The sequence below is a fragment of the Krasilnikovia sp. M28-CT-15 genome (assembly GCF_047159595.1).
In the GTDB taxonomy this organism is placed as follows: Bacteria; Actinomycetota; Actinomycetes; order Mycobacteriales; family Micromonosporaceae; genus Actinoplanes.
On record NZ_BAAGAK010000001.1, the window covers coordinates 1,705,155 to 1,761,872 of the forward strand.

At 72.7% G+C, this 56,718-nt stretch carries 49 protein-coding genes and 1 pseudogene (2 of these 50 running past the window's edge); 28 read left to right on the forward strand and 22 right to left on the reverse strand.

The annotated features are described in order from the left end of the window. The 9 genes from ACMCNO_RS08170 to ACMCNO_RS08210 form a co-directional block, all read left to right on the forward strand. On the forward strand, positions 1-482 hold the 3' portion of the coding sequence (locus ACMCNO_RS08170; protein ID WP_412748794.1) for a homoserine O-acetyltransferase/O-succinyltransferase family protein. The gene continues 376 nt to the left of window position 1, outside the view; 482 of the gene's 858 nt are visible here — the last part of the coding sequence; its start codon lies beyond the left edge, outside the window; the stop codon is at positions 480-482. Next, the gene (locus tag ACMCNO_RS08175; RefSeq protein WP_412748795.1) at positions 479-1,780 is read left to right on the forward strand and encodes an aspartate kinase; all 1,302 of its coding nucleotides are present in this window, start codon (positions 479-481) and stop codon (positions 1,778-1,780) included. The genes ACMCNO_RS08170 and ACMCNO_RS08175 overlap by 4 nt, the downstream gene beginning before the upstream one ends. A gap of 5 nt (positions 1,781-1,785) precedes the next feature. Continuing rightward, on the forward strand, positions 1,786-3,126 hold the full coding sequence (locus ACMCNO_RS08180; RefSeq protein WP_412748796.1) for an MFS transporter: 1,341 nt from the start codon (positions 1,786-1,788) through the stop codon (positions 3,124-3,126). Between the two features lie 52 nt (positions 3,127-3,178). Beyond that, positions 3,179-7,258 (forward strand): non-ribosomal peptide synthetase, encoded by a 4,080-nt coding sequence (locus ACMCNO_RS08185; protein WP_412748797.1) that lies wholly within the window; start codon positions 3,179-3,181, stop codon positions 7,256-7,258. Positions 7,259-7,339: 81 nt separating this feature from the next. Further along, on the forward strand, positions 7,340-8,188 hold the full coding sequence (locus ACMCNO_RS08190) for a thioesterase domain-containing protein (RefSeq protein WP_412748798.1): 849 nt from the start codon (positions 7,340-7,342) through the stop codon (positions 8,186-8,188). 197 nt (positions 8,189-8,385) lie between these two features. Beyond that, positions 8,386-11,241 carry a BTAD domain-containing putative transcriptional regulator gene (locus ACMCNO_RS08195; protein WP_412748799.1) on the forward strand — a complete coding sequence of 952 codons (2,856 nt, stop codon included), beginning with the start codon at positions 8,386-8,388 and terminating at the stop codon, positions 11,239-11,241. 15 nt (positions 11,242-11,256) lie between these two features. After that, entirely contained in the window at positions 11,257-11,496 is a 240-nt protein-coding gene (locus tag ACMCNO_RS08200; RefSeq protein WP_412748800.1) for a hypothetical protein, read from the forward strand. A 53-nt stretch (positions 11,497-11,549) separates the two neighbouring features. Continuing rightward, positions 11,550-13,406, forward strand: a complete 1,857-nt coding sequence (locus ACMCNO_RS08205) for a RiPP maturation radical SAM C-methyltransferase (protein ID WP_412748801.1) — start codon at positions 11,550-11,552, stop codon at positions 13,404-13,406. Positions 13,407-13,452: 46 nt separating this feature from the next. Then, positions 13,453-13,986, forward strand: a complete 534-nt coding sequence (locus ACMCNO_RS08210; RefSeq protein ID WP_412748802.1) for a GNAT family N-acetyltransferase — start codon at positions 13,453-13,455, stop codon at positions 13,984-13,986. 6 nt (positions 13,987-13,992) lie between these two features. Here the strand turns inward: ACMCNO_RS08210 and ACMCNO_RS08215 are convergent, their stop codons facing one another. The 4 genes from ACMCNO_RS08215 to ACMCNO_RS08230 form a co-directional block, all read right to left on the reverse strand. After that, positions 13,993-14,214: a hypothetical protein gene (locus tag ACMCNO_RS08215; RefSeq protein ID WP_412748803.1), complete on the reverse strand. Its 222-nt coding sequence runs from the start codon at positions 14,212-14,214 to the stop codon at positions 13,993-13,995. A 408-nt stretch (positions 14,215-14,622) separates the two neighbouring features. Continuing rightward, on the reverse strand, positions 14,623-16,269 hold the full coding sequence (locus ACMCNO_RS08220; RefSeq protein WP_412748804.1) for a hypothetical protein: 1,647 nt from the start codon (positions 16,267-16,269) through the stop codon (positions 14,623-14,625). 31 nt (positions 16,270-16,300) lie between these two features. Further along, entirely contained in the window at positions 16,301-18,295 is a 1,995-nt protein-coding gene (locus ACMCNO_RS08225) for a hypothetical protein (RefSeq protein WP_412748805.1), read from the reverse strand. A gap of 228 nt (positions 18,296-18,523) precedes the next feature. Next, positions 18,524-19,027 carry a CAP domain-containing protein gene (locus tag ACMCNO_RS08230; protein ID WP_412747879.1) on the reverse strand — a complete coding sequence of 168 codons (504 nt, stop codon included), beginning with the start codon at positions 19,025-19,027 and terminating at the stop codon, positions 18,524-18,526. 363 nt (positions 19,028-19,390) lie between these two features. Between ACMCNO_RS08230 and ACMCNO_RS08235 the strand changes: the two genes are divergently transcribed. Then, positions 19,391-19,816: an NUDIX hydrolase gene (locus ACMCNO_RS08235; RefSeq protein WP_412748806.1), complete on the forward strand. Its 426-nt coding sequence runs from the start codon at positions 19,391-19,393 to the stop codon at positions 19,814-19,816. A gap of 328 nt (positions 19,817-20,144) precedes the next feature. Continuing rightward, positions 20,145-20,324, forward strand: coding sequence for a hypothetical protein (locus tag ACMCNO_RS08240; RefSeq protein WP_412748807.1), 180 nt, complete (start codon positions 20,145-20,147; stop codon positions 20,322-20,324). Here the strand turns inward: ACMCNO_RS08240 and ACMCNO_RS08245 are convergent. Then, the gene (locus tag ACMCNO_RS08245; RefSeq protein WP_412748808.1) at positions 20,303-20,665 is read right to left on the reverse strand and encodes a MerR family transcriptional regulator; all 363 of its coding nucleotides are present in this window, start codon (positions 20,663-20,665) and stop codon (positions 20,303-20,305) included. The genes ACMCNO_RS08240 and ACMCNO_RS08245 overlap by 22 nt on opposite strands. A 74-nt stretch (positions 20,666-20,739) precedes the next feature. Here ACMCNO_RS08245 and ACMCNO_RS08250 point away from each other — a divergent pair, with 74 nt between their 5' ends. Further along, positions 20,740-21,675: an aldo/keto reductase gene (locus ACMCNO_RS08250; protein ID WP_412748809.1), complete on the forward strand. Its 936-nt coding sequence runs from the start codon at positions 20,740-20,742 to the stop codon at positions 21,673-21,675. 3 nt (positions 21,676-21,678) lie between these two features. Here the strand turns inward: ACMCNO_RS08250 and ACMCNO_RS08255 are convergent, their stop codons facing one another. The 6 genes from ACMCNO_RS08255 to dhaK form a co-directional block, all read right to left on the reverse strand. After that, complete coding sequence (locus ACMCNO_RS08255; protein ID WP_412748810.1) at positions 21,679-21,945, reverse strand: acylphosphatase; 267 nt, start codon at positions 21,943-21,945, stop codon at positions 21,679-21,681. 28 nt (positions 21,946-21,973) lie between these two features. Continuing rightward, entirely contained in the window at positions 21,974-22,186 is a 213-nt protein-coding gene (locus tag ACMCNO_RS08260) for a dodecin (protein WP_412748811.1), read from the reverse strand. A gap of 156 nt (positions 22,187-22,342) precedes the next feature. Then, on the reverse strand, positions 22,343-22,861 hold the full coding sequence (locus ACMCNO_RS08265) for a hypothetical protein (protein ID WP_412748812.1): 519 nt from the start codon (positions 22,859-22,861) through the stop codon (positions 22,343-22,345). Between the two features lie 187 nt (positions 22,862-23,048). Beyond that, entirely contained in the window at positions 23,049-25,586 is a 2,538-nt protein-coding gene (gene ptsP / locus ACMCNO_RS08270) for a phosphoenolpyruvate--protein phosphotransferase (protein WP_412748813.1), read from the reverse strand. A gap of 5 nt (positions 25,587-25,591) precedes the next feature. Continuing rightward, the gene (gene dhaL, locus ACMCNO_RS08275) at positions 25,592-26,236 is read right to left on the reverse strand and encodes a dihydroxyacetone kinase subunit DhaL (protein ID WP_412748814.1); all 645 of its coding nucleotides are present in this window, start codon (positions 26,234-26,236) and stop codon (positions 25,592-25,594) included. Beyond that, on the reverse strand, positions 26,236-27,237 hold the full coding sequence (gene dhaK / locus ACMCNO_RS08280; protein ID WP_412748815.1) for a dihydroxyacetone kinase subunit DhaK: 1,002 nt from the start codon (positions 27,235-27,237) through the stop codon (positions 26,236-26,238). Before dhaK ends, dhaL begins: the two co-directional genes overlap by 1 nt. Positions 27,238-27,476: 239 nt before the next feature. Between dhaK and ACMCNO_RS08285 the strand changes: the two genes are divergently transcribed. The 3 genes from ACMCNO_RS08285 (at position 27,477) to ACMCNO_RS08295 (ending at position 31,483) form a co-directional block, all read left to right on the forward strand. After that, positions 27,477-27,851, forward strand: coding sequence for a response regulator (locus ACMCNO_RS08285; RefSeq protein ID WP_412748816.1), 375 nt, complete (start codon positions 27,477-27,479; stop codon positions 27,849-27,851). A 505-nt stretch (positions 27,852-28,356) separates the two neighbouring features. Further along, positions 28,357-30,813, forward strand: coding sequence for a sensor histidine kinase (locus ACMCNO_RS08290; protein WP_412748817.1), 2,457 nt, complete (start codon positions 28,357-28,359; stop codon positions 30,811-30,813). 64 nt (positions 30,814-30,877) lie between these two features. Next, positions 30,878-31,483: a DNA-binding response regulator gene (locus ACMCNO_RS08295; protein WP_412748818.1), complete on the forward strand. Its 606-nt coding sequence runs from the start codon at positions 30,878-30,880 to the stop codon at positions 31,481-31,483. 10 nt (positions 31,484-31,493) lie between these two features. On the opposite strand, the gene ACMCNO_RS08300 is transcribed toward ACMCNO_RS08295, so the two are convergent. After that, the gene (locus tag ACMCNO_RS08300; protein ID WP_412753918.1) at positions 31,494-31,649 is read right to left on the reverse strand and encodes a hypothetical protein; all 156 of its coding nucleotides are present in this window, start codon (positions 31,647-31,649) and stop codon (positions 31,494-31,496) included. A 69-nt stretch (positions 31,650-31,718) separates the two neighbouring features. Between ACMCNO_RS08300 and ACMCNO_RS08305 the strand changes: the two are divergent. After that, positions 31,719-31,919, forward strand: a pseudogene (locus ACMCNO_RS08305) (response regulator transcription factor); the annotation flags it as partial. 15 nt (positions 31,920-31,934) lie between these two features. On the opposite strand, the gene ACMCNO_RS08310 reads toward ACMCNO_RS08305, so the two are convergent. Genes ACMCNO_RS08310 through ACMCNO_RS08320 form a run of 3 tightly spaced genes read right to left on the reverse strand, consistent with a single transcriptional unit; the run spans position 31,935 to position 35,920 of the window. Then, positions 31,935-33,443 carry a SagB family peptide dehydrogenase gene (locus ACMCNO_RS08310; protein ID WP_412748819.1) on the reverse strand — a complete coding sequence of 503 codons (1,509 nt, stop codon included), beginning with the start codon at positions 33,441-33,443 and terminating at the stop codon, positions 31,935-31,937. An 11-nt stretch (positions 33,444-33,454) separates the two neighbouring features. Next, complete coding sequence (locus ACMCNO_RS08315) at positions 33,455-35,740, reverse strand: TOMM precursor leader peptide-binding protein (protein WP_412748820.1); 2,286 nt, start codon at positions 35,738-35,740, stop codon at positions 33,455-33,457. Positions 35,741-35,749: 9 nt separating this feature from the next. Further along, a complete protein-coding gene (locus ACMCNO_RS08320) occupies positions 35,750-35,920 on the reverse strand; it encodes a hypothetical protein (RefSeq protein ID WP_412748821.1) in 171 nt (56 codons plus the stop codon). Positions 35,921-36,225: 305 nt separating this feature from the next. Here ACMCNO_RS08320 and ACMCNO_RS08325 point away from each other — a divergent pair, with 305 nt between their 5' ends. Beyond that, positions 36,226-37,095, forward strand: a complete 870-nt coding sequence (locus tag ACMCNO_RS08325; RefSeq protein ID WP_412748822.1) for a LysR substrate-binding domain-containing protein — start codon at positions 36,226-36,228, stop codon at positions 37,093-37,095. 88 nt (positions 37,096-37,183) lie between these two features. On the opposite strand, the gene ACMCNO_RS08330 is transcribed toward ACMCNO_RS08325, so the two are convergent. From ACMCNO_RS08330 to ACMCNO_RS08355, 6 genes are read right to left on the reverse strand one after another with little or no spacing between them, the layout of a single operon-like run. Beyond that, on the reverse strand, positions 37,184-38,422 hold the full coding sequence (locus tag ACMCNO_RS08330) for a sulfate adenylyltransferase subunit 1 (RefSeq protein WP_412748823.1): 1,239 nt from the start codon (positions 38,420-38,422) through the stop codon (positions 37,184-37,186). Then, a complete protein-coding gene (cysD, locus tag ACMCNO_RS08335) occupies positions 38,422-39,354 on the reverse strand; it encodes a sulfate adenylyltransferase subunit CysD (RefSeq protein WP_412748824.1) in 933 nt (310 codons plus the stop codon). Before cysD ends, ACMCNO_RS08330 begins: the two co-directional genes overlap by 1 nt. Next, on the reverse strand, positions 39,351-41,261 hold the full coding sequence (locus ACMCNO_RS08340) for a M20/M25/M40 family metallo-hydrolase (protein ID WP_412748825.1): 1,911 nt from the start codon (positions 41,259-41,261) through the stop codon (positions 39,351-39,353). Before ACMCNO_RS08340 ends, cysD begins: the two co-directional genes overlap by 4 nt. A 13-nt stretch (positions 41,262-41,274) precedes the next feature. After that, positions 41,275-42,045 (reverse strand): SDR family NAD(P)-dependent oxidoreductase, encoded by a 771-nt coding sequence (locus tag ACMCNO_RS08345; protein WP_412748826.1) that lies wholly within the window; start codon positions 42,043-42,045, stop codon positions 41,275-41,277. 36 nt (positions 42,046-42,081) lie between these two features. Beyond that, positions 42,082-43,002, reverse strand: coding sequence for a sulfotransferase (locus ACMCNO_RS08350; RefSeq protein ID WP_412748827.1), 921 nt, complete (start codon positions 43,000-43,002; stop codon positions 42,082-42,084). Then, positions 43,002-43,943 (reverse strand): family 3 encapsulin nanocompartment shell protein, encoded by a 942-nt coding sequence (locus tag ACMCNO_RS08355; protein ID WP_412748828.1) that lies wholly within the window; start codon positions 43,941-43,943, stop codon positions 43,002-43,004. The genes ACMCNO_RS08350 and ACMCNO_RS08355 overlap by 1 nt, the downstream gene beginning before the upstream one ends. Positions 43,944-44,183: 240 nt before the next feature. Between ACMCNO_RS08355 and lysW the strand changes: the two genes are divergently transcribed. From lysW to ACMCNO_RS08390, 7 genes are all read left to right on the forward strand, one after another. Then, complete coding sequence (lysW, locus tag ACMCNO_RS08360) at positions 44,184-44,366, forward strand: lysine biosynthesis protein LysW (RefSeq protein ID WP_412748829.1); 183 nt, start codon at positions 44,184-44,186, stop codon at positions 44,364-44,366. A gap of 13 nt (positions 44,367-44,379) precedes the next feature. After that, complete coding sequence (locus ACMCNO_RS08365) at positions 44,380-45,231, forward strand: RimK family alpha-L-glutamate ligase (RefSeq protein ID WP_412748830.1); 852 nt, start codon at positions 44,380-44,382, stop codon at positions 45,229-45,231. After that, complete coding sequence (gene argC / locus ACMCNO_RS08370; RefSeq protein ID WP_412748831.1) at positions 45,228-46,253, forward strand: N-acetyl-gamma-glutamyl-phosphate reductase; 1,026 nt, start codon at positions 45,228-45,230, stop codon at positions 46,251-46,253. Before ACMCNO_RS08365 ends, argC begins: the two co-directional genes overlap by 4 nt. A 105-nt stretch (positions 46,254-46,358) precedes the next feature. Then, positions 46,359-47,243, forward strand: a complete 885-nt coding sequence (locus ACMCNO_RS08375; RefSeq protein ID WP_412748832.1) for a transketolase — start codon at positions 46,359-46,361, stop codon at positions 47,241-47,243. After that, on the forward strand, positions 47,240-48,253 hold the full coding sequence (locus ACMCNO_RS08380; protein ID WP_412748833.1) for a transketolase family protein: 1,014 nt from the start codon (positions 47,240-47,242) through the stop codon (positions 48,251-48,253). The genes ACMCNO_RS08375 and ACMCNO_RS08380 overlap by 4 nt, the downstream gene beginning before the upstream one ends. After that, positions 48,250-49,959, forward strand: a complete 1,710-nt coding sequence (locus ACMCNO_RS08385) for an AMP-binding protein (protein ID WP_412748834.1) — start codon at positions 48,250-48,252, stop codon at positions 49,957-49,959. Before ACMCNO_RS08380 ends, ACMCNO_RS08385 begins: the two co-directional genes overlap by 4 nt. Then, positions 49,959-51,107, forward strand: a complete 1,149-nt coding sequence (locus ACMCNO_RS08390) for an acyl-CoA dehydrogenase family protein (RefSeq protein WP_412748835.1) — start codon at positions 49,959-49,961, stop codon at positions 51,105-51,107. The genes ACMCNO_RS08385 and ACMCNO_RS08390 overlap by 1 nt, the downstream gene beginning before the upstream one ends. A gap of 6 nt (positions 51,108-51,113) precedes the next feature. Here the strand turns inward: ACMCNO_RS08390 and ACMCNO_RS08395 are convergent, their stop codons facing one another. Further along, positions 51,114-51,683, reverse strand: a complete 570-nt coding sequence (locus ACMCNO_RS08395) for a CGNR zinc finger domain-containing protein (protein ID WP_412748836.1) — start codon at positions 51,681-51,683, stop codon at positions 51,114-51,116. 195 nt (positions 51,684-51,878) lie between these two features. Between ACMCNO_RS08395 and ACMCNO_RS08400 the strand changes: the two genes are divergently transcribed. The 4 genes from ACMCNO_RS08400 to ACMCNO_RS08415 form a co-directional block, all read left to right on the forward strand. After that, complete coding sequence (locus ACMCNO_RS08400; protein ID WP_412748837.1) at positions 51,879-52,901, forward strand: ketoacyl-ACP synthase III family protein; 1,023 nt, start codon at positions 51,879-51,881, stop codon at positions 52,899-52,901. Positions 52,902-52,924: 23 nt separating this feature from the next. Beyond that, complete coding sequence (locus ACMCNO_RS08405; protein WP_412748838.1) at positions 52,925-54,013, forward strand: 3-deoxy-7-phosphoheptulonate synthase; 1,089 nt, start codon at positions 52,925-52,927, stop codon at positions 54,011-54,013. Between the two features lie 28 nt (positions 54,014-54,041). Then, the gene (locus tag ACMCNO_RS08410; protein WP_412748839.1) at positions 54,042-56,360 is read left to right on the forward strand and encodes a non-ribosomal peptide synthetase; all 2,319 of its coding nucleotides are present in this window, start codon (positions 54,042-54,044) and stop codon (positions 56,358-56,360) included. Positions 56,361-56,644: 284 nt separating this feature from the next. Beyond that, positions 56,645-56,718: the 5' portion of an MFS transporter gene (locus ACMCNO_RS08415; RefSeq protein ID WP_412748840.1), read on the forward strand. It continues 1,366 nt past the right edge of the window; only the first 74 of its 1,440 coding nucleotides appear in the window; it begins with the start codon at positions 56,645-56,647; the stop codon falls past the right edge of the window.

Consider the following 56,718-nt stretch of genomic DNA (forward strand, 5'->3'; position numbering starts at 1 on the left):
TGTGCTGGGGCGCCCTGGCCGTGGCCCACCTGCTGTACGGGCTGCCCAAGACGACGTACCCGGTGAAGGTCTCCGGCATCTACGAGACCGACCGGCTGGTGGACGACGGGCCCATCGCCGCGGTCCTGGACGACCGCTTCTGGTCGACGCACAGCCGCTACGCCGGGTTCGACGACGACGCGCTCGACTCGAGCGGCACCGTGCGGGCGGTGGCCCGGTCCGCCGAGGCGGGCACGGTCATCGCCGAGTCCCTCGACCACGGCGTGGTCATGCACATCGGCCACCCCGAGTACGCGGGCGACCGGCTGGCCGACGAATACCACCGCGACCTGGGCGCGGGCCTGACCGACGTGCGCCCACCGGCCAACGTCGACCTGACCCACCCGGTGAACCTCTGGCGCAGCCACAGCCTGATCTTCTTCGCCAGCTGGGTGCGCCTCGTCCACGAACGCCTGGTCCACCAACGGATGGCCGCGCGATGAGCACCGCCTTGGCACCCGCCCCGTCCGCGGCACCGAGCGTGCCGCGGCGGGTGGTGTGGAAGTTCGGCGGCAGCTCCGTGGCCGACCCGGAGAAGCTGCGGGCGGTGGCCCGGCGCCTGGTCGCGGCGCACCGCCAGGGTGTTCAGGTCGTCGCGGTGCTGTCGGCCATGGGCGACACCACCGACGACCTGGTGCGGCTGGCGTACGAGATGGCCGCCCGTCCGCAGTCGCGGGAGCTGGACGCCCTGCTGTCGGTCGGCGAGTCGGTCTCCTGCGCGCTGACCGCGATGGCCGTGCACGAGCTGGGGGAGCGGGCCATCTCCTTCAACGGCCTGCAGGCCGGGTTCCGCACCGACGACGCGCACGGCAACGCCAGCCTGTGGCAGATGGACCCGCAGCGGGTGGCGCAGGCCCTCGACGACGGCCTGATCGTGCTGGTCACCGGCTATCAGGGGATGTCGGCGGGGGGCGACGTGACCACGCTGGGCCGCGGCGGCTCCGACGCCTCGGCGATCGCGCTGGCCGCCGCGCTGGGCCTGCGGCAGTGCGACATCTTCACCGACGTCACCGGGGTGTTCACCGCCGACCCCCGGGTGGTGCCCGGCGCACGGCAGCTGGACAGCCTCGGTCACGAGGAAATGCTCCAGCTCGCCGAGGCGGGCGCCCAGGTACTGCAGACGCGCGCGGTGGAACTCGCCGCCGCGCACGAGGTCGACATACACGTGCGCTCCACCTTCACCACGACGGAGGGCACTTGGATCAGAAGGGGAGCGACGGTGTTTGAGCAGGCGAGGATCACCGGGGTGGCGCACCGGCGCCGGGATCCGGTGTACACGGTGCGGGGTCTGTCCCCGGCGACCGTTTCGGGGGCGCTGGCTCGACGGGGGTCCGCCGTCGGTTCCATCATCCCGGACACCGACCGGCTGCGGTTCACCGCGCCCGGCTCGGAGGTCCCGGACGTCGTCGCCGCGCTCGCGGACGCGGGCGTGGCGGTCGACGTCCGCGACGACCTCGGCAGCGTCAGCGTGGTGTGCCCGGCGGTCGGCAACCGGCCGGAGATCAGCGCCCGGATGCTGGCCGCGCTGGAGCGCGGTGGCATCGCACCACAACTGGTCACCAGCACGCCCGGCCGGGTCTCGGCGCACGTCGGGATGGACCTGGTGGACCGCGCCGCGACCCTGCTGCACGACGAGTTCGGCCTGGATGCCGCGCCGGTCGCACCGGCCGTGCCGGTCGCTCCCGCCGCGCCCGCCGCGCTGGCCACCGCCGGTGCCGGCGGCGACGGGGAACGGGGCTGACCGGGGTGACCGCCGCCGACACACCCGCGCGGCAGACCACGACGGTCTGGCGTAACCCGGACTTCGTCAAGGTCTGGGGCGGTGAGACCGTATCGCTGCTCGGCTCCCAGGTCACCGACCTGGCGCTGCCGCTGGTCGCGATCCTCACCCTGCACGCCAGCGCGTTCGAGGTGGGCCTGCTGAACGTGGCCCGCTACGCCCCGTTCGTGCTGCTGTCGCTGTTCGCGGGGGTGTGGTTCGACCGGCGCCGGCGGCGGCCCACCCTGATCGTCGCCAACCTGGGCCGGGCCGTACTGATCGGCCTGGTCCCGGTGGCGAGCCTGCTGCACGTGCTCTCCATCCCATGGCTGTACGCGATCGCCTTCGGGGCCGGGATCCTGACCGTGCTGTTCGACGTCGGCATCCTGTCCTATGTGCCCGGGCTGGTGGAGCGCCGCGACCTCGGCGAGGCCAACAGCAAGATCGCCACCAGCTACTCGATCGCCGGGATCGCCGGTCCCGGCCTGGCCGGGTTCCTGGTCGGGGTGCTGACTGCGCCGATCGCGCTGGCTATCGACGCGGTGTCGTTCCTGGCCTCGGCGGCGGCGTTGAGCAGCATCCGCAAGCCGGAGGCGGCGCCCGCGGCACCCGAGGAACGCACGTCCGTGCGCGCCTCGATCGCCGAGGGGCTGCGGGCGGTCTTCGGCAACCCGATCCTCAAGCACCTGGCCACCCAGTCGGCGACGTTCAACCTGTTCCAGAACGTCGTGATCACCGTGCTGCTGGTGTATCTGGTGCGGGTGCTCGGCATCGGCCCCAGCCCGCTGGGTCTGGTGGTGAGCGCCGGGTCGGTCGGGGCACTGGCCGGCGCGCTGACCGCGAACCGGATCCGGACGACGCTCGGCATCGGCGCGACTTTGCGCTGGTCGACCGTGCTGGCCTGCGTGGCGCCGCTGCTGCTGCTGGTGCCGCGCGACTCGGGCCCGGCATCGCTGGTGGTGCTCGGCGTGTCCCTGGCGGTCCTCGGCGCGAATCTGGCCATCTTCAACGTCAACGCGTTGACGCTGCGCCAGTCGGTGACCCCGGACCACCTGCTCGGCCGCATGAACGCGAGCTACCGCCTGCTGCTGTTCGGCACGGTCCCGCTGGGCGCTTTCCTCGGCGGCTCTCTCGCCGGGCTCTTCGGGCCGTGGGCCGCCCTGGTGGTCGGGGTGCTCGGGGTCGCCTCGCCGCTGGCCTGGCTGCTGTTCTCGCCGGTGTTCCGGCTCACCGCAATCCCCGACCACCCCGCCGATCCGGAGCCGGGAGCGGACAACACCGCCCTGGCCGGGTCGGCCACGAATGACGGAAACACCCGTCGGCCATGACAGGGCTGACATGACATGGCTGATCGATACGGAAGGAACTGGGTGACACAGCATGTTGTCTGACTCTCAGCGGGCGCTCCTGGCGGCCCGCCTGCGCCAGGGCCGGGCCGACAAGGGGGCGACGGGAATCCCCCGTCGCGCGACCGGACTCGTGGACATTCCGGTGTCGTTCGGGCAGGAACAGCTGTGGTTCATCGACCAGCTGGCACCGGGCCTGGCGACATACAACATCGCGGGGGCGGTGCAGCTGACCGGACAGCTCGACCTGGCCGCCCTGCAGGCGGCGGTGAACACGCTGATCGCCCGGCACGAGTCGCTGCGCACCCGGCTGGTCGCCCGAGACGGGCGCGCGGTGCAGGTGATCGACGAGCCGGCCGAGGTCAAGCTGCCGCTCACCGATCTGACCGGGCTGCCCGATGGCGAGCGCCAGCAGCGCTACCAGCAGGAGGCGGCACAGGAGGCGACCCGCCCGTTCACGCTGGAACACGGCCCGCTGCTGCGGCTGCGGCTGGTGAAGCTGGACGCTGAGCAGCACGTCCTGGTCATCACGGTGCACCACACCGTCTTCGACGGCTGGTCGTTCGGCGTGCTGGTGCAGGAGCTCAGCGCCCTGTACGAGGCCCGGGTCGTGGGCCGCCCTGCGCAGCTGACCGAGCTGCCGATCCAGTTCGCCGACTACGCGGTGTGGGAGCGGGACCGGCTCCAGGGCCAGGCCCTGGAGGAGTTGCAGGAGTACTGGCGCACCAACCTCGACGGTGCGCCGGTGCTCCAGCTGCCCACCGACCGGGCGCGTCCGCTGGTGCAGACGTACGACGGTGCCGCCGAGTCCATCGAGATCCCTGGTGACGTGCTGGACGGGCTCAAGGCGCTCGGCCGCCGCGAGGGTGCCACGCTGTTCGTCACGCTGATGGCCGCGTTCCACGTGCTGCTGCACCGCTACAGCGGGCAGGACGACATCGTGGTCGGCACGGTCAGCGCCAACCGCACCCGCCCCGAGCTGGCCCCGCTGATCGGCTACCTGGTCAACACGCTGCCGGTGCGCGGCGACCTGTCCGGGGACCCCGCGTTCGGCGAGGTGCTGCAGCGCATCCGCACCGCCACGGTCGGCGCGTACGGCCACCAGGAGCTGCCGTTCGCGTCCATCGTGGACGCCGTGCGGGCGCCCCGTGACGCCAGCCGCCACCCGCTGTTCCAGGTGGGCTTCATGCTGGCCGAGAACCAGCGCCACGACCTGCGCGCGGGTGGCCTGTCCTGGGAGACCGAGGAGCTGCCGGTCACCGCCGCCAAGTTCGACCTGCTGGTCTCCAGCGTCGAGGACGAGGGCCGCCTGCTGGTCGGCGCCTCGTACGCGACCGCCCTGTTCGACCCGGCGACCGTGCGCCGGATGCTGGGCCACTTCCGGGTGCTGCTGGAAGGCCTGGTCGCGGACCCGTCCCGGCCGCTGTCGCAGTTTCCCATCCTCACCGAGGCGGAGCTGCGCCGGGAGATCCACGAGTGGAACGCCACCCGGGCCGACTACCCGTCCTGGTGCCTGCACGAGAAGTTCGAGGCGCAGGTCGCGGCGACCCCCGACGCGGTCGCGGTGCAGCTCGACGACGAGCAGGTCACGTACGCGGAGCTGAACGCGCAGGCCAACCGCATCGCGCGGCGACTGCGTGAGCTCGGCGTCGGCCCGGAGGTGCTGGTCGGCGTGTGCACCCAGCGCACGGTGCGCCGCCTCGCCGGGATCATGGGCATCCTCAAGGCGGGCGGCGGCTACGTGCCGCTGGACCCGCAGTACCCGGCGGACCGGCTGGCCTTCATGCTGGAGGACGCGCACATGCCGGTCGTCGTCGCCGACGACGAGAGCGAGCCGTCGCTGCCCGTCGAGGGCGCGGTCGTGGTCTCCCTCGACCGGGACTGGGCCGACCTGGCCACCCTCGACGGCGCCAACCTGGAGCCGGCGGCCACGCCCGCGAACGCGGCGTACGTCATCTACACCTCCGGGTCGACCGGCCGCCCGAAGGGTGTGGTGGTCGAGCACCGGCAGGCGGTCAACTTCGCCACCGGCGAGATCGAGCACTGGCCGCTCGGGCTGGGCGACAAGGTGCTGCAGTTCGCCTCGCTGAACTTCGACGTGTCCGTGCTGGACATGTTCGGGGCGCTGCTGTCGGGTGCCACCCTGGTGATGGGCCGCAGCGAGACGCTGCTGTCGCCGCCGCGGCTGGCCGAGCTGATCCGCGGCGCGGGCATCACCTTCATGTGCCTGCCGCCCGCGGTGCTCAACCTGCTGGCCGACGAGGAGTTCCCCGCGATCCGGGTGGTCATCGCCGGTGGGGAGGCGTTCTCCTCGGCGCTGGTGCGCAAGTGGGCGCGGCCCGGCATGCAGTTCATCAACGGGTACGGCCCGACGGAGACCACGGTCGGCTCGACCATGGCCGAATGCCACGCGGATTCGCTGCTGGACCCGCCGCCGATCGGCCTGCCGCTGCCCAACTACACCGCGTACGTGCTGGACAAGCACCTCAACCCGGTGCCGGTGGGCGTACCCGGCGAGCTGCACCTCGGCGGCGCCGGGGTGGCCCGCGGCTACCTGAACCGGCCGGAGCTGACCGCGGAGAAGTTCATCCGCGACCCGTTCAGCGACGACCCGCAGGCCCGGCTGTACAAGACCGGTGACGTGGCCCGCCGCCTGCCCGACGGCAACCTGCAGTATCTGGGCCGCTCCGACGACCAGGTGAAGATCCGCGGCCTGCGGGTCGAGCTGGGCGAGATCGAGGCCGTGCTGGCGGAGCACCCGTCGGTGGCGCAGGCCCTGGTGGTGGTCCGCGAGGACGGCGCCGGGCAGAAGCAGCTGGTCGGCTACGTCCGCGGCGACGCGGACCGGCCCGCCGTGGACACCACCGACCTGCGGGTGCACATGTCCTCCCGGATGCCGGTGTTCATGGTGCCCGCGCACATCGTGGTGCTGGACGTCTTCCCGCTCAACGCCAACGGCAAGGTGGACCGCAGCAAGCTGCCCGAGCCCGAGGACTCGGGCGACGACGCGGGCTACGTCGCGCCGCGCACGCTGATCGAGACGATGCTGGTGGACATGTTCGCGGGCCTGCTGCGCCGCGAGCGGGTCGGCGTCGAGGACAGCTTCTTCGACCTCGGCGGGAACTCCCTGCAGGCCATGCAGCTGATCGCCCAGCTGCGCAAGGAGCTGGCGGTCGACTCGGACGTCTCGGCGATCTTCCTGGCGCCGACCCCGGCGCAGCTGACCGAGGTGCTGCGCGACCAGCACGGTCTGGAGGACACCAGGCTCGACGACATCGACCTCGACGAGCTGGAGCAGCTCTCCGACGACATGGCCCAGGCCAGGCCGTCCGGCCCGGCGCCGGTGACCAGCAAGGTCGTGGCGATGAACGACGGCCCGCAGGACAAGCCGTTCTTCCTGGTCCACGCGGTCGGCGGCACGGTCTACGGGTACGCCCGGCTGGCCGCCGCGCTCGACGACTCGCTGCGGCTGTACGGCATCAGTGCCGCCGACCCCGGCGTGGGCCCGGCCGATCTCGACGAGATGGTCACCCGGTACGTCGCCGAGATCCGGGCGGCGCAGCCCGAGGGGCCGTACCGGCTGGGCGGTTGGTCGATGGGTGGGCTGGTTGCCCTGGAGATGGCCCGGCGGCTGGAGGCCGCGGGCGCAGAGGTGGCGTTCGTGGCGCTGCTCGACTCGCCGAGCGAACCGGCCGACCTGACCGGCCTGTCCGACTTCGACGCCGCGCGCCAGTTCGTGATCGACGCGGCCCGGGCCCTGGGCCCCGAGGTCACCGAGGCGCCGGACGCGGGCGATGTGGCCGGGCAGCTGGCGTGGCTGGCGGACAAGCTCACCAACGGCTCCGGTGACGCCGAGACGGCGCGGGCCGAGATCGAGCGGCGGTTCGCGGTCTTCCGGGACCAGACCCGGATCATCGCGGGCTACCGGCCCCGCCCGGCGACCGCCCGCACCCTGGTCGTCACGGCGGAGCAGTCGTACGACTTCACCCCGCACTGGCGTGAGGTGCTCGCCGCCGACACCGCGTACCGGCGGGTGGCGGGCGACCACTACTCGTTCCTGCAGCCGCCGGGGGTGGAGGCCCTGGCCGCGATGCTGCGCGAGTACCTGGCGTGAGCCCGGTGCTCTAAGGCGTTGCGACGACGGCTCGCCGCCCCGGCCAGGTGCCGGGGCGGCCCTGCGGGAGGGACCTGATCCATGGGCGGCGATGCACAGTGGGCGGCGTTGACCGCCCGGTTGGGGCTGCTTCGCCATGGTGGCGGGCCGGCGGAGCCGGGTCCGGTGGTGACGTTCGGGACCACCGGGCCGGTCTCCGCGTTCGCGCTGCCCGCGGTGGGCGGCACGGTCCACGAGTACGCGGCGCTGGCGCACAGCCTCGACGGATGCTGCCGGGTCCGGGGCATCGAGGCGGGCGGCCTGCACCGCGGGGCGGCGCCGCTGACCTGTCTGGACGACATCGTCACCCGCAACGTCGACCTGGTCCGGCTGGCCCAGCCGGACGGCCCGTACCGGTTGATCGGGTGGTCGACCGGGGGGATCGTCGCGTACGAGACCGCCCGCCGGCTGGAGACGGCGGGCGCCGAGGTCGCGCTGGTGGTGCTGGTCGACTCGCCGTTCCGGCTCGCCCGGTGGCGGCCCGACCCGACGGACGATCTCGCGGGCCTGTTCGTCGGTGAGGTCCTGCGGGGCCTGGGCCGCCCCGCCCGCAGCCTGCCGCAGCTGTCGGCCGCGCAGCAGCTGACCCTGCTGGCCGACCGTCTCGCCGGGTGCCCCGCCCCGCCCGACACCCTGCTCGGTGACCTCGAACGCTGGTATGCCGTCTTCGTCGCCCAGGCCGCGGCGCTGTCCGGATACCGGGCGGAGGGGCAACTCGCCGCGCCCGCGATGGTCGTCTCGGCGCACGGCTCGCAGGACTGGGCACCGTATTGGCGGGGTCGCTTCCAGGGCGGGGTCCGTGAGTTGTCCACCACCGCCGGGCACTACGGCTGTCTGCACCTGCCTGCGGTGACCGCGGCCGCGGCGGCGATAAGCGAGATGGTGACGTGAGTCGGTCGGACACCCGACCCTCGCCGGACCGACTGGACCCGACATGGGATAGTTACTCATTGATGAGTAATCGACCGGGTCTCCGGTCCGATAAATCCTTGGTGCGCACCGTCTACAATCGACCTTTCTGTTCGTTTCGGGGGCGGCGCGAGCGTGTTAACAATTGGAGTTGGCATTCCAATGGCGGGCGAGCGGCCGTGGTGAGCAGCCGGCGCGACGCGCCGGTCCGCCTCGACGTCCTTGGCCAGCTGCAGGCCTGGCACGGGGAGGACCTGGTGCCTCTCGGTTCGATCAAACAACGGGTGGTTCTGGGCGCGCTGGCGCTGCATGCGAACCGCCCGATCGGCCGTGAGCAGCTCATCGCCGCGGTCTGGGGAGCCGACGCTCCGACTTACGCGGTTAATCTGCTGCAGAAACACGTGTCCGGGCTGCGTCAGGTGCTCGACCCGGTCCGCTCGGCGCGATCTCGTTCGCAGGTTCTTTCCTGGACGGATGCGGGATATCTGCTGTCCATTCCCCCCGATTTTCTTGATCTGGAACGTTTCGACCGGGGTTTCACCGCGGCCCGGGCGGCGCGCGCCGCGGGTGATCTGGCGACCGCGGCCGAGCGCCTGCACAACGCGCTGGGGCTGTGGCGTGGCCCGCTGCTGGACGGCCTGAGCAGCCCCCTGGTGGACGCCGAACGCGACCGGCTGGCGGAGCGGCGCATCGTGGCGGTCGAGGAGCGCATCGAGATCGACCTGGCGCTGGGCGACGACAACGACCTCGTGGCGGAACTGCGCGCGCTGGTGGCCGCTCACCCGCTGCGGGAACGGCTGCGTGGCCTGCTCATGCGCGCGCTGTACCGCGACGGGCGGCAGGCCGAGGCGCTGGCCGCGTTCCACGAGGCCCGCGAGCACCTGCTGTCCGAGCTGGGCATCGACCCCACCCCGGAGTTGCAGCACCTGCACCAGCGGATTCTCAGCGGTGACGCGGAGGTGCCGCGGACCGCCCCGGTCACCGCGGCGCCCGCCGCCGCGGCTGCCCGCCCGGCGTCCGCCCCCGGCCCCGCCCAGCTGCCGCACGGCCTGGCCCACTTCACCGGCCGTACGGCCGAACTGGACCAGCTCACTGAGCTGGCCGGCAGCGACCAGAGCGTGATGATCGCGGCGATCACCGGGACGGCCGGGGTCGGCAAGACCTCGCTGGCGCTGCAGTGGGCGCACCGGGTGGCCCCCGACTTCCCCGACGGCCAGCTCTACGTCAACCTGCGCGGCTTCGACCCGCACGGCAGCCCGATGGAGGCGGGCGAGGTGCTGCGCGGTTTCCTGGAGGCGTTCGGGGTGGCGGCCCAGCAGATTCCGGCCGCGCTCGCGGACCGGGCGGCCAGCTTCCGCAGCCTGCTGGCCGGGCGCCGGGTGCTGGTGGTGCTCGACAACGCCCGCGACACCGAGCAGGTGCTGCCGCTGCTGCCGGGCACCCCGGGCAGCGCCGCGGTGGTGACCAGCCGCCGGCGCCTGTCCGCGCTGGTGGCGGCGGGCGCGGTCCCGGTGACCCTGGATCTGCTGACCGCCGACGAGGCCGCGCTGCTGCTGGCCCGCCGGTTCGGCGCCGAGCGGGCGGCCGCCGAACCGCACGCGGTGACCGACCTGGTCACCATGTGCGCCCGGCTGCCACTGGCGCTGGCGATCGTCGCGGCGCGCGCCGCCGCGTTCCCGCACCACCGCCTGTCCGCCCTGGCCGCCGAGTTGCGCGAGGCGACCGGCGGGCTGGACGCGTTCATGGGCGAGACCGAGAGCGGCGACGCCCGGGCCGTGCTCTCGTGGTCGTACCAGCAGCTCACCGATGACGCGGCGCGGCTGTTCCGGCTGCTCGGCCTGCATCCCGGCCCGGAGATCACCTACCCGGCGGCGGCCAGCCTCGCGGGGGTGCCGGTGCGGCGGGTGCGGCGGCTGCTCACCGAGCTGTCCGGGGCGCACCTGCTGGAGGAGCGGGCGCCGGGCCGGTTCACGTTCCACGACCTGCTCCGGGCGTACGCGGCGGAGCAGGCGGAGGACCTCGACCCGGAGCCGGAGCGGCGCGCCGCGACGCACCGCGTGCTCGACCACTACCTGCACAGTGCCCGCGCCGCGGACCGGCTGCTGTATGCGTACCGGGAGCAGCCCGCGGTCGACCCGCCGGATCCCGCGGCGACCGTCACGACGTTCACGGACACCGAGGCGGCGAAGTCGTGGTTCGCCGCCGAGCAGGCGGTGCTGGTGGAGGCGATCACGCACGCCACCGAGGCGGGCTTCCCCGCGCACGCCAGCCGGCTCACCTGGACCATCACCGCGTTTCTGAATTACCAGGGCAAGTGGGATGTGTGGGAGATGTGCCTGCACGCCGCGCTCGCGGCCTGCACGCGTATGCATGACCTGGCCGGGGCGGCCCTGGCCCATCGCCTGCTCAGCCTGGCCCAGCTTCAGCAGGGCCGGCTCGACGCGGCCACCGGGCACGCGCGGCAGTCCCTCGAACTGTTCGACCGGTTGGGCGACCTGGCCAACAGCGCCCGGCTGCACCTGGATCTGGGCCGCCTCGCGGATCGTCAGGGCGAGCACGGCGCCGCGCTGGAGAGTGCCCGGCTTGCCCTGGACCTGTCCCGGGAGGCCGGTGACCGCTCCGGTGAGGCGGATGCGCTGAACTGGATCGGCCGGTATTCCGCGAACCTGGGCAACTACGCCGACGCGCTGCGCTACTGCCGGGAGTCGCTGACGCTGCACGGTGAGGCCGATGACTATCCCGGCCAGGCGGACACGTGGGACACCCTCGGCTTCGCCAGCCACCAGCTCGGTGACTACGCCGAGGCGACGGCCAGCTACGAGCGGGCGCTCGAGCTGTGGCGGCGACTCGGCGACCGGTACGAGGTGGCGACGACTCTGCTGCGGCTGGGGGACACCCGGCATGCCGCCGGTGACGACGCCGCGGCCGGCGCCCTGTGGCGGGAAGCCGGCGGGATCCTCGACGACCTCGGTCATCCTCAGGCCGCTCAATTGCGGGACAGGTTGACCGGAGAAATCCCGGTACGGCCCATTTAAGAAAGGTGATGGAGAATGTCTGAAAAGGACAAGGGCAAGGACAAGGCGGGCGTTTCCGGGCGCCGTTCCACCGCCGTTCGCCTCGGTGGTCTCGCGGCCGGGGCGGTGCTGGGCGCGGCGCTCGGCGCGAGCGTCGCCGGGACCGAGCACGGCGGGTCGATCGGCGATCAGTTCGAGGCCGCGTACACGCCCGGCGCGGCCATGGAGATCAACCGTATGGGCAGCGGGATCGTCGTCCCCGGCGACGTCAATTGACTCCCGTACCCATTCAGCTGAGTGGTAAGGATCCGCTGGGGGTGCCGCTCCCGGTGGATCCTGACCGCCGTGCCCAATGGCCGGTGGTGCTCGTGTCGATGCCGTTCATGGACATCGACTGGCCGTCCATCCAGCTCGGCCTGCTCGGGGCGATCCTGCAACGACACGGCTTCCCGGTACGCACCCTGCACGCCAACCTGGACTTCGCCGCACAGATCGGGGCCGCCTACTACCGGCGGCTCGGCGAACGCAAGGCCCGCCTGGTGGCCGAGTGGCTGTTCTCGGTCGAGGCGTTCGGCCCGGACGCTCCGGACACCGAGGGACATCGCCTGCTCGACGACTTCGCGGACGAGCTCGCGTACCTGGGTGACGGCGGCGGCGCGGACTGGCGGCAGCGGCTACTGCGCGCCCGGGACGTCGACGTCCCCGCGTACCTCGACCGGCTCGCCGCCGACCCGATCTGGGACGGCGTCCGGGTGGTCGGGTTCACCTCCACGTTCCAGCAGAACACGGCGTCGTTCGCGCTGGCCCGCCGCCTGAAGCAGCGCAACCCTCAGGTGATCACGGTCTTCGGCGGCGCCAACTTCGACGGCGTCATGGGACCGGAGTGGATCAGTGCCGTGCCCAGCGCCGACCTCGCGGTGGTCGGCGAGGCCGACTCGGCGTTGCCGCGGCTGCTCGATCGCCTCGTCGCGGGTCTCCCGCCCGCCGGGGAGCCAGGCGTGGTCAGCCGGACCGCCGAGGGGATCGTGGCGACGCCGCCCGCCCCGCCGCTGCGGCAGCTGGACGACCTGCCCGCACCGGACTACACCGAGTACTTCGACCGGGCCCGCCGGTTCCACCTGTTGCCGCAGCTGGGGCCCAGTGCGGTACGAATCCCGTTCGAGTCGTCGCGCGGCTGCTGGTGGGGCGAGAAGCACCACTGCACATTCTGCGGGCTCAACGGCACCACGATGGCGTTCCGGGCCAAGTCGCCCCAGCGGATGGCCGACGAACTCGTCACGCAGGCCCGCCGCTACCGCAGCTTCCGCTTCTTCGGCGTCGACAACATCGTCGACATGGGCTATCTGAAGGACCTGTTCCCCGTCCTGGCCGACGAGGGCGTCAACTACGAGATCTTCTACGAGGTCAAGGCGAACCTGACCCGCGAACAGGTCCGCGCCCTGGCGCATGGCGGGGTCAACCAGATCCAGCCGGGCATCGAATCATTGAGTTCCCGCGTGCTGCGGCTGATGCGCAAGGGCACCCGCGCGGCGCAGAACATCAACCTGCTGCGCTGGGCGCGCTACTACGGCGTCGAGGTCGGCTGGAATCTGTTGTGGGGTTTCCCCGGCGAGACCGAGCAGGACTACGCGGATCAGGCCGCCATGCTGCCCCACCTGGTGCACCTTCAGCCGCCGACCGCCGCGTGCCGGGTGTGGATCGAGCGGTTCAGCCCGCTGTTCAGCGAGTCACCGACGAAGACCCCGGAGGCCAGCTACCGGTACGTCTACCCGGCGTCGGTCGACCTCCGCAAGGCCGCCTACTTCTTCGAGTACGACCTGCCCGGCGCGCTGCCGCACAGCGCGTACGAGCCGTTGCTGAAGGAGTTCTCGGCCTGGACGGAGCTCTGGTCCACCGAGCGGCGCCCCGCGCTGACCTTCTGGTCGTCGCCCGGACTGGTGCAGATCTACGACGCCCGCCGCGAGGGTGCCGAGGGGACGTACACGTTCGAGGGTCCGCTGGCCGATCTCTACACCGCGTGCAGTGCCCGGCCCATCACCGCGGCAGCGGTGCACGAGCGGCTGGGTGGGAGCCTGACCGTGCCGCAGATCCAGGAGGCGTTCGCGCAGTTCGCGAGCCGGGGGCTGCTGGTGCTCGACGAGACGCTGGCGCTCGCGCTGGCGTTGCCCGCGGGTGTGCCGCGGTGACATCCTGATCGTCCGCGTATCCGTCCGCCCATCCCCTGAGGTGCGCATGCAAGACTCGCTGGCCCTGCGTCCGTTCGTCGAGAGTGACCTGCCCTTCCTGGAGCGGCTCGACGCCAGCCCCGACGCGCTGGGCCCGTACGAATGGGCGGGTTTCATCGACGCTCGCGCCCGCCGCCGCCGCTGGGAGAAGGACGGTTACATCGGCCGGGAGTCGGCGGCGCTGGCCGTGGTGCGCCCGGACGACACCGTGATCGGCATCGCCAGCTGGGAGGCCAAGACCCGGGGCGGCCCGATCGGCGGCTGCTACGAGATCGGCCTGGCTCTGCTGCCGGAGCACCGTGGCCGCGGCTACGGCACCGCGGCGCAGAGCATGCTGGTGCAGTATCTGCTGCGGTACACGACGGCCAACCGGCTGGAGGCGCAGACCGACGCGGACAACCTCGCCGAGCAGACCGCGTTGGAACGCATCGGTTTCCGCCGGGAGGGGCTGCTGCGCGGGGTCCGTTTCCGGCACGGCATCTGGCGCGACATGGTCCTCTACGGTCTGCTCCGCGACGAGGCGACGATCTCCCTGGAGTGACCCTCCTCAGGATGTGGCCGCGATGTGCCGGGGCTCGGCGTCGTCGGCGTCGTCGCCGCCGAGCATCAGGGTCAGCGCCCTCGCGTAGCGGCGGGCGGATCCGGCGGTGGCTGCCGCCACCTGCCATCGCTCGCCGGGCGCGACGGTGCGCTGACGGGCCAGTTCACTGCGCAGGGCGTGTAGTTCGGCCAGGTGCTGATCGAGCAGGCCGAGAACTTGGTCGTGCATCAGGTTGCCACCTCCACCACCGGTAGCGCCGCCGCCGGTTCACCGATCTGGCGCAATCGGCGTCGGCCCTTGCGATCGACAGGACCGGGTCCCCGTCCGGCGGGCCGTTCCGCCGGGCCGGGGACCCGCGGTCCCTACTTCTTCTTGCCCTTCTTGGACTTCTTCGTCTTCTTGGCCATGACCGCCCCTCCTCCCGGATGCCGGCAGCGCGGCACGCGGCGGGCCCGCCGCAACACGCCACGGACGGATGTTCGTCAACACCGGTGTTCAGCCCCGGGTAACCATCTGGCCGACGATCCGTAGCGCCGTCGTAAGCCTACCGACGAGATGGGCGGACGTGGATGTGTCCCATTGCAAAATCTTTGTTTACTTTGTCCCGTAACCGATCAGGCTTGCGCAGCGTCGGGTCTACCGCTGGTCGCCCGGGCACAATGCGGGCTGCCGCGCGACCGCGACCTGAGTGGACGGTACGACCCCGTCAGAGCACAGCCGCAGCACCACGGGCGTGCCCACCCGGGTGCCGTTGCGGTCGAACCGCAGCGTGCCCTGCGCCGCATCCGGGATCTCGAAGCTGCTGAGGTTGCTGGCCACGTGCCCCGGCTCGTACGCCTGCCCGTTGGTGTGCAGGGCATGCACGGCGGCGGCGGTCACGAACATCGCGTCGTGCGCGTTGACCATCCACGTGTCGGCCAGCTCCGCGTCGGTGAACGGGAACAGTTCCGCGTGCGGGCTCCCCCCGAACGCCCCGGCGAAGGCCGCCTTGAAATTGCCGAAACCCGTGGTGCCCGCCAGCTGGCTGGCGCTGTTGGTGGCTGGGAAGAACACCTTGACGGTGCCGGTACGCAGCACCTCGAGCGCGGCCCGGCGCTGCATCTCCAGCGCGTGCGACGGCTCCGGGGTGAGCAGCCGGGTGGCGTCGGTGCCCGCGGCGATCGTGATGCCGCGCGGGCACGCCCGGTCCAGCGCCAGGACGAAGTTGGCCAGGTCGACCGCCCGGGCGGTGTAGAACACCGTGCGTACGGCCGGATCGGTGCAGATCGGCGCCACCTTGGTGAGGATCTGACCGGTCGCGTCGTTGCCGTCGACGCTCGGCTCGAACATGATCGGATCGGGCGCGGGATCGAGCAGCCGGTTGACGTGCTCGACGTTGGTACAGGCGAACTGGTCGGAGTCGTACCCGGCTTGGGTGACCTGCACGGCCCGGCCCCGCCCGAGCAGACCCACCCCCGCCAGATAGGCGCCGAGCTGCGCGAAGTACCGCTGGTTCGGGTACGCGATCCGGTAGAACTGGGTCAGGCTGCCGGTGCCGCCCTGCGGGTGGCAGACGGCGGGGACCCCCGCGAAGTTGCTGCGGTCGAATCCGTCCGCGGTGACCAGATCCGCGACCACCGGGATGCCGCGGCCGTTCAACGTCCGCGCCGCCTCGATCATCTGAGTACGGCTGAGCGCCAGCCCCACCACCGCGACCAGCCGGTCGTACGTGGACAGTTCGTCGACCACCTCGGCCCACCCGTTCATGTCCCGCCCCGGGTCGGCGACCAGCAGCCGGATGAACGGCACGCAGCCGCCCGGCTGGCGCAGGTGGTTCGCCTGCCACTGGGCGACGTACATACCCTGCAGCTGGTGGTACGCGCGCCCACCCGCCAGGTCGGAACGCCACGGCGCGAGCGCGGCGACGTCGACCGCGTCCCCGGCGGTGCTGGTGCAGTCGGTCGCGCTGCCCGGGGTGTCGACGCGGCCCGACGCGGCCCGCTCGTTCTCGGCGTGGATGGCGTCGAGCAGCGCGCGGTAGCGTCCCCCGAGTTCCGCGCCGAACGCCGCGTCGATCTCGGGCGCGCCGTCGGTGACCCCGATGCAGTCGCCGTCGCGGGACCACACGTGCAGGTAGGCGCGGGAGAAGCCGTGGCAGGCGTTCCAGTGGCGCGGCTGCAGGCGTATCCCGGCGACGGCCGCTGCCGCCGCCAGCACGCCCACGAGGATGATCCACGCGACGGGGCGCTTCCACAGGGGCCGGGACGGGCTCAGGCCTGGGCGGCCGGTGGTGCTGGCGGGCATGCGTCCACCCTTTCGGTGACGGTGGGGGTGATCAGTGCTCGTCGTCGGGCAGCTCGTACCGGGCCGCCCGGTTCCGGTACTCCCGCGACTGGTGGGTGGCGGCCCGGGCCACGTCCCGGTACTGATCGGCGACGAGCAGGCGCAGGTCGGCGACGACGTCCACATCGGTCAGCCGGGGGTCGCCGAGCCGCCGCAACGCCACCACCAGCCGTCCGATGGCCAGCGCCAGGGGATCGAGGAAGCCGGCGAGGTCGTCGACGGCACCGGAGAGCGGGTCCAGCGGATCGGGGGTGGCCACGACGTCGTCGAGCACGCCCAGCCAGGCGGGCGCGGTCAGCCCCGGCAGCAGGTGCGCCAGCGCGACCGCGACGGAGTGGACCTCGCCCAGGGCCAGCTGGTAGTGCAGCGCGGCCGTGCGCGCGTCGAGCAGCTTCTCCGGCGCGGCGGTCGCCACATCATGGTCGGCCAGCGCCAGCAGCGTACGGAAAACCTTCGCCCAGGAATGCGGGTGGCCCTCCGGTCGGGCGGCGAGTTCGCGCAGCGCGAGGAAACGCGCCGGGGCCGCCATGCGCCGCACCCCGCCCGGCGCCGACCGGGGCCAGAACGTGTCACTCAACGCGAGGCGCAGGTCGTGCGCCCGCGCCGACACCAGATGATCCGTACGGGTCAGCCGGTCGGCCTCCTCCAGGTCGCGCGCGGCGGCCAGCACCACGAACGTGTCGCGGAACGAGCCGCTGGGCCGGATCGTCGCGTGCGTACGTTCGGTCATCCCCAGCAGGATCTCGTCGGCCAGCGACCGGGCCCGGTGTACCTCCGGGTCGACGGGCTCGCCGTCCAGCAGCTTGTCGACGTTCTGCAGCAGGTCGGTCTGGCGGCCGAGAGCGTCCAGCACGAGGACGGTGGCCAGCGGGTGCCCGTCGGCCAGCCGGTGCGTGACCCGGGCGACCCGGTGCACCCCGACCTGGTCGAAGATGTCCCGGTCGGCCACGGCGGCGACCGTCTCGGCCCGCGTCAGCGGCGGCAGGGTGATCCGCAGCCACTGCAGCGCGTGCAACTCGTCCCGGCCGAGCCCGGCGGCCTCCGCCTCGGACATCACGCGGCTGTCGTCCGCCGCGCAGGCGACCGGCGCGGGCAACGGCTCGCCGCCGCTGGCGGCGACCACCACCAACGGTGCGGGCGCCGCCGCGCGGGTGTCACAGAGCAACGTCAGCAGCCGCTGCCCGGCCGGGCAGTCCGCGTTGTCGAGGAGCAGCTCAGCGCGCCAGCGACGCCAGCCGGAGCCGCGAAAGCGCCGCGTGGCCGCCGCCCGTAGATCCGCCAGGAACGCGCGGACCAGGATCTCCTCGACCTGGCCTCGCGCTGCCTCGGACTGCCACCACCGGTGCAGGCGGGCCAGCGCGGCCGCGGGCGTCCGGCGGCCGTCGGTCAACTGGTCCGCGTACCAGCGTTCGGCGTCCTTCAGCGCGGAGCCACGGGTCAACCTGGTCCGGGTCAGGGCGGTGGTCAGCGGCCGCAACGCCGCGCCGAGGCCCGGCACGGCGTTGGCCCCCGCATGATCCAGGGCGCCCGCGGCCACTTCGGACAGCACCTGCCCGATCAGTTCCGCGCCCGCGCGCCGCTTGCGGTAGCTCTTGAGGGCGGCGGCCATGGCGGCATGCCGCTGCTCGGGGGTGGCGTCCGGGTCGATCGGGTGAGCCAGTGCCAGATGGCCCAGAAACAGGCGGTGGAACGGGATCCGGCCGAAACCGGCCGGGGGGTCGGCCAGTTCCGCAGCGGCCGTCAGCAGCAGGATCGAAACCTCGTCGAAGGTGTCCGTCTTCGCCGCGTCGGTCACCGCGTCGACGATGGCCACCGGCAGCGCGGCGGCGTGCTGGTCGGCGAGGAACCGGAGCGCGGCGCTGCGGCCGGAGCCGCCGGAGCCTTCCAGCGCGACGACCGGTCCGGCGGCCCCGGGTGCGGCCTGGTCGCGGTCGACCCGGACCAGGCCGGTGACCAGATCTTCCAGCTTCTCCCGGCCGTAGAACACGATTCACTCCTCAGCCGCGGGCAGAAAGCGGCCATGCATACCTACTCGCGCCCGCCTTTGCGGAGCAAATTCAGAGCCCAGATTCACCCGGAAGCGGCGGCCACATCGCGGGTGCTCCAGTCCACAAACCGGGTAGCCGTGGGTGCGAGCCCACGAAAGCGGCCTGGCCGGCGCGCGTTGTCGCGTGCCGGCCAGGCCGTTTCAGGGTTTGTGGGAGCTGGTGGGGGATCAGGTCCAGCCGAACATCTGGGTGTAGTACGGGACGCCGTTGCTGGCGTACACCACACCCACGGCCATCGACTTCGCCTTGCAGTTCACAATGTTCGCCCGGTGACCGGGGCTGGCCATCCACGCCCTCATCGTGGCCGACGCGGTCGCGTAGCCGTACGCCACGTTCTCACTCTGCGGGTACGCGTACCCGGCCGCGCGGGCCCGGGTCACGAACGTCGACCCGTTCGCCCCGATGTGCGACATCTTCCGGGTCCGCGCCTGGTACGCGCTGTGCCCCCGCGACGCGGCCAGCAGACGGGCGTCCACCCGGATCGGCTTACACCCCGCCCGGACCCGGGTGCTGTTGGTCAACGACACCAGCTGCGACTGCAACGTCACCGGCGCCACCCCGGCAGCCTGCGCCGGCGCCGTGCTCACCGACAGGGCGGCCACCGAAGCACCCGCGGAAGCCAGCAGCACACCCACCGTCGTCACAACCTTGCGCACCGTCTTGCGACCCACAGTCCATCTCCCCCGGTCATCTGGCCCGGCCCTGTCAGCCGGTCACATGAAGAAGATTCGGGGTCCTGCGGTGCGCACCCGGGTCCGCGCGAGTTGCCTACCGGTTGCAGCTCATACTTTCAGCCAGCCGGCACCACGAACCGGCCCTCAAACACCCGCCCAGACGGCCACCCAGCCAGGATCACAAGCGGCCACGGCGAGCCAGCCCCGCCTTTGCGGCGGTGCGACTGCAGGGGCGGCGCGAAAACCGGAGGCGGCGCGAGAGCACGAGGCGGCGCGACAACCCGGGGCGGCGCGATTGCACGGTGCGTCACCCTCGGATTTGAGGTGTCTGCCCGGCTGACGCTTGGGTAGCTTCGGCGGATGCCGTCAATCCGCTCGATCGCGCTTGCCGTGCCACGCCGCGGTGAGGATCTGCTCGTCTTCGAGCACTACGACCCGACGAAGAATCAGAGGTTCTACCGGCCCTTGGGCGGCGGCATCGAGTTCGGCGAAACGGCGGAGTCGGCCGTACGTCGCGAACTGCGCGAGGAACTCGGCGTCGATCTTCTCGACGTGCGTCAGCTGGGCGTGATGGAGAACATCTTCCATGGGTTCGGCCGGGATGGGCACGAGATCGCGTTCATATTCGGCTGCCGGCTCGCCGACCAGGCTCTCTACGAGCGGGACATCGTCGGCGAGATTCTCGACGACGCCGGGACGAAGGTCATGTGGCGGGCGCTGAGCAGCTTCACCCCCGACAGCCCGCTGTATCCGGACGGCCTGGCCACCCTGCTGCGTGATCCCTGAGGCGGCCTCTTGGGAGCGAGGACGTACCTCCAGCCCTCTGCCACACCTCGTTCGGCGGACAGATCTTGAAGAGTTCGGGTCAGATCCTGACCAGAACTCTTCAGAGATTGCCCAGCTGCTCTCCGCCCCGTTGGGGCAGGCGGCGGTGTTGCGGTTGTTGGCGGTGGTTCGCCCGTAACTATGGGAGTCATCTGGGTGCGCCCACTCAACCTGCCCTGCCGGGGTTGGCAACCTGTCACCCAGGGACTTGTCTACCTGCCAACTGTCTGCACCGCATCCTGTCGGTCTAACTCGCACCCAGCCGTTCGCTTTCGAGGGGGATCACGCCGTGGATGTCGAGAACAAGGATCCACTGATGGATATTGCCGAGCAGGTCGCCGACTGGCTAGCCGATCGCGGCTACGCCTTCGTGGAGGACGACAAGCTCCCCGCCCTCGCCGACACCCTCAGGGCGTTCCTCAGGACCGCCGGGATCGCGGTCTGCGGTCACGAACGGACGGCGCGGTAGTAGGCGATCTTCTGTTGCAGGTGGGTGCGCTGTGCCTGCAGGGTCGCGATGTGCCGGCGAACGTCGCGGTCATGCGCCTCCAACAGCTCGACGCGCGCGGCGATGCTGTCGTCGACCCGGCACAGCTCGGCGTACTCCCGCATCCGCTGGATCGGCATCCCGGTCTCCCGCAGGCAGCGCAGGATCTCCAGCCACCCGATGTCGTCGTCGCTGTACTTGCGTTGCCCGCCCGGCGTGCGGCCGACCCCGGCCAGCAGGCCGATCCGTTCGTAGTAGCGCAAGGTGTCCAGGCTGAGGCCGGTCCGGTGCGCGGCCTCGCCGGGCGTGTGGAAGGACGACATGACACCGATTCTTCCAGCGGCATCCACATCGGCCGCTTGACCTGGAGTGCGCACCAGGTATCAGGATCGTCGGCATGGCTGAGATCGTGCTCGGAGCGATGCTGTTCGGTACCCGGATCGGTGAGGCGGATTCCTTCGCCCTGCTCGACCGTTTCGTGGAGCGTGGTGGCCGGTGGATCGACACCGCGAACAACTATGCGTTCTGGCTGCATCCCTCCGGCTTCGGTGGCCAGAGCGAGCAGGTGATCGGCCGGTGGCTGGCGGCGCGGCCGGGCATGCGGGAGCGCATCCTGCTCAGCACCAAGGCCGGCGCGCAGCCCACGGACGCCACCCGGGGGCTGGACGCGCCCGAGGGTCTGTCCCCGCCGGTGGTGCGCGCGGCCCTGGACGCGAGCCTGCGACGGCTCGGCGTCGACCACGTCGACATGTACTGGGCGCACATCGAGGACCGGTCGGTGGCGCTGGCCGACACGGTCGGCGTCTTCGCGGACCTGGTGGCCGAGGGCAGGGCGCGCCGCCTCGGCGCGTCGAACACCCCGGCGTGGCGGGTCGAGCGCGCCCGCGGCCTCGCCGCCGCGCGCGGCGTTCCGGGGTGGAGCGCACTGCAACTGCGCTACACGTACGTGCAGCCGCGCCCGGGCGCCGAATTGGCGGCGACGTCGCACCGGCTGGTCTTCCCCGAGACGCTGGACTATGTGCGCGCTGACCCGGAGCTCGCGCTCTGGGCGTACTCGACGCTGCTGAACGGGGGGTATGGCCGCGCGGACCGGCCATTGGAGGAGGCATACGAGCATCCCGGCACGACCCGCAGCCTGGCGGCCCTCGCCGAGGTGGCGCGGGAGCTGGGTGTCACCCGCAATCAGGTCGTGCTGGCGTGGCTGCTCGGCGGCGACCCGGCGATCTGCCCGATCGTCGGCGCCAGCACCCTCGACCGTCTCGACGAGGTGATGGACGCCGCTGATCTCAAGCTCGGGCCGGAACTGCGGGCCCGCCTCGACGCGGCGCGGTAGCGATCAGCGGATCTCGAACGTGGTCAGCCCTTCGACCGGCTCGTCGTGGACCGTCATCGCGGTGACCGTGGCCCGCGACGGTCCCCGCCGCGCCCAGGCCACCAGGCCCTCGACGCCCTCCGGATCGCCCTCGAAGACGGCCTCCACCCGGCCGTCGGGCAGGTTGCGGACCCAGCCGGTGACGCCGTGCTGCGCGGCCGTCCGGCGGCAGGTGTCGCGGAAGTAGACGCCCTGCACCTCGCCGGAGACCACGACCCGGGTACGGACCACGAGGTCACCGTACCGGCGGGTGCGGCGGTCAGGTGTCGTCGAGCCGGAAGCCGACCTTCATGGTCACCTGGACGTGGCCGATCTCGCCGTCCTCCAGGTGGCCGCGGATCTCCGTCACCTCGAACCAGTCGAGGTTGTGCAGAGTCTGCGAGGCCCGCTGAATGCCGTTGCGGATGGCCTGGTCGAGTCCGTCGGGTGAACTGCCGACGATCTCGGTTACCCGATAGGTGTGGGAACTCATCCCGTCCCCCTCGTCACGAAACGATGTCCCGCTCATTATCGTCCCGTCCACCCCGGTATGTGGCCGGATGCTCGCCGGGCGGACAAGACCCGGGGACGGCGTACCCAAAAAACGAGGGCCGCCCCCGTGAGCGGCCCTCGTTGCTGGTGCGTGGTGTCAGCTGACGGGCAGGTGCTCGCCCACCAGTGCCTCAGGCGAGGACGGCACCACGATCTTGCGGGTACGCAGGCTGAAGGCGGTCACCCCGAGCACTGCCCCGAGCGCGATGAACAGCGCGCCCAGCGCGATGACCAGCCAGGTGACCTGCTCGGCCTGGTAGGCGCTCATCAGGGAACCACGCAGGGTCTCGCCCATGAAGGCGGTCTGCCGTGCCTGTCCGAGCTGCTCGTCCTTGCGGCCGCCCGCGATCCACTCGCTGGAGACCTCGGAGTAGGTCTTGCCGCCGGTGGCCTTCGCGACGTGGGTGGCGATCAGGTCGGCGTACGCCTTCGCGTCGCTGCCCGTGGTGACGTGCTGGCCGGCGTACTTCTGGAGGGCCTCGGGAAGCTGAGCCTTGTCCGCCGGGAACGCGATCTCCTGAGCCTTCAGCTCATTCTTGATCATGCCCTGACCGTGCACGCCCTCGTACACCAGCACCGGACCCGCTGCGACCATCCCGGCCCCGACCAGAGCCATCAGTACGCTAGCGATCTTCCGCGACTTCAGCATTGCCCTGCCCCTCTCCTGCTCCTGCGCCCTGCCTGTTGGCTTGACACCCGACAGATCGACCGGTGCCCGGGGGCGCCGGAGATGCATTGCGGCCTGTCCGGCCCGGGCCGAAGGTCCCGTCCCGCACAGGCCGATCGGCGTCCTGCCGGCGTCCTCAGTGATTCGCGGCAAGCAGCGCGCGCACGGCGGCGGCGTCCGCGACGGCCAAGGCCCGCGTCGCGGTGGCGGCCGCGCGGTCCAGGACGGTCCCGCGTACGGCCTCCTTCACGATCGGCACGGCGGGCGGCGCCACGCTCAGGTCCCGCACGCCGAGCCCGACCAGCAGCGGCACCGCGGTCTCGTCCGCGGCGACCTCCCCGCACACGCCGACGTGGACCCGCCCACCCGCGCCGCGGCACACCGCATCGATCAACCGCAGCACTCCCGGATCCAGCGGGTCGGCCAGGGACGCCAGGGCCGGATTGCCGCGCTCGGCAGCCAGGGCGTACTGGGTCAGGTCGTTCGTGCCGATGCTGAGGAAGTCCACGTACGGCACGAACGCAGCGGTCTTCAGCGCGGCCGCCGGGACCTCCACCATCATGCCGACGCGCAGCCCGGCGGGCCGCTTCCCACCCGCCCGGGCGAGGGCGTCGTCGAGCAGCCGCCGTGCCCGCACCACCTCGTCCACCGTGCTCACCATGGGAAACATGACGCTGACCGGGGTGCCCCGGGCGACCCGGACGATCGCCGTCAGTTGCTGCGCCAGCAGCGCCGGATGCGCCAGTGCACGCCGGATGCCGCGTACCCCCAGGAACGGGTTCGCCTCGACCGCCACGGGCAGGTACGGCAGGGGCTTGTCGCCGCCCGCATCCAGAGTCCGTACGGTGATCCGCCGCCCGCCGAACGCCTCCGCGACCGCCCGGTAGGCGGCTTCCTGCTCGTCGGCGCCGGGCGCCGCGTCGCGCCCGGCGAACAGGAACTCCGTGCGCACCAGGCCCGCCAGGTCCGCGCCGCCCGCCGCGGCAGCCCGCGCCTCGGCCACCGACCCCACGTTCGCGCCCACGGCGACGCTCACCCCGTCCCGGGTCACGGCCGGTGCCGCCGCGCGGGCCGCCGCGCGCTCCCGGCGCGCCCCGAACTCGCTGGCCCGCCGCCGGAACGACGCCAGCACCGGGCCGGACGGTGCGACCGCCACCTCCCCGGTGCTGCCGTCCAGAGCGACCGGCGTTCCGGTGGGCACGGCCAGGACAGCCGCGCCGAGGCCGACGACGGCCGGGATGCCGCGGGCGCGGGCCAGGATCGCGCCGTGCCCGGTGGGGCTGCCGAACCCGAGCAGCACCCCGGCGACCAGGGCGGGATCGAGCGTGGCGGCCTCGGCGGGTGTCAGGTCGGCGGCGATCAGCACACCGGCATCGGGCGTCCCGGCATCGGGCACCCCGGCATCGGGCACCCCGGCGTCCGGCGGCACGGCGTCGGGCGGCGCGGCACCGGTCGTCCGGAGCAGGGCGCGTAGCACCTGCGCGGCGACCGCGCGCACGTCCGCCGCCCGGGCGCTGAGATACGGGTCGGGCAGCGCGTCGAACCCGGCCGCGATCCGCTCGGCCGCGGCGGCCCATGCCTGAGGAGCGGGTGAACCGCGGTCGATCCGGTCACGTACGTCGTCGAGCAGCTCGGCGTCGTCGAGCAGCAGCCGATGCGCGTCGAAGATCTGCGCAGCGGCGTCCCCCGCATCGCGGGCGGCGGCGGCGCGGAGCGCGCGCAGCTCCTGGTGCACCGTCGCGAGGGCGTCCTCGATCCGGTGCCGTTCGGTGCCGGAATCCTGCGCGGGGAGGTCGGGGAGGGCCGGCGCGATCTGCTCCGGATGCCAGGCGTGACCGACCCCGATGCCGGGCGAGGCCGCCTGCCCGCGCATCTCGTCAGCGGGCATCTCGGTCGCGTCGCCGGCGGCGGTCGCGTCCACCGGCGCCGGTGCGATGGGGGTGGGCTCGTCGAAGGCGCGGGCGGCCAGCGCCACGATCTGGTCGACGGCCTGCCGCGCCTGCGCGCCGGATGCGCGGACCTCGATCCGGTGTCCCGCCCGAGCACCGAGGGTGGCCACCCGGGACAGGCTGGACGCGGGCACCCACGGCGACCCGGTGTCCCGGTCGCGGACCTGCACATCGGCATCGAACGCTCGGACCAGAGTGACCAGCCGGGCGGCCGGTCGCGCATGCAGCCCATGCGGATCGGCCACAGTGAACGTGCCGCTCGACACGCGCGTACCGCTCGTGACAGGGCGGGCCTGGTTTGGTGAAGAGTCCTGGTTCGGAGCTGCGAGGTGGGTCTGTTTGCCCGCGAGGGCCGTGGTGGCCTCGGCTGCGACCTCGGCGCGCCCGGCCCCGCCCGCCGCGGCGACCATGGCGGACACCAGCCCCTCGACCAGCGGCCCCGGGCACAACACGACCCGGTCACGCAGGCCGTCGTCGAGCATCTCCACGGCAAGCTCGGCGGAGAGCACGGCACTGCCCAGATCCATGAGTACGACCACCCCGTCGCCGTGGTCGGCGGCGGCGATCGCGGCCGTGATGGCGACCGCGTCCGTACCGAACGTGGTCTCGTCCAGACCGGCAGCGACCTCGATCGGTACGGCCCGCTCGGGCACCATCTGCGCCGCCAGGGCTACCGCGGCGCGGGCCAGGGCGCGGCTGTGGCAGACCACCACGAGACCGACCACCGGGCTCAGGCTCCGGTGGCCAGGGTGCTTGCCGCGGCGGCGACCAGCAGGGTGACGGAGGTGGCGCCCGGATCCTGGTGCCCGGCGCTGCGCTCGCCGAGATAGCTGGCGCGGCCCTTGCGGGCGACCATCGGGATGGTCGCGTCCCGGCCCTGCTCGGCGGCTCGGAGCGCGGCGGGCAGCGCCTCGCCCAGTGGTTGCCCGCCCGCCACGGCGCACTCGAGCGCGTCGACCGCGGGGGCCAGCGCGTCGTACATCGTCTTGTCGCCCGCCACGGCCTTGCCGCGGGCGACCACCCCGTCGAGACCGGCCCGCAGGGCCGCGGCGAATCCCGGCGCGTCCAGGGCCGCGGTGTCGGCGGCCGCCGCGGCCATCCGCAGAAACGCGGTCCCGTACAGCGGGCCGCTGGCGCCGCCGACCGTGCTGACCAGGGTCATCCCGGTGCGTTTCAGCAGTGCGGCCGGGGTGCCGGGCGCCTCGGCGGCCAATGTCGCGAGCACCGCGGTCATGCCACGGTCCAGGTTGGACCCGTGGTCGGCGTCCCCGATCGCCGCGTCGAGTTCGGTGAGCAGCTCCCGGTTGTCCGCTACCAGGTGGGCGAACTCGCGCATCCACGCGGTCAGCGCCGCGGCGTCGATCTCGTCGGTCATCAGGCGCCCCAGCGCAGCGCCGGGGTACGGACCGGCGCGTCCCACAGCCGCAGCAGCTCGTCGTCGGCCCTGAGCAGGGTGACGGAGCAGCCGGCCATGTCCAGGCTGGTGATGTACGGGCCGACGAGGCTGCGGGCCACCGGGATCCCGGCCTTGGCCAGTATCGACGCGACCTCCCGGTACATCACGTACAGCTCGATGAGTGGGGTGGCGCCCATGCCGTTGACGAACGCGATCACCCCGTCGCCGCCGGTGAAGTCGAGGTCGGCGAGGATCGGGGCGACCAGCATCTCGGCGATCTCGCGGGCGGGTGCGGCGGGGACCCGGTGGCGGCCCGGCTCGCCGTGGATGCCGATGCCCAGCTCCAGTTGGCCGTCGGGCAGGTCGAAGGTGGGCTTGCCCGCGGCCGGGACGGTGCACGAGCTGAGCGCCACCCCCATGCTGCGGCCGTGCGCGTTGACCCGGCGGGCGAGGTCGGCGACCTCGGCCAGGGGCCGGCCCTGGTCTGCCGCGGCACCCGCGATCTTCTCCAGCAGGACGGTCACGCCGACGCCCCGGCGTCCTGCCGTGTACAGGCTGTCCTGCACCGCGACGTCGTCGTCGGTGACCACCGAGAGGATCTCCGCCCCGGTCTGCGCCTGTGCGATCTCGGCCGCCATCTCGAAGTTCATGACGTCGCCGGTGTAGTTCTTGACGATGTGCAGCACCCCGGCGCCGCCGTCGACCGCCCGGGTCGCGGCCACCATCTGATCCGGCACCGGGGAGGTGAAGATCTCGCCCGCGCACGCGGCGTCGAGCATGCCGGGGCCGACGAAACCGGCGTGCAGCGGTTCATGCCCCGACCCGCCGCCGGAGACCAGCCCGACCTTGCCCCGTACGGGCGCATCGGCGCGGAGGACGACGCGCTGCTCGTGGTCCACCCGCAGGTCCGGATGGGCGGCCGCGATGCCGTGCAGCGCGTCGGCGACCACCGTCGCCGGGTCGTTGATGAGCTTGCGCATCCATGCTCCTCGCCGGGAGGTACGGGACGGAGGGGACCTGACCACCCCACAAGTTACGCCGGGCGCAGGGGAGCGGCGCGGGAGCGGGGAGGGATGTTTGCCCGGCTTTGTCGCTACGGTGGAGTGAGCCAGACAACACGGGGGGTAGTAGTCGGCCGGTCGGCGTTGGTTCCGCTCATGTGGTCCCGGCCGGGGCCGATGGGAGTTCGTTGCCTCCGGTCACGGCGAAAGGCGGGCTCATGCTGGCCCTGGTGGTTGACGACTCGGGCACGATGCGACGCATCCTGCGCCGGATCGTGAGCGGATTGGGATTCGCGGTGTACGAGGCGGGCAACGGGCAGGAAGCCCTGGACCTGCTGATGGAGATCCCCTCCGTGCCGGATGTCGCGCTGGTCGACTGGAACATGCCCGTCATGGACGGCCTGGAGCTGATTCGCCACGTGCGCAAGATCCCGCCGCTGCGCGACATGTGCATGATGATGGTGACCACCGAGAGCGAGCACAGTCAGATGGTGCGGGCGCTGGCGGCCGGCGCCCACGAGTACGTGCTCAAGCCGTTCACCCCCGAGATCATCAAGGAAAAGCTGGCCTATCTCGGCCTCATCAGCCCCTGACGCCCGTCCACCTGGCCGCCTCGTCCCGCCCCGGGACGGGGCGGTGCTGTCTTTGCGGCCCCGAATGGTCCCGGCCGGCCCGGTCCGCGATCAATTCCAGGCCCGGCGCCCCGTTGATGGATGTCAATGTCGCACGTCCGAACACGCGTCGCGGGGCGCGGAAATCCGACTGGAGTACTTCCGACCGTTCCGTGGTCAGGAATGCATTTCCGTCGGCCGAACATGCGCGTTCGCGATTCGGACTATACCTACCAGACTGCACGGTAATGGCCGCCCGGTACCGGTGATATGGCGCCGTAACGGTCAACCGGGACAGAAGCGTTGTCCGGTCGCGAGTCGCGCCATGGGGGGTACGGATTGTATTTCCCGGTCATCTGTACTGTCCGTTCTCATCTTGACACTCGTCTTTGCCGCCCGTGAAGCTTGGCCTGCAGGTGGAAACCGGCGGGGGCCCACGACTGTGGCGTCGCCGCCGGAATGGGCTGGTGCGCAAGCGGGGGGAACCGTGAATGCAGACCGCCCGCGGAGCCCTGAGCGCGCGGAGCAGCGCACCGGGACCGCGGGACACGTGCCGCGGGGCCGGGATGCGGGCGCCGTCGATGACGCGCACCGAATCGACTGGGGCACAGACCCCCGCGACGGCCACGCCCGCACGGGGGGCCCGGCCGCACCCCGCGTCGCGCGCGCGATCATCACCGCGGTGCTTTTCGGGTACGTCGTCAACGCGCTGATCTTCGTCTGGCGCGACGGTTCCCGGGGCCTGCCGTTCCTCGCGTTCGCGGCCTGCCTTTCGGCCGCGTTCCTGCTCCAGTACGCCCACTCCACCGCGGACGTACTGAACTGGCCCGCCCGGCGGCGGGTACTCACGGTGAGCGCTCAGGGGGTGGCGACGTTCATGCCGTTCGCCTGGATCGGACCGCAGGCCGGGTCCACCGCGGGCTTCCTGGCCGGGTCGATGCTGCTGGCCGTGCCCGGGCGGGTGCGCTGGCTGCTGTTCGCCGCGGTCGGCGCGGGGGTCCTCGTCGTCTCCTACCCCCACCTGGACGCGGTCGACGTCACGTACAGCGTCTACGTCACGCTGCTGACCGGCCTGATGGTGTACAGCGTCAGCTCCCTCGCGGTCCTCGTCGGAGTGATGTTCGCGGCGCGCGGCGAACTCGCCCGCATGGCGGTGGCCCGCGAACGGCTGCGGGTCGCCCGGGACCTGCACGACCTGCTCGGCTTCAACGTCTCCGCGATCGTGCTCAAGAGCGAGCTGGCGTACCGGCTGCTGCCCGGGGCCACCGACAAGGCCCGCCAGCAGATCCTCGACACGTCGGAGGTGGCCCGCCGGGCGCTGGCCGACGTGCAGGTCGTCGCGGGCGGCCTGCGCCCGCTCTCGCTGGCCGCCGAACTGGCCACGGCCCGGTCCATCCTCACCGCCGCCGACATCGAGGTGTCCGCGCCACCGCCGCCCGAAGGTCTGCCGGAGCGGGTCGACACCGTCCTGGCCATCGTGCTGCGCGAGGCCGCCACCAACGTGCTGCGGCACTGCAAGGCGCGGTGGTGCCACGTCGAGGCGGTGGTGGACGGCGACGAGGTACTGCTGCGCGTCGACAACGACGGCCTGTCCGGTACGGCCGGTGGCGGCGGGGGCGCGGGCGGGGGCTCCGGGCTGGCGAACCTCAGCGGACGGCTGGCGGGCGTCGGCGGGCGGCTCACCACCCGGGCCGACGGGGAGTGCTTCCGCCTGCTGGCCCGCGCCCCGCTGCCCGCCGCCGAACGGGTCCGTACCGATCCGGAGCGTCTCAGCCCCGCCGAGCCGGGCGGGCCCGACGGCCCGGCTGACGCGGCCGGGCCGCCGTGGCACCTGCGCATGGCCCGGCTGATCACGGTGCTGGTGCTGTCCGGGTACGGGCTGCTCATCATGGTCAACGTGCTGCCCCTGGCGCCGAGCGGGACGGCGTGGCTGGCGTTCGCGGGCTGCATGGCGGCGCAGGTGTGCGCCCAGCTCGTGCTGGCGTTCTGGGCGCCCGGCCCGCACCGGTCGCTGGTCGGCGGCGCGGTCATCGCGGTGCAGGTGGTGACGACCGCGCTGCCGCTGCTGTGGATCCCCGCGCCGTGGGGCTCGATGGGCGGATTCCTGGCGGGCTCGGTGCTGCTGGTGGTGCCCGGATGGTGGCGGTGGGCCGGATACGGCGCGATCGGGATCACCGTGCTGGCGCTGGCCCTGGCCCACCACAACACTCCGCAGCAGACCGCGTACCTGGTCATCTCCACCATGCTCACCGGCCTGGTGGTCTACGGCATCAGCTCGCTGTCCGGCCTGGTCGCCCGGGTGACCCGGGTCCGGGAGGAGGTCGCCCGGCTGGCCGTGACCCAGGAGCGGCTGCGGGTCGCCCGGGACCTGCACGGCGCGCTCGGCGACAACCTGTCCGCGATGATCGCCAAGAGTGAGCTGGCGTACCGGGCGCTGCCCGATTCGGCGCAGCGGGCCAAGGACGAGGTCGCCGAGGTGCTGGAGACGGCCCGGCGGGCGGTCGCCGACGTGCGCGCGGCGGCCAGCGGGTACCGGCACATGTCGTTCGCCGCGGAGCTGAGCTTCGCGGTGTCCACCCTGTCCGCCGCGGGGATCGACGTGCGCGTGGTGGGCCGGGCCGACCAGGTGCCCGACGAGGTGGACGCCGTACTGGCCCTGGTGCTGCGGGAGGCGGCCACGAACGTCCTGCGGCACAGCGACGCGGCGGTGTGCGCCATCGAGGTGGTCAGCGGCGGGGCCGCGACCGTGCGCCTGGAGGTCCGCAACGACGGCGTCCCGCACGGGCCCGCGCCGGACCTGCACGGCGCCACGGGCCTCGGCGACCTGGTGTTGCGGCTCTCGGCGATCGGCGGCCGGGTGAGCGCGGCGGCGGACGGCGCCACGTTCCGGCTCACCGCGGCCGTGCCCGTGACGGTGCCGGCGCCGGCGAGTTGGGTCGCGTGATGGGCGGGCGCGGTGCCGAGGGCCGCCTGTCGTACCTGAGCCGATCACGGGAGGGGAGTCGCCGGTGCTGAGGATCCTGCTGGCGGAGGACGTACACATGGTCCGCGGCGCCCTGGTCGCCCTGCTCGACATGGAGTCGGACCTCACGGTCGTGGCGCAGGTCAGCAGCGGCGACAAGATCGTGCCGGTGGCCCTGGAGACCCAGCCGGACGTGGCCATCATCGACGTCGACCTGCCCGTGGTGGACGGGTTGTCGGCCGCCGCGGAGCTGCACACCAAGCTGCCGCGCTGCAAGACCCTGATCCTGACCGGCATGGGCCGCCCCGGCACCCTGCGCCGCGCGATGTCCGTCTCCGTGTCCGGCTTCCTGCTCAAGGACGCGCCGCCGGAACGCCTCGCCCAGGCGGTCCGCGAGGTGGCCGCCGGGCGGCGCATCGTCGACCCGCAACTGGCCGTGTCCGCCTGGGACGTGGGGGAGATCCCGCTGTCCGGGCGGGAGATCCAGGTGCTGCGGCTGGCCGCGGGCGGGGCGGAGCCACCGGAGATCGCCGCGGTGATGCACGTGTCCGTCGGTACGGTGCGCAACTACCTCACCCGCATCGTCACGAAGCTCAACGCCCGCAACCGGGTCGACGCGATCCGCATCGCCACCGAGGCCGGCTGGATCTAGGCGCCGGGTCCTAACCGTCGGCCAGGATCCGGTCCAGGGCCGCGACGAACCTGTCCGGCTCCTCGAAGATCACGTTGTGCCCGGCCGTGTCGACCACGTCGAGGTGTTTGCGGGGGGCCTGCAACGTTCGGTACCACTGGTCGAACAGCACCGCCAGGCTGCGCATCTCGCGTCCACCCTGGATGAAATAGACCGGGATATCGAGGCGGGGGAGCGACGGCGGGCCGGGGCGCGCACCCGCCTGGCCGCGCTGACCGAGCGTGAGCGGGAGGTGGCCCTCGGGGTGGGGAGCGGCTGGTCCAACGGGGAGATCGCGGCCGAGCTGGGCATGACGGTGGCCACAGTCAAGGGCCACGTCTCGCGGCTGCTGACGAAGCTGCAGCTCAACAACCGGGTCCAGGTCGCGCTCATGGTGCACGACGCCGGCCAGGTGTGACCGTGTCCGGGTGGCTCAGGGCAGGCCGGTGCGGGCCCGGGCCGGCCAGTCCGCGTCGTTGACCGGCCAGCGTCCCGGCTCCTCGGGCCGCCGCGCCGGATGCCCGACCACGAACTCGCCCACCGTGGACTCGGCCCGCCAGTCCAGCCCGAACACCCGCGGGGACGCCTCCACGTCACCGCTGTCCAGCCGGCACGTCGCCAGTCCCATGGCGGTGCCGACCAGCATCAGGGTCTGGGTCAGCGCGCCCACGTTCTTCAGGACCAGCGAGTAGCTCAGCCCGTCGTACTTCCAGGACAGGCGCCGGAACCGGGCCGTGAGGGTGAGCAGCGCGGGCGGCTCGGCGCTCAGGTTGGCGGTCACCCGGGCCGTGCCGAGCAGCTCGTCCACGTCCGCCGCCCGCACCTCGATGGGTTCCAGGGCGTGGCCGAGCGGGTCGTAGTGGTAGACCCCGCGATCCAGGCCCGCGCACCGGTCCACGGTCAGGTACACCTCCAGCTCGTACGAGTCCCCACCGGCCAGGTACGGGCGGTCACTGGCGTCGGTGGTGCCGCCCACCTCGTCGGCGGTGCCGCCCAGCGACCGCACCCGGGCGGTGCGGTACAGCAGCTCGCCGAGCTGATCCACGGTCACCGGCTCGGTGGTGTAGCGCCGGTTCGGCCGGCTCCCCTCGATCGCCACGGTCAGCGGCGCGTCCCCGGCGATCAGGTCCTCCCATTTCGGGCGGGCCAGCCGGATCGGGTGCCGGGTCGACGGCGGTTTGACGGCGGGCTCCACGTTGGCCCGCTCACCCATCGGGTACGTGGCACCGAAGTCGTGGTCGTGGCGGCCCAGCGTGGAGCGGGTGTGGAACATCAGGTCGACCGGCTGCCACGTGGCCAGCACCGGATCGGAGTCCTCCGCGAACTCGGCCGGGCGAAACGCGTCCGAGCTGGCCGCCTCCACCACCATCCCGGCCGCGATCAGGTGGTGGATCAGGACCAGGGTGGCCGGGTCGACGCGGCCCGGGTCCACGGGGCGGATCAGCGGGCCGAGCTGAGCCATCGCCTCCGGCCGGTGCAGGATCACCCGGTGCAGCGACAGCGGGGACTCGATCACGTAGCTGCTGCCGTCGCTGCGGATCAGCGCGAACCGCGACATCCGTACCGGCTCGGTCAGCGGCCGGGTGGGCAGCCGGAACCGGGCCTGCGGGGTGAGCGGGACGACGGAGACCAGCGGCTGCTCCGGGTCCGCCCCGAACGAGCGGACCACCAGGTGCGGCACCTGCTCCAGCAGCTCGGACAGCTGCCGCTGGTCGGTGGCGTCGCGGATGACGTTGTCCAGCGAGATCGGGCCCAGGCTCATCCGGCGCATCGCCTCCAGCACCGCGGGGCGGGGCCGGGGCAGGGTGGTGTCCTCCCACCGGCTGTGCACCACCACGGTCTCGGCGGGCGGGTCGGTCGTCTCCAGGTACACGTCCTCGCGGAACGACCACAGCGGGAAACGCGGCCTGGCCTCGTCGTGGTGGGGGTCGGAGACGGCCATCGTCGTACTCCTCAGAGGAATAGCGGAACGGGATTCAGGTCCTCGTACGCGATCGGTGCCGGTCGCCGGCCCAGCCGCACCGGCACGTCGAACAGGCGGCCGGGGGCGAACCGGGCCCAGAAGTGGCGCAGCCCCGGAATGACGACCTTGGCGACCGGCATGCCGACGTCCGGGCGGGTCTGGTCGAGGACCAGCACCTCCAGCCCGCGCTCGGCCGCCAGGCCGGTCAGGTGCCGCAGGTCGGCGTGCAGGTCGGCGTGCGGCTGGTAGCCGTACCCGGCGCGGTCGCGGGGCGGCTGGGCCGGATCGGGTGTCAGGTACGGCTGGTTGTCCACGGTGGCGTGTCGCCACCAGTGCCGCAGGTGCGGTGAGCTTTCGTCGTACCCGGAGCCGTCCGGGCGGGCCCCGGCCACGGCGGGCAGCAGCTGGCCCAGCTCGGTCAGCGCCCGGCGTAGCGCCACGTGCGGGTCGAGGTGGGCGCCGAAGCCGAGCATGAGGTCCTGCGCGGGCTTGTCCACCCGGCGGGATACCGCGGCCATCACGGGCACCCCGAGGTCGGCCGTGACGTCGAGGACCCAGAATTCGCGGCCGATTCCGGCGTACTGCTCGCGCAGCTGGGTGAGCCACGGGTCGTAGAAGGAGTCCAGGTCCACCGCGGCGTGCCGGGTGCGGTTGTACCACCACAGCGCGACGGCGTCGCGTTCGATCAGCTCCAGGGTGCCCTGCACGACGGCGTCCTCGAGACTGGCCCCGGCCGCGTTGCCGTTGGAGGTGGCGCGCAGCGCGCGGTGGCCGTCGCGGCGGAAGTACAGCAGGTCGGTGGGGAGCAGCCGGTGGCGGGATTCGGTCAGCGACCAGACCGGGGTCCAGTCCAGCACCTCGTGGTCGTCGAACGGCTCCGGCACCTGCTGGAACGGCATCGACCGGGCGTTCCACCCGGCGCGGTCGCGGTACTGGCGGGGGTCGAACAGCTGGCAGGTGTCCGGGTGTACCGCCCACTCCCCGAGTTCACGGAAGCTGGCCCGCAGGGTCGGCTCGTCGCCCAGCCGGGAACCGCAGTACCGCTCGACCGCCTCGCACAGCGCACCGACGCGGGCCTCCAGGTCGGTGCTGCCCTTGCCGCCGGCCTGCTGGCGCAGCCCGGCCCGCATGGCGGGCATGCTGCCGGCGGTGACGGCCAGGTTCGGCCCGGAGACGTACGCATGCAGGAACGCGGGGCCCCGGCTGTCGCGCCGGATCGGGTCGGTGATGCCGGTCAGCGGGTCGGCCAGGTGCCGGTAGCGGTCCCACATCTGCTCGGCGGTCAGTGCCCGGTGCCCGTTGCCCACCTCGGCCGCCTTCATGGCCTTGGGCCGGGTGACCAGCTTGACCGGCCTGCGTACGTGTCTGGTCACCAGGTCGGGGTCGCCGCAGGCGGGGCACTGGGGGCGCCGCCGCACCGGGTGGGCCACCCCCGCCAGCGTGAGGGTGTCCCAGGTCCACAGTGCGTCCTGCCGGTCGTCGCGCCACCCGGCCAGCCACTTCGTGGCCTCCAGCGCGGTCAGGTGCAGGCCCAGCGCACGGGTCAGCGGCAGCGACACCTCCGGCAGATCCGCCGCGCCGCCGGGACCCTCCGCGCCCCCGCCGACGCTGCCCAGCCAGGCCGCGCCGCGGCGGCGGCCGCGCAGCCGGGTGGCCACGCAACTCCAGCACGGGCCGCCGGGCTGGAACACCGGGCCCAGCCACACGTCGACGCCGGTCGGCTTGGCCAGCAGCCACGGGCGGCCGGTGACGAGGTGGGCGGCGTTGATCCGGTCCAGGCCGGGGTCGAGGTAGTCGGCGCACAGGACGAGAGTGAAGGCCACCGCGGCGTCGTCGTCGGCGACCACGGTGAGCCCGAGGGCGCGCAGCGCCTCGGCCGTGGCCGCCGGGTCGACGCCGCCGAGCGCCAGCAGCCGGACCGGACTGGCGGTCAGCGCGGCGAGCGCGTCGTCCGCGTCCAGTCCGGCCAGATCCCAGTACGCCTCGGCGGCCGCGTCGGTGTCCGCGGTTTCCGGGCGGCGGCGGCCGATCAGGTTCGCCGCGGTGAGGCTGGTCAGCAGCTGCCCCAGGCGGTCGGGCGGGATGACGGACGCGGTCTCCCGCTGCACGTCGGCGAGGCTGCGGGTGCCGTCCAGCAGTGGGGCGAGGACCTCGATCTGGCCGCCGGACACCGCGACGGTGCCCCGGTCCGAGGTCAGGTATACGGCCTCGCCCGGGACCTCGGCGGCCCGCAGGTGGCGCTTGAAGCCGATCAGGGGTGACGTGACGCCGTCCATGGCGGCGGCTCAGATGCAGAAGGTCCAGGCCGCGGTGGCGGCCTTCGGGTGGTCGAGGTCCTCGATCAGCAGCTCGCCGGCGCGCGGGCCGGTCTCCGCGACGAGCGTCCCGGTGCCGAAGTCGCGGGCCGGTCCGTCCTGCTCGGCGACGGTGACGAGGTAATCGGTCAAAGTGTTCATTGGGATTCCTCCCTCGTTTCTCGATTGGCTAGCGAAATCCTGCGGGAATACCACCCCTTCGCGATAGTGTCTGTCGCATCAATCGGATGTGAAGATTTCACGTCCGACCGATGGTGCGGTGTGTATAAGAGCGGCACCGGCGCGGGATACCATCGTCGGCACCCGATGTCGATTTGCCCGTCTGGGCAGCTCCCGGCACGGACAACCGTCAATTAGCCGACATTTTCGCAGTCGTGTTTCGGCGCCGATCAAATCGGCGGCGGGAGTATCGCGCCCATTTTGCCAAGGCTCGGATAGAGGATCCCATGTACTACGATCTGCAGATAAACAGATTGCGCGCCCTGGTCACGGTCGTCGAACTCGGCGGATTCCGGAAAGCGGCCGAGGCGTTGCACATCACCCAGCCAGCGGTCAGCCAGCAGATTCGCCAGCTCGGCAGCTTCCTGAAAGGCCCGGTGTTCCTGTCCACCGGCCGGGATCTGCGGCTCAGCCCGCAGGGCGAGGAACTGCTCGGGTACGCGCGCCGCCTCGTCGCCCTCAACGACGAGGCCGTGGACCGGTTCATGCCCCCGGCCGGGCACATGCGGCTGTCCATCGGGGTGGGCGATCAGCTCGCCGACGTGCTCCCGGAGATCCTGCGTTCCCTCACCCACGGCATGCCGCAGGCCCGGATCAGCGTGCGTACCGGCCTGAGCGAGTCCCTGGAGGGTCAGGTCGCCAGCGGGCACCTGGATTTGGCGCTGCTGCTGCAACCGCGCCCCCAGCGCACCGCGACCAGCCACGAGCTGGGCCGCATCCGGATGGACTGGTTCGGCCAGCCCGCGCACGGCAAGGGTGCCCTGCCGCTGACCCTGTTCACGGAGCCGTGCACGATGCGGCGGCGCATCGTCGAGGTGCTCAACGCCTCCGAGGTGCCGTGGCGGGTCGGCTACGAAGGCTCCGAACTGGTCGGCCTGCGCGCCGCCACCAAGGCGGGCATGGGCGTCGCGTGCCTGATCGCCAACGGTGACGAGCTGTGGGACCTGCCCCGCACCGCGCACCTGGACCTGCCCGAGCCGCCCGGCCCGATCCCGGTCACCATGGCGGTCTCCAGCGGCGCCACCGCGGTCGGTTTCGTGCGCAGCGCCCGCCGGGCCCTGCAGAACGCGCTGCACGGGTACCCGTTCGCCGAATGAGGGTTCGAGTCGGGGTGACGACTCGAACCCTCATTCGACGAGCTGGTGCACGCGCGGCCGCGCCTCGACGCGGCGGCCGCCCCGTAGGTCAGGTGACCACGATGCCAGCGGCGCGGGTGGCGCCGCCGTCCGGGTCGACCAGCAGGCACGACCCGGTCAGCCGCGACGCCGCGTACGTGTCGAGCGCGACCGGCCGATCGGTGCGCAGCAGCACCCGGCCGATCTCGTTGACCGCCAGCCGGTCCGCGCCGGGCGCGCAGCTCAGGTCGCCCAGCTCCGGGCTGGGCTCGATGTCCTGCACCACCGCGGGCACGCTGCGGGTGCCGTGGCGCAGCTCCACCTGCTCACCGACCCGCAACGCGCGCTCGTCGAGCTGGCACACCGTGGCCCGCACCTCGCACACCGGCTCCGGGGCGGCGTGCGCGGGGGCGATCAGGGCGCCCCGGCCGACCTCCAGGTCGTCGGCCAGCCGGATGGACACCGACTGCGGGGCCCACGCCAGCGGCACGCTCGTGCCGAGCAGGTCGATGGCGGCCACGGTGGTGCTGCGGCACTCGGGCAGCACGGTCACCCGCTCGCCGACCCGCAGCACCCCGCTGGCGAGCTGGCCCGCGTACGCGCGGTGGCCGCCCGAGCGGATCACGTACTGGACCGGCAGGCGCATCGGCGACTCGGCCGGGTCGTCGCCGGAGGGGACGGTCTCCAGCAGCTCCAGGATCGTGGGGCCGCCGTACCAGGGCATGGTGTCGGCGGGGGTGGCGACGTTGTCGCCGGTCGCGGCGGACACCGGGATCGCCGTGACCGTACCGATGCTCAGGTTCTCGGCGAGGGTGGCGAACTCGGCGGCGATCGCCGCGAACGTGGCCTCGTCGTTGCCGGCCAGGTCCATCTTGTTCACCGCCAGCACCACGTGCGGCACCCGCAGCAGCGCCGCCACCGCGGCGTGCCGCCGGGTCTGGGTCACGATGCCCTTGCGCGCGTCGACCAGCAGGATCAGCAGCTCCGCGGTGGACGCCCCGGTGACCATGTTGCGGGTGTACTGCACGTGCCCCGGGGTGTCGGCGAGGATGAAGCGCCGCTTCGGGGTGGCGAAGTACCGGTACGCCACGTCGATCGTGATGCCCTGCTCCCGCTCGGCGCGCAGCCCGTCGGTGAGCAGGGCCAGGTCGGCGGCGCCCGCGCCGTGGCGGCGCCGCGACGCCTCCTCGACCGCGGCGAGCTGGTCGGCGAAGACGGACTTCGAGTCGTACAGCAGGCGGCCCACCAGGGTGGACTTGCCGTCGTCCACGGAACCGGCCGTGGCGACGCGTAGCAACGACGTCGGCATCAGAAGTACCCCTCCCGTTTGCGATCCTCCATGGCCGCCTCGGACGCCTGGTCGTCGGCGCGGGTCGCGCCGCGTTCGGTGACCCGGCACGCGGCGATCTCGTCGATCACCTCCCACACCGTGGCGGCGCGCGAGTCCACCGCCCCGGTGCACGACATGTCCCCGACCGTGCGGTAGCGCACCGTGCGGCGTTGCACCGGCTCGCCCGGCCTCGGGCCGCCCCATTGCCCGGCGGCCAGCCACATGCCGCCGCGCCGGAACACCTCCCGCTCGTGCGCGTAGTACAACAACGGCAGATCGATGCCCTCCCGGGCGATGTACTGCCACACGTCCAGCTCGGTCCAGTTCGACAGCGGGAACACCCGCAGGTGCTCGCCCGGGTGGTGGCGGCCGTTGTACAGGCTCCACAACTCCGGGCGCTGGCGGCGCGGGTCCCAGCCGCCGAACTCGTCGCGCAGCGAGAACACCCGTTCCTTCGCCCGGGCCTTCTCCTCGTCGCGGCGCCCGCCGCCGAGCACCGCGTCGAACCTGTTCGACTCGATGGCCTCCAGCAGCGGCACGGTCTGCAACCGGTTGCGGGTGCCGCCCGGCGGGTCGGCCAGCAGCCCCCGGTCGATGTGGTCCTGCACCGACGCCACGTGCAGCCGCAGCCGCCCCCGCGCCACCACCTCGTCGCGGTACGCCAGCACCTCCGGAAAGTTGTGCCCCGTGTCCACGTGCAGCAGCTCGAACGGCACCGGCGCCGGGGCGAACGCCTTCATGGCCAGGTGCAGCATCACCACGGAGTCCTTGCCGCCGGAGAACAGCAGCACCGGCCGGGTGAACTGGCCCGCGGTCTCCCGCAGGATGTGCACCGCCTCGGCCTCCAGCACGTCCAGGTGGGAGAGCCGGGACGGGCGCGCCGTCCCGGCCCGGACAGCCATCGTCGTCATCGCAGGGTCCTCTCTTCACGGGCCGTGACCGGCCACCCGCCGGGCGGCGGCGTCCCGTCGTACATCCACTCGGTGACCGCCCGGGCCAGCACGTCGCGGGCCCGGCGCACCTCGCCCGCCTCGATCCGCTCGTCCGGGGTGTGGTCCAGCGCGGCGTCCCCGGGCCCGTACGCGACCATCGGCACCCCCGGCCACGTGGTGGCCAGGGTGTTCATGTCGCTGCTGCCCTTCTTGGCCAGGAACCGCGGTGCGATCCCGTCGGCCCGGAACGCCCGGGAGAACGCCCGCACCAGCGCGGTGCTGCGGGCGGTGAGCACGCCGGGGGTGGCGCGCAGCACCTGCGCGGTGGCGGGCGCCGCCGCCCCGGCCAGCACCGCGGCCAGGCCGGTCAGGTCGGTGCCGGGCGGCACCCGTACGTCGAGAACGGCCTCGCCGCGCTGCCGGTCGCCGCCGTTGACCGCGTGGATGCCCAGCACCGCCAGCAGCGCGTCCGGGGCGGTGTCCGCGATCCGCTCGCGCAGCCCGGCCAGGACCGTCACCAACTGGTCGGCGGCGGTGCTGACGCCCTGCCCGGCGGTGTGCCCCACCGGGTGGGACAGCTCCAGCCGCACCTTCAGCAGGCCGTAGTAGCCGACGGTCAGGGCGCCGGAGCCGCTGGGCTCGCCCACGATCACCGCGTCGGCCGGGTACCGGTCGCGGGCGAAGAACGCGCCCGCTGCGGTGTTCTCCTCCTGCACCGCGCCGACCACGCGGACCTGCACCCCGTCCGGGATGGCCAGCTCCACCAGGGTTTCCAGGTACGTCACGAGGCTGCCCTTGGCGTCGACACTGCCGCGCCCGGACAGGGTGTCGCCGTCCCATCCGGCGGGCCACCGGTACGGCACGGTGTCCAGGTGGCCCAGCAGCAGCAGGCGGCGTGGACCGTGCCCGCGGGTGGCGACGAGGTTGCCCGCGGCGTCGATGTGCGCGTCCACGCCGTGCCCGGTGCACCAGTCCATCAGGTACTCGGCCAGTTCCTGTTCGTCGCGTGACACCGAGGAGATCTCCACCGCCCGGCCCAGCAGTTCCAGGTCCGCACCCGGAGCCGCGGTCCGCCAGAACCGGGTGCCGGAGGCGGGGGCCAGCATGTGCGGGCCGGTGATCGCCACGTCGGCCGCCCCGGTCAGCGCGATCTCGGCGGCGCGCACCTTCTGCCGCATCCGGCCCTTGGCGAGTGGGGCACCGTCGCCGGGCAGCGCGTCCGGGATCCGGCTGCTCAGGTCGTCCGGATCCCCGAGCAGGCCGGGGGTGCCGGTGACCAGCCGCAGATGGTCGGCGTCCAGGGCGTTGGCCAGTTCGGCGGCCAGCACGTCGGCGTCCACGTTGAGCGGCCCGCCGTCGTCCACGTCGCCGACGGGCGGGCTCAGGCACACCACGTCGTACGCCGCCAGCAGCAGCCGCAGCCGGTCCGCGGCCACGTCCGCCACCGTGCCCGCCCGGTGGTCGCGGACCACGGTGAGCCGCCCGTCGCGGACCGCCCGCAGCGGCGGGTTGGCCCGGGCCCGGACCAGGTCGCCGTCCGCGGCGACCGCGGTGAACGCGACCAGCCCGCGATCCGCCAGGGCCTGCTGCACGCGGGGCAGCGTGACCCGCCGGTACGCGGCCACGATGTGCGCCATCTCGTCCGGCGGGCAGTACCGGACCTCGTCGCCGTTGCGCAGTTCCAGTGTGCGCATGGGCCGGCCGAGCTCCGCGTAGTGCCGGGCGATCCCGGCCGCCCCGCCCGCCACCACGAGCACCCGGGCCCCGCGCCGCCGGATCACCGCGATCTCGTCGAAGACGTTGCTGTGCTCGAGGCTGGCGCTGCCCACCTTGACGACGTACAGCGCCGCCTGATGGGTCCCGGCGACCTCACCGAGTACGGACATGATCACTCCCTTCTCAGCCGATGCCGCGGGTGTTGCCGCCGTCGATCACCAGGACCGTGCCGGTGACGTACGAGGCGTGGTCGCTGGCGAGGAAGGCGGCCAGCGCGCCGAACTCCGCGACGTCGCCGATGCGGCGCAGCGGGATGTGCCGGGCCACCCGGGCGATCTCCGCGTCCACGTCCGCGCCGAACTGCTCGTCGAGGATCGGGGTGCGGTGGAATCCCGGCGCCAGCACGTTGACCGTGACCCCGCTGGGCCCGAGCGCGTGCACGAGCCCCTTCATGTAGCCGAGCAGCCCGAGGCGGGCCACCGAGGACAGGCCGCTGGCCGGGTCGGGCTGGCGCACCGCCTCCGAGGTGATCATCAGCAGTCGTCCCCAGCCGCTCTGCTTGACCAGCGGCAGCGCGGCCAGGGTGATGCTGACGTGCGGCAGCAGGTTCGTTTCGAGGGCCTCGCGGTAGTCGCAGACCCCGAAACTCTCCACCGGGCCGAACGGCACCCCGCCGGAGTTGGTCACCACGATGTGCAGCCCGCCGAACGTCTCGGCGGTCTGGCGTACCCACGCCGCCGCGGCCCGGTCGTCGCGCACGTCGACCGGAACGCTGAGCACCTCCCCTTTGGCGACGCTGCTGATCTCGGCGTGGGCGCGGGCCAGCCGGCCGGGGCTGCGGCCGCAGATCGACACGTGCGCGCCCTCCGCGGCCAGGGTCTTGGCCACGGCCAGGCCGAGGCCGCTGCTCGACGCGGCGACGAGCGCGACGCGACCCTCCAGACCCAGGTCCATGAGTCGGCTTCCTTCCTTGATTTTCGGTACGGGCGGTCAGCGGGCCGGCACCGCGGGATAGCCGTACCGGGCCAGGACCGGCAGGGCCGGTGCAGTGGCGGCGGCCATCTCGGGTACGGACAGGCCGGTGCGCCACCGTTCGTCGGCGCGGATGACGGTCTCGCCGCTGGAGAGCCGGTCGGGGTTGCCGGTGACGGTGTGGTTCGTGCCGAGCGCGACCCGGCCCGTGGGATCCACCGGCGGTTCCCCGTCGAGCCCGGCGAAGCGCATCACCCGGGCCACGGTCTCGCGGGGCGCGGCGCACAGGTCCTCGTGCCGCACCCGCAGGTACCGCTCACCCCCGGCCCGGCCCACCAGCTCCGACATCAGGTTGAAGGCGGTCCAGAACCCGCTGCTGCGAGCCGGGTGCATCGGGTCGATGTACGCCTTGGCCCGCTTGTACGAGAACGCGGTCGCCCGCGGGTCCCGCACGATGTGCAGCACTCGTGCATCCACATCGGAGCGTCCCAGCAGTGCCGCGGCCTCGGCCGGGTACTTGGACCCGTCGACGATCAGACGGCCCCCGCCCCGCCCGGCCAGCAGGGCGTAGACATTGACGCTGCGGTCCACGGCCTCGGTGACACCCGGCGCGGGCGCCACCGCCCCCCGGGACTCGGCCAGCCGGGCCCGGACATGCCGGGTGCGCAGGTGGGCGCGCTGCAACCGGATCATCCGGCGGGCCACCTCGGGCGTGCCCGCCCCGCTGTCGGCCAGCACGGACGACCACAGCTCGCACCGGGTGACCGGCGCGCCGCAGCCGCACGTGGAGTTCGTGCCGTCGCCGAGCACCCCGTTCTTCCACAGGTAGTGCATCTCGCCCACGTGCAGCACCCCGGGCAGCTCGCCGAGCACGTTGCCGAGCAGGGTGCTGCCGCTGCGCGTCCAGCCGGTCAGGTACAGCACGCGGGGGCGGCCCATCACGACGGTCCCAGCGTGAGCGCCAGCAGGTGCTGCGGCAGGTGCACCGCCAAGCCGATCCGGGAGGTGGCCTCGACGACGTCCGCGCCGCCCGTTCCGGCGCCGCGGTGCAGGGTGATGCCGGACCGGCCGGGCAGCAGCAGCGTCAGCGCGGCCCGGAAGTCGCCGAGCAGCAGGGTGTCGCGCGGCATCATCCGGGTCCGGGACACCGTGATCCCGGCACCTTGCAGCCGGCTCAGGGCGCCGGTGCGCACCAGTTCCCAGTACGCGGCCGGGTGGGCGACGATGCCGTCGCACGAGCCGCCGGTCTCCTCGACCTCGGCCGCCGTGGCGGTCACGGCGGTGGCCAGGTCGGTGTTCTCGGCGGTGCGGCCCCGCGTGCCGGGCAGTTTCAGCAGTCCCTGGATCGCCCCGTCCGGGGTGCCGTGCAGCAGCGACTGATTCTCCAGCACGGACAGCCGGACCAGCACCCGCAGGTCCACGAACGAGGCCAGCAGGTCCGGGTGGTCGAGGATGCCGTCGGGCAGGGTGACCGTGACGGTGAGGTCGGTCAGGGCGGTGGTGTCCAGCCGGGGTGCGAACGCGGCCTCCGGGGTGGCGGCGTACGAGGTGGCCGTGGTGATGAGGCCGCCGCGCGGCGGCTCGTACACGTGCGGGGCCGGGGCGTCCGGCACGGACGCCGTCTTGAGCAGGTGCCGCACGGTGTACCGGGGCCGGGAGGCGAACAGCGGAAACGCGGCGGGCAGGTGGATCCCGAACGGGACGGTCAGGTCGCCGGTCCCCGCGGCGTCGGCCGCCGCGTTGCCTCGAACGGTGGCGTCTCGAACGGCGGCGCTTCGGACTGCGGCGGCGAAGGTCTCGCCGGGGGTCTGCTCGCCGGTCGTCGGCGGCTCGGGGGTGGACACGACGCCGTTGCCGTTCTGATTCACTGTGGTCAGCACTCGGCGCTCCTTTCGGGATCGCTGCGAGGAATCGATTCGCAAACACTAGAACCGATCGGGCCAAGATGGACTGGCGCGGTCAGAAGGAATGCTTATACTGGTCCGGTCCCGCCGGTTATTGCGGACCCTTGATAAGCCGATCCGCTCATTCTGAACAGCGCATTTTATTGGCGAATCCCGGCCTTCACCATTTACGGTTTGGCTCAGCCCGACCATTTCGATCGTGAACCGAGGATCATCATGCCGAAGCTCATGTACGCCCTGGAATGCCCGGAATGCAGCGCCGAGGTGGCGGTCGACCCGGAGGCCCGGGTCAGCGAGATCGTCGAATGCCCGGACTGCCGGATCGAACTCGAGATCGCCTCCATGGACCCGCCCAGCCTGACTCCGGCCCCCGAGGTCGAGCAGGACTGGGGCGAGTAGGCGGACGCTGACGATGACTGACGGACCACGCCTCGGCGTACTCGCCTCGCGGGTGCGGTACGAGGAGAAGCAGATCATGGCCGCGCTGGACCGGCGCGGCGCCGCGTGCACGCTCCTCGACCCCCGTTCGTTGTTCGTCGCCGGCACCTGGACCGGCCCGGACGTGGTCCTCAACCGCGAGGTGGGCCACTTCCGGGCCCTGTACGCGGCGAGCGCGCTGGAGTCGGCGGGGGCGGTGGTGCTCAACAGCGCCGCCGCCACCCACCTCAGCGGGGACAAGTGGCACACCTCCGCGGCCCTGGCCGCCATGGGACTGCCCACCCCGCGTACCGCGCTGGCGGCGGCGCCCGAGGCGGCGCTGGCCGCGCTGGAGGAGCTGGGGTACCCGGCGGTGGTGAAGCCGCTCGTCGGGTCCTGGGGGCGGCTGGTCACCCGGCTGCCCGACCGGGACACGGCCGAGGCGGTGCTGGAGCACGTGGCCGCGCTGCCCGGACCCCAGTCCCACGTGATCTACCTGCAGGAACTGATGTCCACCGCGGACCGCGACATCCGGGTCGTGGTCATCGACGGCCAGGCCCTCGGCGCCACATACCGGCGGGGCAGCCAATGGCGCACCAACGTTGCGCGCGGGGCGACGAGCGAACCGTGCGACCTCGCACCCGAGGTGGCGAAGCTGGCCGTGGCCGCCGCCGACGCGGTCGGCGCCGACATCGCGGGGGTCGACCTCATCGAGGACACCGACGGACGGCTGGTCGTCCTGGAGGTCAACGACCGGGTCGAGTTCCGCGGATTCCAGTCCGCCCACCCCGGCGTGGACGTCGCGGACGCCATGGCGGGACTGCTGATCAGGAGGGCCAGATCATGATCCGGGTCGCGGTCGTCGGTGCCGCCGGGTACATCGGCGGCGAACTGCTGCGCATCCTCATCGGACACCCCGGGGTGGAGGTGGCCGCGGCCACCTCCCGCCAGCTGCACGGGCGCCCGGTCGACGGGGTGCACCCCAACCTGCGGGGCCGGACCCGGCTCACGTTCTGCGCGCTGGACCGCCTCGACCACTACGACGCGATCTTCCTGGCCACCCCGCACCGGGAGACCATGACGCAGATGCCGGAGTTCCTGCGGATGGCCGGCACCGTGATCGACCTGTCCGCCGACTTCCGGCTGCGCCGCACCGAAACGTACGAGCAGTACTACGGGGTGCCGCACGCGGCGCCGCAGCTGTTGGAGACGTTCGTGCCCGGGGTGCCGGAGCTGCACCGGGACCGGCTGCGCGGGGCCGACCGGATCAGCGTGCACGGGTGCATGGCCAACGCCGGGATCCTCGCGCTGGTGCCGCTGGCCGAGGCCGGACTGATCACCGGCGAGATCACCGTGGACGCGCGGACCGGCTCGTCCGGGGCGGGTGCGCGGGCCGGGTCGGAGAACCTGCATGCCGAACGCAGCGGCGCCCTGCGCGTGTTCGCGCCCACCCGGCACCGGCACGAGGCGGAGATGGCGCAGGCCACCGGTCTGCCCGTACGCATGACCGCCACCGGTGTCGAGGCGGTGCGCGGGGTCCAGCTGGTGTGCCGGGCCGCGATCACCGACGCCGCCGACGAACGCACCATCCGCGCCGCCTACCGCGCCCGGTACGGCAAGGAGCCGTTCGTTCGCGTGGTGGCGCACCGGCGTGGCCTGCACCGCTTCCCCGACGCCAAGATCCTGTCCGGGTCGAACTTCTGCGACGTCGGCTTCGCCCTGGAGCCGGGCGCACCGCACGTGACCGTGATCTCGGCGCTGGACAACCTGGTCAAGGGCGGCGCCGGAAACGCCGTGCAATGCCTCAACATCCGCTTCGGCCTGCCGGAGACCACCGGCCTGGAGTTCCCCGGCCTGCACCCCAACTGACCCGGCCGCCCCGAACTGACCCGGCCGCCCTGGTACTGACCCGGCTGCCCCGAACTGACCCGGCCCGCCCTGAGCGAGCCGGCCTGCCCCACCGAGGAGGAGACCATGAGCAGTACCACCCTGCCGGGCGGGCCGGTCGGCCTGGCCCCGCCCTTCGACAACCCCGTGACCAGTACCGCCGCACTGCGGGCGGCGGCGCTGCAGATCCGGCGGCACATCGTCGACATGTGCGCCGGTCCCGAGGGCGGCCACCTCGGCGGCTCCATGTCCCTCGTGGAGATCCTGACCACCCTGTACCTGCGGGTGCTGCGGATCGATCCGGCGCGCCCCGCCCACCCCGACCGCGACATTCTGCTGCTGAGCAAGGGCCACGGCGGCATCGCCCTGTACGCGACGCTGTGCGAGGCCGGCTTCTACCCACCCGGGGTCCTCGCCGGGTACGGGCAGCGGGGCAGCCCGTTGATGGCGCACCCGCACCCCGAGATTCCCGGGGTGGAGATGCCCTCCGGCTCGCTCGGGCACGGCCTGGCCCTGGGCGTCGGATTCGCCCTCGGCGCCCGCCTGGACGGCAGCGACCGCCGCACCGTGGTCGTCATGGGCGACGGCGAGCTGCAGGAGGGCTCGGTGTGGGAGGCCGCCTCGGTCGCCGCCCACCACCGCCTCGGCAACCTGCTGGCGGTCGTCGACCGCAACGGCCTGCAGATCACCGGCCGCACCGAGACGGTCGACGCCCTGGAACCTCTGGCGGACCGGTGGCACGCCTTCGGCTGGCGGGTGCTGGAGGCCGACGGGCACGACGTCGCACAGCTGACGGCCGCGTTCGACACTGCACCGGCCGACCGGCCCACGGTCGTGCTCGCGCACACCGTCAAGGGCAAGGGCCTGCCGTTCATCGAGGGTCAGGCCCGCAGCCACTACGCTCGGCTGGGGGAGCGGCAGCAGCAGCGGGCCCACGCGGTGCTCCGGGCCGCGGAGCGGGGCCGGTCATGACCGCCCCGAGCTCCTCCGCGACGACCAGCCTGCCGCCCGCCCTGCCGCGACCGGAGTCCGGCGCGAAGCCGCGTTCGTCCCGCGAGGTGTACCGGGATCTGCTGGCCGAACTGCTGCCCGCCGACGAGCGTCTGGTGTGTCTGGACAGCGACACCGGCCTGTTCGACGGCGTCGATTTCGGCGCCGGGTCCGGGCGGTATCTCAACGTCGGCATCGCCGAGCACACCCTGATGGGAGCCGCCGCGGGCCTGGCCCGTACCGGTCGCATACCGGTGGTGAACACGATGGCCGCGTTCGCGGCGTCCCGGGCGATCGAGGCCGTGAAGATCGACATCGCGCTGAACAACCTGCCGGTGCGCATCATGGCCACCCACTCCGGGGTTTCCGCGGGGCATCTCGGTCCCACCCACCACGCGCTGGAGGACCTGGCCGTGCTGCGGGCCCTGCCGAACATGACCGTGGTCGTGCCCGCCGACGCCGCCTCCACCGAGGACCTGGTGCGTCAGGCCCTCGAGCAGCCCGGCCCGGTTTACGTACGGCTGGGCCGCAACGCCACCCCCGACCTGCCGCCCGGCCCGCCGGTGCGCCTCGGCGAGGCCCAGGTGCTGCGCTGGGGCACCGACGTCACGCTCGCCGCCTGCGGGCCGTACCCGGTGCATGCCGCGCTGGCCGCCGCCGACCTGCTGGACGCCGACGGGGTGGACGCGACCGTCCTGCATGTGCACACGGTCAAACCACTCGATGTCGAGACGCTGCTGGCCGTCGTGCCGCGCGGCGGCACGGTCGTCACGGTGGAGGAGCACTGGCGTGCCGGGGGCTTCGGCTCGGCGGTCGCCGAGACCCTCACCGAGCTGATACCGGTACGCGTGCAGCGGGTCGCCATGCCGGACGCGTTCGTGCCGGTCGCGGGCGACCAGAAGTACCTGCTGGAGCGGGCCGGGGTCGGCGCGCTCACGATCGCCGCCCGGGCCCGCGCGGCCCTGGCCCGTCCCCGGAGGGCAGCCCGATGACCGGTACCCAGCGAACCGCCGGCCCCGCTGTCGCGACCGTGAGCCCGGCCGCAGCGAGCCCTGCCGTGGTGAGCCCTGCCGTGGTGAGCCCGGCGGTGAAGGGCACGGCGATGGATGACGCGCTCGCGTACCGGGCCGCCGGGTGGTGGCGGCGCGAGACCGTACTCGATGATCTGCGCCGGGCCGTCGCCCGGCACCCCGGCAAGCCGGCGTTCGTGTGCTATCAGGACGGCGGTGTCGTCGAGCTGACGTACGCCGAGCTGGCCCGGCGGGTCGAGCTGATCGCCGGCAACCTGCGCCGCCTCGGTGCGCGCCGAGGCGACGTGGTCACCCTGCAACTGCCGAACTCGTGGCAGCTGGTCGCGGCGATCCTGGCGTGCGCCCGCATCGGCGCGGTGGCGGGCCCGGTCGTGCCGATCATGCGCCGCCGCGAGGTGGAGTTCATGACCCGGCTCACCGGCAGCCCCATCTACCTGGCCGCGGCGGACTTCGGCGGTTTCTCGTACGCGGACATGAGCGCCGGGGTGGCCGCCGCCGTGCCGACGCTGCGGCACCGGGTGCTGGTCGGCGGCGGGGCGGGTGCCCTGGATTTCGACGCCGAGCTGCTGGCTCCGGTGACCGCCACGCCGCGTACCGAGGAGGCGGGCCCGGACGATCCGGCCCAGGTCGTGTTCACCTCGGGCACCACGGGCGAGCCGAAGGGCGTGGTGCACAGCCACAACACCCTGTACTCGATGAACAAGGCCCAGGCCGACGTGCTCGGCCTGACCGGTGACGAGGTCACCGCGATGGGCTCGCCCACCACCCACCAGGCCGGTTACACCTGGAATCTGGTCATGCCGCTGCTGCTGGGCGCGACCGCGGTGCACGTGGACGCGTGGCACCCGCAGCGGATGCTGGCGATCCTGCGTGAGCGGCGGGTCACGTTCTTCATGGGTGCGCCCACCTTCCTGTCGGATCTCATCGAGGCGCAGCGCGCCGACCCGCAGGACCTGTCCGCCCTGCACTCGTTCGCCACCGGCAGCGCGCCGATCGCGCCGACCCTGGTGGAGCAGGCCGACGCCGTACTCGGCTGCCGGGTCTATGCCCTGTGGGGGATGAGCGAGAACGGCTGCGTGACCGTCACCCGGCCACACGACCCGCCGCTGCGGGCCGCGGAGAGCGACGGAACGGTGGTGCCCGGCATGCGGGTGCGCATCGTGGACGGCCGTACCGGCGGCCCGGTCGCGCCGGGGGAGTCCGGCCGCCTTCAGGTACGCGGCTCCGCGCAGTGCCTCGGCTACTACCGCCGCCCCGAGCTGTACGCGGCGTCGCTGAGCCCGGACGGCTGGTTCGACACCGGCGACCTGGCCCGCGACGACGGGCACGGCGGCATCCGGATCAGCGGCCGGGTCAAGGACATCATCGTGCGCGGCGCGGAGAACATCCCGGTGCTGGAAGTCGAGGCGGCCCTGCTGCGGCACGACGCGATCCGTGACGTGGCCGTGGTCGGGTACCCGGACGAGCGGCTGGGGGAGCGGGCGTGCGCGGTACTGGTGGTCCGGGACCGGCCCTTGGACGTGGCGGATCTGCGGGTCCACCTGGCGGGGCTCGGCATGGCCAAGCAGTACTGGCCGGAGCGGGTGGAGGTGGTCGACGCGCTGCCGCGTACCCCCTCCGGGAAGATCCAGAAGTTCGTCCTGCGGGACCGGCTGAGGGGGCTGTGATGGACGACGAGTTCACGCCGGAGCACCGGATCCTGGCCAAGCGGGTCCGCGCGTTCGCGGCCGAACGGGTGGACCCGTACCGCGCGGACGCGGACCGCAGCGGCGAGTACCGGCCCGGCATGCTGGCGGACCTGGCTGCCGAGGGGCTGTTCGCGCTGCGCATCCCGCGCGCGCACGGCGGGCAGGAGCTGGACGCGGTCAGTGCCGGCATCGTGCTGGAGGAACTGGCCGCCGCCGATCTGTCCGTGTGCTACCCGGTGCTCAACGCCGCACTGGTCGGCGGCGTGCTGGCGGCCAACGGCACGCCGGAGCAACTGGCCAGGTGGCTGCCGCCGATCGCGGCCGGGGAGTCGATCCTCACCCTGGCGCTGACCGAGCCGGGGCACGGCACGGACGCCGCCGCGATCGAGACGCGCGCCGTGCCCGGCACCGGTGGCGGCTGGGTGCTGACCGGCGAGAAGAGCTCCATCATGGTCACCGCGTACGCCACGCACAGCCTGGTCTTCGCTCGTACCGGGGAGGCGGGGCCGCGCGGCATCACCGCGTTCTTCGTGGACCTGCGCGATCCGCGGGTGAGCCGGGAACGGCACCGCGACCTGGGCTGCCGCTCCGGCGGCCGCGGCCGGATCGTCTTCGACGGACTCAGGGTCGGCGCGGACACCGTGGTGGGCCGGCCGGGGGCCGGTTTCGTCGAGGTGATGCGCGGCTTCGGGGTGTCCCGGGCGCTGATCGCGCTGATGGCGATCGCGGTGGGCCGGGCGGCGCTGGACTGCGCGGTCGCGCACGCCGCGCGGCGGGAGGCGTTCGGCAAGCGGCTCGGGCAGTTCCAGTCCGTGGCGTTTCCGCTGGTGGAGCACCACACGATGCTGCACGCGGCCCGGCTGGTGGCGTACCAGGCGCTGCGCCGCGCGGACGCCGGTCAGGACCCGCGGATCCCGGCCAACATGGCGAAGTGGTGGGCGCCGAAGGCGGCCATGGAGGCGGTCCACCAGGCCGTGCTGACGCTGGGACAGCTCGGCTGGTCGGAGGACGGCCCGGTGGCGCAGCGGCTGCGCGACGTGATCGGGTTGCAGCTGGCCGACGGTACGGCGGCGGCGACCAAGCTGGTCGTGGCCCGGGAACTGCTGGGCCGCGAGAACGCGCCGTAGCGGGGCTCAGGTGCGCTGCGGCGCGCCGTGCCGGTAGGTGTGCATCTTGGCGCGCGTGCCGCACACCGCCATCGAACACCAGCGGCTGGACCGGTTGCGGGAGCGGTCGTAGAACGCCCACTCGCAGCGGTGCTCGCTGCACGCTTTGAGCCGCTGCCAGGAGCCGTCGGTGACCGCGCCGATCACCCGGGCCAGGATCACCCCGAGCGCGCCGCGCACGTCGGACTGTGCCGGGCGCAGGGCCGGGGGCCCGTCGCCGGGGTCGAATCCGACCACCAGCGGGCAGCCCCGGGCCACGTGCTCCACGGTCCGCCGGGCGGCCGGGTCGGGCGGGGCGCCGTTGTTCTCCCGCAGCAGGGCGCGCAGGGCCTCGCGCAGGGTGACCGCGTCGCGCAGATCCAGCTCGTCCACCCCGGACGGTGGGGCGGCCAGGCCGTTGCGGTCGAGCCAGCGCGCGAATCCGGCGGTGGTGGCGAGCTCGTCGGGCCCGAACTCCACGTTGACGCTGTTGACGAACGACTGCACCAGGGCCAGCGGCCCGGGGGCCACCGCCCGGTCTCCGGGTTGCCGTTGCATGGTCGCCACCTTACTGACGAAATGCGGACACCGGTAGTGCCGCCGTGTGCCGACAACGCGTCGATCTCCGGTTATCACGCGAGAAGAACCGCTAATCGCGGGATCATTGTTCGGCCTGTGGTTACCAGCTTACCGTTGTTACCGGTAACGGCGGCGCCTGTGGCCGCACCACATTCGGCACGGGAGAGGATTGCGATGCGGTTCGAGGACATCTGGATCGCCGGAACCGGCGGTGCGCTCGGCGACCCGGTGCCGATCGAGCGGGCGGTCGCGGACGGCTCGTACCCCGCCGAGGCCGCCGCCAGCACCGGCATGATCACGTACGCCGCCGCCCGGCACGCCCCGCCGGAGCTGGCCGTCGCCGCGGGCCGCCAGGCCATCAAGGAGGCCGCCAACGCCGGCACCGTGGTCGGCCCGGACGCGTTGTACCTGCACAGCCACGGCTACTTCCAGGGGATCGACATGTGGCCCGCGGCGTGCTGGATCGCCCGGCGGCTGCTCGGCGCCCAGCTCAGCGGGATGCCACTGACCGTCTCCGCGGCCTCCAACGGCTCCCTGGCCGGCCTGGAACTGGCCGCCGGTCTGCTCACCGCCCGCCCCGACCTGCCCGCCGCCCTGCTCACCCTCGCGGACCGCTTCGCCCCACCGGTCGACCGGTTCCATCTGTCGCCCGGCATGGTGTTCGGCGACGGCGGTGCTGCCGCCGTGGTGTCGCGCTCCGGCGGGCCGCTCCGGCTGGTCTCGGTGGTGTCCGAAGCCGACACCGACCTGGAAGGGCTGTCGCGCGGCGACGAGCCGTTCGGCACGGTCCCGCACCAGCACACCGACACCCGCAAGCGCACCCGGGAGTTCCTGGCCCACGGCGAGCTGTCCCTGCGCGACGTCCGGGAACGCTCCGCGACCCGGACCCGCAGTGTGGTCGAACGGGCGCTGACCGAGGCCGGTCTGACGATCGAGCAGGTCGACTGGTACTGCCCGCCGTTCGTGGGCAAGGCGCTGATGGCGGACAGCTTCCTGCGCCCGCTGCCCGGGCGCCCCCGCAACCTGCTCACCGACCTCGGCCTCACCACCGGCCACCTCGGACCGGCGGACGGCGTCTACGCCCTGCACCACCTCATCACCACGGACCTGCTGCGGCCGGGTGCCACCGTGCTCCTCATCGGCACCGGCATGGGCTTCACCTTCTCCGCGGCCGTACTCGCGGCCGACGGTGGCTGACCCCCATGGGAAGGAACATCACAATGCGCCTGCTGGCTGACACCGTTCCGCGCTTCGCCGCGGTCGATCTGCTGCCCACCCCCGCCGAACTGCGCGACGAGATCCCGCTGCCGCTGCGGGCCGGCAACACCGTGCGCCGGGCCCGCGACGGCATCACCCGGGTGCTGCACGGTACGGACGACCGCCTGGTCGTCGTCGCCGGGCCGTGCTCGGTCCACGACCCCGCCGCCGCCCTCGCGTACGCGGACCGCCTGCTGGCCCTGGCCGCCCGTACGGCCGACGACCTGATCGTCGTCATGCGCGTGTACGTCGAGAAGCCGCGTACCCGGCTGGGGTGGAAGGGTCTGGTCAGCGACCCGGACCTGAACGGCTCGGACGACCTCGGCGGCGGCCTGCTGCTGTCCCGGCGCCTCATGGTGGAGATCGCCAGTGCGGGGCTGCCGGTGGCCTGCGAGTTCCTCGACCCGGTGCCGCACCGCTACCTGTCCGACGCGGTGTCCTGGGCCTCCATCGGCGCCCGCACGGTGCAGAGCCCGGTGCACCGGCAGTTCGCCAGTGGCCTGCACATGCCGGTCGGCATCAAGAACGCCACCACCGGCGGAGTGGCGGACGCGGTCGACGCCATCGTCACCGCGTCCCGCGGCCACGTCTTCCCCGGCATCACCGAGGACGGGCAGGCCGCCGTCGTGGCCACCACCGGCAATCCCGACTGCCACGTCGTGCTGCGCGGGGGCAGCGACGGCCCCAACCACGGATCCGCGCACGTCCGGCGGGCCCTCGGCCTGCTGGCCGCGGCGGGCCTGCCGCAGCGGGTGTTCATCGACGCCAGCCACGGCAACAGCGGCAAGGACCACCGTCGCCAGGGTGCGGTGGTCGCCGACATCGCCGGTCAGATCGCCGACGGCGAGACCGGCATCGGCGGGGTGATGCTGGAGAGCTTCCTCGTCCCCGGCCGCCAGGACCTCGTGCTCGGCGAGGCGCACCGGCTCGCCTTCGGACAGAGCGTCACGGACGCCTGCGTCGGATGGGGCGAGACCGTGCGCATGGTCGAGCAGCTCGCCCGCGCCGCCGCCGCCCGGCGGCCCGCCCACCGGTCCGCGCTCGCCGCGTAGGGCCGTACCCGCGAAAGGAGACCCTCCGATGGAGCCGACCCACACGTCCACGCTGCCGCTGGCCCGCCCCGGCGGCCCCCGCACCGGCGCGGTGCACCACCGGCCGCTCGAGGTTCCCGGCGCCGCGGTCTGGCGGCGCCGCGAGTACGCCGAGGCCGCGCTGGCCGTCCTCATCCACCGCTACACCGGCGAGACCGACCTGGTCGTCGCCGGTGACGGCGACATCGCCTGGCCGATCCGGGTCACCGGCGAGACGACCGCCTGCGGCCTGCTGGTGGCCATCGGATCCGCCCCGCTGGACGCCCACGACCCCCGGCCCGCCACGGGCGCCGTGCTCAGCGCCGTCCCCGGCGACGCGCCCCCGGCCCCGCTCACCGTCGTGGTCACCCGCGACGGCGGCGAGCTGCTGATCTCCGCCGACGAGTTCGACGACGACGCCGCCGACCAGTACGCCCGGCACCTGAGCCGCATCCTGCGCGCCCTCGCCACCGACCCGACCATCGCGGTACGCGACATCGCCCTGCTCACCGACGAGGAGCGGCACCGCATCCTGGTGGACTGGAACCAGACCGACGCGCCCGTGCCCCCGGCGTTCTTCCACGAGGTCATCGCGGAGATCGCGGCGCGTACCCCGGACGCGGTCGCGGTGACCTGGCCCGGCGGCAGCTTGACGTTCGGGGAGCTGGACCGTCGCGCCAACCGGCTCGCGCACCGGCTGTCCCGCCTCGGGGTGCGCCCGCACAGCCGGGTCGCCACCTGCTTCCCGCGCAGCGCGGAGAGCCTCGTGGCGCAGCTGGCCTGCTTCAAGCTCGCCGCCGCGGCGGTGCTGCTGGACCCGGACTTCCCGGTCGACCGGCTCCGGTACATGATCGAGGACGCGGAATCCGTGGCCGTGCTGACCATGGCCGCCCACGAGCCCAAGCTGTACGGCATCTGCCCGGTCGTCCCGCTGGACACATCGGACTGGCACACCGAGCCGGACGACCCGGTCAGCGAGCCGGTCACCGCGGACCACCTGATCCACGTCTGCTACACCTCCGGCTCCACCGGAAGGCCCAAGGCCGTGCTGGTCCGCCACGGCGCCGCGCGCAATCTGATCTACAGCATGCGTACGGTGCTCGGCATCACCGCCGAGTCGCGCGGCACCTGGCTGGCCGCCCCCGGGTACGGCATGGTCGAGGTGGAGTGCTTCTCCGTGCTGGCCGCGGGCGCGCCCGTACAGATCCCGGAACCGTCCGTGGTGACCTCGCCGGTGTGGCTGCGCGACTGGCTGGTCGCCGAGCGGATCACCCACACCCTGCTGATGAAGGCCATGGCCGAACGGCTGTGGGAGCTGGACTGGCCCGCCGACACCGCGCTGCGCAACATCCGGATCTGCGGCGAGCGGGTCCAGTCGTGGCCCTCCGGCCTGCCGTTCCACGTCTTCAACCTGTACGGCTCCGCCGAGGCGACCGTCGTGGCCACCTGCGACATCACCGAGCTGGGACGACAGCTGGGCCAGCGCGGCCGGGCGCGCGAGCTGCCGCCGATCGGCCGCCCGCTGCACAACGTCAAGACGTACGTGCTGGACGAGCGGCAGCAGCCGGTGCCGCCCGGGGTGGTGGGGGAGATCTGCGTGGCGGGCGACAGCCTGTCCGAGGGCTACCTCAACCAGCCTGAGGCCACCGCGCTCAAGTGGCTGCCCAACCCGATCGACCCGGCCCGGCACCCGATCCTGTACCGCACCGGCGACCTGGCCCGGTACTGGCCCGACGGCAACATCGAGATCGTCGGGCGGACGGACAACCAGGTGAAGGTGCGCGGCAACCGGGTGCACCTCGGGGAGATCGAGGTGGCCCTGGCCGCGCAGCCCGGCGTGCACCAGGCCGCGGTGCTGGCGAAGAAGGACGAGACCGGCGACACCCGGCTGGTCGCGTACCTGGAGCCGGAGTCCGGCGTGGCGCCGTCGGTGCGGCAGATCCGCTCGGCGCTGCGGGACCGGCTGCCGTCGTTCATGATCCCGGTGGCGTACGTGGTCGGCACGTTCCCGACCACCACCAACGGCAAGATCGACCGGAACGCGCTGCCGGAGCCACCGAAGTCGCGGCCCGACGTGGGCAGCGCGTACCAGGAGCCGCGCAACCCGATCGAGCAGCGCCTGCGGCAGCTCTGGACGACCACCCTCGACCTGGAGGGCATCGGGGTGCTGGACAACTTCTTCGAACTCGGCGGCGACTCCATCCGGGCCGCCGCGCTGACCGCGCAGATCCAGGAGTTCTTCCGGGTCGAAACCACGGTCGACGACCTGTTCGACGACCCCAGCATCGAGCGCATGGCGCTGGCGGTCGGTGCGGCCCTGCGCGCGTGAAATCGTCATGACCGAGTGTGAGGAATTCACATCGCAGTCGTGACGTCGTCTGTAGGGCGGGCGGCACCATTGGTCCTACGCTGACCTGGTATCGGCGGAAGGGCAGGCGCAGAAAGGAACCGGGAGGTCCGGTCCGCCCGCTCCACCACAGAATCGTCGGACCCGTTCATTCTCCGGCGTCCGGCATTCCATTCCAGCAATGCGCCGATGCCCCCCTGCGCGCCGAGACCGAGGCGTGCCGAGATCGGAAAAGAATTCCGACATCGAGGCGGAAGGAAAGGGAAATGAGTTCTCGAAACGGCGGTCGCCCGCCCCTCGCGCTGTTGTGCAGCGCGCAGTTCATGCTCACGCTCGACTT

What these genes read in the sequence shown, in the direction of transcription:
- ACMCNO_RS08175 (WP_412748795.1), top strand. Translation starts at nt 479, where the DNA reads ATGAGCACCGCCTTGGCACCCGCCCCGTCCGCGGCACCGAGCGTGCCG.
- ACMCNO_RS08185 (WP_412748797.1), top strand. Translation starts at nt 3,179, where the DNA reads ATGTTGTCTGACTCTCAGCGGGCGCTCCTGGCGGCCCGCCTGCGCCAG.
- ACMCNO_RS08190 (WP_412748798.1), top strand. Translation starts at nt 7,340, where the DNA reads ATGGGCGGCGATGCACAGTGGGCGGCGTTGACCGCCCGGTTGGGGCTG.
- ACMCNO_RS08200 (WP_412748800.1), top strand. Translation starts at nt 11,257, where the DNA reads ATGTCTGAAAAGGACAAGGGCAAGGACAAGGCGGGCGTTTCCGGGCGC.
- ACMCNO_RS08210 (WP_412748802.1), top strand. Translation starts at nt 13,453, where the DNA reads ATGCAAGACTCGCTGGCCCTGCGTCCGTTCGTCGAGAGTGACCTGCCC.
- ACMCNO_RS08215 (WP_412748803.1), bottom strand. Translation starts at nt 14,214, where the DNA reads ATGCACGACCAAGTTCTCGGCCTGCTCGATCAGCACCTGGCCGAACTA.
- ACMCNO_RS08220 (WP_412748804.1), bottom strand. Translation starts at nt 16,269, where the DNA reads ATGCCCGCCAGCACCACCGGCCGCCCAGGCCTGAGCCCGTCCCGGCCC.
- ACMCNO_RS08235 (WP_412748806.1), top strand. Translation starts at nt 19,391, where the DNA reads ATGCCGTCAATCCGCTCGATCGCGCTTGCCGTGCCACGCCGCGGTGAG.
- ACMCNO_RS08245 (WP_412748808.1), bottom strand. Translation starts at nt 20,665, where the DNA reads ATGTCGTCCTTCCACACGCCCGGCGAGGCCGCGCACCGGACCGGCCTC.
- ACMCNO_RS08250 (WP_412748809.1), top strand. Translation starts at nt 20,740, where the DNA reads ATGGCTGAGATCGTGCTCGGAGCGATGCTGTTCGGTACCCGGATCGGT.
- ACMCNO_RS08260 (WP_412748811.1), bottom strand. Translation starts at nt 22,186, where the DNA reads ATGAGTTCCCACACCTATCGGGTAACCGAGATCGTCGGCAGTTCACCC.
- ACMCNO_RS08265 (WP_412748812.1), bottom strand. Translation starts at nt 22,861, where the DNA reads ATGGCTCTGGTCGGGGCCGGGATGGTCGCAGCGGGTCCGGTGCTGGTG.
- dhaL (WP_412748814.1), bottom strand. Translation starts at nt 26,236, where the DNA reads ATGACCGACGAGATCGACGCCGCGGCGCTGACCGCGTGGATGCGCGAG.
- dhaK (WP_412748815.1), bottom strand. Translation starts at nt 27,237, where the DNA reads ATGCGCAAGCTCATCAACGACCCGGCGACGGTGGTCGCCGACGCGCTG.
- ACMCNO_RS08285 (WP_412748816.1), top strand. Translation starts at nt 27,477, where the DNA reads ATGCTGGCCCTGGTGGTTGACGACTCGGGCACGATGCGACGCATCCTG.
- ACMCNO_RS08300 (WP_412753918.1), bottom strand. Translation starts at nt 31,649, where the DNA reads ATGCGCAGCCTGGCGGTGCTGTTCGACCAGTGGTACCGAACGTTGCAG.
- ACMCNO_RS08310 (WP_412748819.1), bottom strand. Translation starts at nt 33,443, where the DNA reads ATGGCCGTCTCCGACCCCCACCACGACGAGGCCAGGCCGCGTTTCCCG.
- ACMCNO_RS08315 (WP_412748820.1), bottom strand. Translation starts at nt 35,740, where the DNA reads ATGGACGGCGTCACGTCACCCCTGATCGGCTTCAAGCGCCACCTGCGG.
- ACMCNO_RS08320 (WP_412748821.1), bottom strand. Translation starts at nt 35,920, where the DNA reads ATGAACACTTTGACCGATTACCTCGTCACCGTCGCCGAGCAGGACGGA.
- ACMCNO_RS08325 (WP_412748822.1), top strand. Translation starts at nt 36,226, where the DNA reads ATGTACTACGATCTGCAGATAAACAGATTGCGCGCCCTGGTCACGGTC.
- ACMCNO_RS08330 (WP_412748823.1), bottom strand. Translation starts at nt 38,422, where the DNA reads ATGCCGACGTCGTTGCTACGCGTCGCCACGGCCGGTTCCGTGGACGAC.
- cysD (WP_412748824.1), bottom strand. Translation starts at nt 39,354, where the DNA reads ATGACGACGATGGCTGTCCGGGCCGGGACGGCGCGCCCGTCCCGGCTC.
- ACMCNO_RS08340 (WP_412748825.1), bottom strand. Translation starts at nt 41,261, where the DNA reads ATGTCCGTACTCGGTGAGGTCGCCGGGACCCATCAGGCGGCGCTGTAC.
- ACMCNO_RS08345 (WP_412748826.1), bottom strand. Translation starts at nt 42,045, where the DNA reads ATGGACCTGGGTCTGGAGGGTCGCGTCGCGCTCGTCGCCGCGTCGAGC.
- ACMCNO_RS08350 (WP_412748827.1), bottom strand. Translation starts at nt 43,002, where the DNA reads ATGGGCCGCCCCCGCGTGCTGTACCTGACCGGCTGGACGCGCAGCGGC.
- lysW (WP_412748829.1), top strand. Translation starts at nt 44,184, where the DNA reads ATGCCGAAGCTCATGTACGCCCTGGAATGCCCGGAATGCAGCGCCGAG.
- ACMCNO_RS08365 (WP_412748830.1), top strand. Translation starts at nt 44,380, where the DNA reads ATGACTGACGGACCACGCCTCGGCGTACTCGCCTCGCGGGTGCGGTAC.
- argC (WP_412748831.1), top strand. Translation starts at nt 45,228, where the DNA reads ATGATCCGGGTCGCGGTCGTCGGTGCCGCCGGGTACATCGGCGGCGAA.
- ACMCNO_RS08375 (WP_412748832.1), top strand. Translation starts at nt 46,359, where the DNA reads ATGAGCAGTACCACCCTGCCGGGCGGGCCGGTCGGCCTGGCCCCGCCC.
- ACMCNO_RS08380 (WP_412748833.1), top strand. Translation starts at nt 47,240, where the DNA reads ATGACCGCCCCGAGCTCCTCCGCGACGACCAGCCTGCCGCCCGCCCTG.
- ACMCNO_RS08385 (WP_412748834.1), top strand. Translation starts at nt 48,250, where the DNA reads ATGACCGGTACCCAGCGAACCGCCGGCCCCGCTGTCGCGACCGTGAGC.
- ACMCNO_RS08390 (WP_412748835.1), top strand. Translation starts at nt 49,959, where the DNA reads ATGGACGACGAGTTCACGCCGGAGCACCGGATCCTGGCCAAGCGGGTC.
- ACMCNO_RS08395 (WP_412748836.1), bottom strand. Translation starts at nt 51,683, where the DNA reads ATGCAACGGCAACCCGGAGACCGGGCGGTGGCCCCCGGGCCGCTGGCC.
- ACMCNO_RS08400 (WP_412748837.1), top strand. Translation starts at nt 51,879, where the DNA reads ATGCGGTTCGAGGACATCTGGATCGCCGGAACCGGCGGTGCGCTCGGC.
- ACMCNO_RS08405 (WP_412748838.1), top strand. Translation starts at nt 52,925, where the DNA reads ATGCGCCTGCTGGCTGACACCGTTCCGCGCTTCGCCGCGGTCGATCTG.
- ACMCNO_RS08410 (WP_412748839.1), top strand. Translation starts at nt 54,042, where the DNA reads ATGGAGCCGACCCACACGTCCACGCTGCCGCTGGCCCGCCCCGGCGGC.